Annotated in this window: 50 protein-coding genes, 2 pseudogenes, 1 riboswitch and 1 other annotated feature (1 of these 54 running past the window's edge); of the genes and pseudogenes, 28 read left to right on the top strand and 24 right to left on the bottom strand. The window is 34.3% G+C overall.

Going from position 1 to position 57,671, the window contains the following annotated elements:
* Positions 1–351: 351 nt before the first annotated feature.
* The 9 genes from CD041_RS10900 to serS form a co-directional block, all read right to left on the bottom strand.
* Positions 352–1,635 (bottom strand): adenylosuccinate synthase, encoded by a 1,284-nt coding sequence (locus CD041_RS10900; RefSeq protein WP_002461018.1) that lies wholly within the window; start codon positions 1,633–1,635, stop codon positions 352–354.
* A gap of 285 nt (positions 1,636–1,920) precedes the next feature.
* A complete protein-coding gene (gene dnaB / locus CD041_RS10905) occupies positions 1,921–3,318 on the bottom strand; it encodes a replicative DNA helicase (protein WP_002461019.1) in 1,398 nt (465 codons plus the stop codon).
* A 69-nt stretch (positions 3,319–3,387) separates the two neighbouring features.
* Entirely contained in the window at positions 3,388–3,834 is a 447-nt protein-coding gene (gene rplI, locus CD041_RS10910) for a 50S ribosomal protein L9 (RefSeq protein ID WP_002461020.1), read from the bottom strand.
* Positions 3,831–5,798, bottom strand: a complete 1,968-nt coding sequence (locus CD041_RS10915; protein WP_070648038.1) for a DHH family phosphoesterase — start codon at positions 5,796–5,798, stop codon at positions 3,831–3,833. Before CD041_RS10915 ends, rplI begins: the two co-directional genes overlap by 4 nt.
* 21 nt (positions 5,799–5,819) lie before the next feature.
* Positions 5,820–6,749: a DUF2232 domain-containing protein gene (locus tag CD041_RS10920; RefSeq protein ID WP_062078393.1), complete on the bottom strand. Its 930-nt coding sequence runs from the start codon at positions 6,747–6,749 to the stop codon at positions 5,820–5,822.
* A gap of 173 nt (positions 6,750–6,922) precedes the next feature.
* Complete coding sequence (metX, locus tag CD041_RS10925) at positions 6,923–7,891, bottom strand: homoserine O-acetyltransferase MetX (protein ID WP_002461024.1); 969 nt, start codon at positions 7,889–7,891, stop codon at positions 6,923–6,925.
* A gap of 66 nt (positions 7,892–7,957) precedes the next feature.
* Positions 7,958–8,056, bottom strand: a riboswitch (SAM riboswitch).
* 88 nt (positions 8,057–8,144) lie between these two features.
* On the bottom strand, positions 8,145–8,474 hold the full coding sequence (locus CD041_RS10930) for an AzlD domain-containing protein (protein ID WP_002479197.1): 330 nt from the start codon (positions 8,472–8,474) through the stop codon (positions 8,145–8,147).
* Positions 8,474–9,166 carry an AzlC family ABC transporter permease gene (locus tag CD041_RS10935; protein WP_070648037.1) on the bottom strand — a complete coding sequence of 231 codons (693 nt, stop codon included), beginning with the start codon at positions 9,164–9,166 and terminating at the stop codon, positions 8,474–8,476. Before CD041_RS10935 ends, CD041_RS10930 begins: the two co-directional genes overlap by 1 nt.
* Before the next feature lie 293 nt (positions 9,167–9,459).
* Entirely contained in the window at positions 9,460–10,743 is a 1,284-nt protein-coding gene (gene serS, locus CD041_RS10940; RefSeq protein WP_070648036.1) for a serine--tRNA ligase, read from the bottom strand.
* A 66-nt stretch (positions 10,744–10,809) separates the two neighbouring features.
* Positions 10,810–11,013, bottom strand: a binding site (T-box leader).
* 251 nt (positions 11,014–11,264) lie between these two features.
* Between serS and CD041_RS10945 the strand changes: the two genes are divergently transcribed.
* Positions 11,265–12,083: an NAD(P)H-hydrate dehydratase gene (locus tag CD041_RS10945; RefSeq protein ID WP_002461032.1), complete on the top strand. Its 819-nt coding sequence runs from the start codon at positions 11,265–11,267 to the stop codon at positions 12,081–12,083.
* Between the two features lie 156 nt (positions 12,084–12,239).
* On the opposite strand, the gene gyrA is transcribed toward CD041_RS10945, so the two are convergent.
* The 6 genes from gyrA to dnaA form a co-directional block, all read right to left on the bottom strand.
* Entirely contained in the window at positions 12,240–14,921 is a 2,682-nt protein-coding gene (gene gyrA / locus CD041_RS10950; protein WP_070648035.1) for a DNA gyrase subunit A, read from the bottom strand.
* A 36-nt stretch (positions 14,922–14,957) separates the two neighbouring features.
* Positions 14,958–16,892: a DNA topoisomerase (ATP-hydrolyzing) subunit B gene (gyrB, locus tag CD041_RS10955; RefSeq protein WP_002461035.1), complete on the bottom strand. Its 1,935-nt coding sequence runs from the start codon at positions 16,890–16,892 to the stop codon at positions 14,958–14,960.
* Between the two features lie 9 nt (positions 16,893–16,901).
* Complete coding sequence (gene recF / locus CD041_RS10960; protein WP_002479200.1) at positions 16,902–18,017, bottom strand: DNA replication/repair protein RecF; 1,116 nt, start codon at positions 18,015–18,017, stop codon at positions 16,902–16,904.
* Complete coding sequence (gene yaaA, locus CD041_RS10965; protein ID WP_180991374.1) at positions 18,014–18,256, bottom strand: S4 domain-containing protein YaaA; 243 nt, start codon at positions 18,254–18,256, stop codon at positions 18,014–18,016. The genes recF and yaaA overlap by 4 nt, the downstream gene beginning before the upstream one ends.
* A gap of 350 nt (positions 18,257–18,606) precedes the next feature.
* Complete coding sequence (dnaN, locus tag CD041_RS10970; RefSeq protein ID WP_002461039.1) at positions 18,607–19,740, bottom strand: DNA polymerase III subunit beta; 1,134 nt, start codon at positions 19,738–19,740, stop codon at positions 18,607–18,609.
* A gap of 286 nt (positions 19,741–20,026) precedes the next feature.
* Positions 20,027–21,394 (bottom strand): chromosomal replication initiator protein DnaA, encoded by a 1,368-nt coding sequence (gene dnaA, locus CD041_RS10975; protein WP_002492036.1) that lies wholly within the window; start codon positions 21,392–21,394, stop codon positions 20,027–20,029.
* A 650-nt stretch (positions 21,395–22,044) separates the two neighbouring features.
* On the opposite strand from dnaA, the gene rpmH reads away from it, so the two are divergent.
* From rpmH to CD041_RS11050, 15 genes are all read left to right on the top strand, one after another.
* On the top strand, positions 22,045–22,182 hold the full coding sequence (rpmH, locus tag CD041_RS10980) for a 50S ribosomal protein L34 (protein WP_000240855.1): 138 nt from the start codon (positions 22,045–22,047) through the stop codon (positions 22,180–22,182).
* 79 nt (positions 22,183–22,261) lie between these two features.
* On the top strand, positions 22,262–22,609 hold the full coding sequence (gene rnpA / locus CD041_RS10985) for a ribonuclease P protein component (RefSeq protein WP_162494573.1): 348 nt from the start codon (positions 22,262–22,264) through the stop codon (positions 22,607–22,609).
* Positions 22,610–22,758: 149 nt separating this feature from the next.
* Complete coding sequence (gene mnmE, locus CD041_RS10990) at positions 22,759–24,138, top strand: tRNA uridine-5-carboxymethylaminomethyl(34) synthesis GTPase MnmE (protein ID WP_070648033.1); 1,380 nt, start codon at positions 22,759–22,761, stop codon at positions 24,136–24,138.
* A gap of 52 nt (positions 24,139–24,190) precedes the next feature.
* A complete protein-coding gene (gene mnmG / locus CD041_RS10995; RefSeq protein ID WP_002479206.1) occupies positions 24,191–26,071 on the top strand; it encodes a tRNA uridine-5-carboxymethylaminomethyl(34) synthesis enzyme MnmG in 1,881 nt (626 codons plus the stop codon).
* Entirely contained in the window at positions 26,068–26,790 is a 723-nt protein-coding gene (gene rsmG / locus CD041_RS11000; protein WP_070648032.1) for a 16S rRNA (guanine(527)-N(7))-methyltransferase RsmG, read from the top strand. Before mnmG ends, rsmG begins: the two co-directional genes overlap by 4 nt.
* Positions 26,791–26,832: 42 nt before the next feature.
* Positions 26,833–27,672: a ParB/RepB/Spo0J family partition protein gene (locus CD041_RS11005; RefSeq protein ID WP_002461047.1), complete on the top strand. Its 840-nt coding sequence runs from the start codon at positions 26,833–26,835 to the stop codon at positions 27,670–27,672.
* A gap of 445 nt (positions 27,673–28,117) precedes the next feature.
* Positions 28,118–28,471, top strand: a complete 354-nt coding sequence (locus tag CD041_RS11010) for a DUF3147 family protein (RefSeq protein ID WP_002461048.1) — start codon at positions 28,118–28,120, stop codon at positions 28,469–28,471.
* A 19-nt stretch (positions 28,472–28,490) separates the two neighbouring features.
* Positions 28,491–28,886 carry a DUF3147 family protein gene (locus CD041_RS11015; protein WP_080606650.1) on the top strand — a complete coding sequence of 132 codons (396 nt, stop codon included), beginning with the start codon at positions 28,491–28,493 and terminating at the stop codon, positions 28,884–28,886.
* The gene (locus CD041_RS11020; RefSeq protein WP_080606649.1) at positions 28,852–29,397 is read left to right on the top strand and encodes a TetR/AcrR family transcriptional regulator; all 546 of its coding nucleotides are present in this window, start codon (positions 28,852–28,854) and stop codon (positions 29,395–29,397) included. The genes CD041_RS11015 and CD041_RS11020 overlap by 35 nt, the downstream gene beginning before the upstream one ends.
* 301 nt (positions 29,398–29,698) lie before the next feature.
* Positions 29,699–30,778, top strand: coding sequence for a sorbitol/xylitol/iditol dehydrogenase GutB (gene gutB / locus CD041_RS11025; protein ID WP_002479209.1), 1,080 nt, complete (start codon positions 29,699–29,701; stop codon positions 30,776–30,778).
* 429 nt (positions 30,779–31,207) lie between these two features.
* On the top strand, positions 31,208–32,809 hold the full coding sequence (locus CD041_RS11030) for a xylulokinase (RefSeq protein ID WP_062078407.1): 1,602 nt from the start codon (positions 31,208–31,210) through the stop codon (positions 32,807–32,809).
* 35 nt (positions 32,810–32,844) lie between these two features.
* Positions 32,845–34,140 (top strand): MFS transporter, encoded by a 1,296-nt coding sequence (locus tag CD041_RS11035; protein ID WP_002461056.1) that lies wholly within the window; start codon positions 32,845–32,847, stop codon positions 34,138–34,140.
* A gap of 3 nt (positions 34,141–34,143) precedes the next feature.
* On the top strand, positions 34,144–34,926 hold the full coding sequence (locus tag CD041_RS11040; protein WP_080606648.1) for a glucose 1-dehydrogenase: 783 nt from the start codon (positions 34,144–34,146) through the stop codon (positions 34,924–34,926).
* A 251-nt stretch (positions 34,927–35,177) separates the two neighbouring features.
* Positions 35,178–36,083: a phosphate/phosphite/phosphonate ABC transporter substrate-binding protein gene (gene phnD, locus CD041_RS11045; RefSeq protein WP_070648031.1), complete on the top strand. Its 906-nt coding sequence runs from the start codon at positions 35,178–35,180 to the stop codon at positions 36,081–36,083.
* A gap of 405 nt (positions 36,084–36,488) precedes the next feature.
* Complete coding sequence (locus CD041_RS11050; RefSeq protein WP_037543495.1) at positions 36,489–37,058, top strand: helix-turn-helix domain-containing protein; 570 nt, start codon at positions 36,489–36,491, stop codon at positions 37,056–37,058.
* Between the two features lie 64 nt (positions 37,059–37,122).
* On the opposite strand, the gene CD041_RS11055 is transcribed toward CD041_RS11050, so the two are convergent.
* The 3 genes from CD041_RS11055 to CD041_RS11065 are packed head-to-tail and all read right to left on the bottom strand — an operon-like array spanning position 37,123 to position 39,979.
* Positions 37,123–37,320 carry a VraH family peptide resistance protein gene (locus CD041_RS11055; protein WP_002461061.1) on the bottom strand — a complete coding sequence of 66 codons (198 nt, stop codon included), beginning with the start codon at positions 37,318–37,320 and terminating at the stop codon, positions 37,123–37,125.
* A 24-nt stretch (positions 37,321–37,344) separates the two neighbouring features.
* Complete coding sequence (locus CD041_RS11060) at positions 37,345–39,231, bottom strand: FtsX-like permease family protein (RefSeq protein WP_080606647.1); 1,887 nt, start codon at positions 39,229–39,231, stop codon at positions 37,345–37,347.
* A complete protein-coding gene (locus CD041_RS11065) occupies positions 39,221–39,979 on the bottom strand; it encodes an ABC transporter ATP-binding protein (protein ID WP_062078413.1) in 759 nt (252 codons plus the stop codon). Before CD041_RS11065 ends, CD041_RS11060 begins: the two co-directional genes overlap by 11 nt.
* Before the next feature lie 284 nt (positions 39,980–40,263).
* Here CD041_RS11065 and lepB point away from each other — a divergent pair, with 284 nt between their 5' ends.
* Both lepB and CD041_RS11075 read left to right on the top strand, forming a co-directional pair.
* Positions 40,264–40,842 carry a signal peptidase I gene (gene lepB / locus CD041_RS11070; protein ID WP_002461066.1) on the top strand — a complete coding sequence of 193 codons (579 nt, stop codon included), beginning with the start codon at positions 40,264–40,266 and terminating at the stop codon, positions 40,840–40,842.
* A gap of 127 nt (positions 40,843–40,969) precedes the next feature.
* Positions 40,970–42,394 carry a DUF6056 family protein gene (locus tag CD041_RS11075; RefSeq protein ID WP_070648029.1) on the top strand — a complete coding sequence of 475 codons (1,425 nt, stop codon included), beginning with the start codon at positions 40,970–40,972 and terminating at the stop codon, positions 42,392–42,394.
* Positions 42,395–42,606: 212 nt separating this feature from the next.
* Here the strand turns inward: CD041_RS11075 and glpT are convergent, their stop codons facing one another.
* Complete coding sequence (gene glpT, locus CD041_RS11080; RefSeq protein ID WP_002479215.1) at positions 42,607–43,962, bottom strand: glycerol-3-phosphate transporter; 1,356 nt, start codon at positions 43,960–43,962, stop codon at positions 42,607–42,609.
* A gap of 344 nt (positions 43,963–44,306) precedes the next feature.
* Between glpT and CD041_RS11085 the strand changes: the two genes are divergently transcribed.
* The gene (locus CD041_RS11085) at positions 44,307–44,870 is read left to right on the top strand and encodes a GNAT family N-acetyltransferase (protein WP_002479217.1); all 564 of its coding nucleotides are present in this window, start codon (positions 44,307–44,309) and stop codon (positions 44,868–44,870) included.
* A gap of 244 nt (positions 44,871–45,114) precedes the next feature.
* On the opposite strand, the pseudogene CD041_RS11090 reads toward CD041_RS11085, so the two are convergent.
* Positions 45,115–45,992, bottom strand: a pseudogene (locus CD041_RS11090) (YwqG family protein).
* A gap of 296 nt (positions 45,993–46,288) precedes the next feature.
* On the opposite strand from CD041_RS11090, the gene CD041_RS11095 reads away from it, so the two are divergent.
* Entirely contained in the window at positions 46,289–46,693 is a 405-nt protein-coding gene (locus tag CD041_RS11095) for a hypothetical protein (protein ID WP_002479219.1), read from the top strand.
* Positions 46,694–46,883: 190 nt separating this feature from the next.
* Here CD041_RS11095 and CD041_RS11100 read toward each other — a convergent pair whose 3' ends face one another.
* The 3 genes from CD041_RS11100 to CD041_RS11110 form a co-directional block, all read right to left on the bottom strand.
* Positions 46,884–47,861, bottom strand: a complete 978-nt coding sequence (locus CD041_RS11100) for a LacI family DNA-binding transcriptional regulator (protein ID WP_002461073.1) — start codon at positions 47,859–47,861, stop codon at positions 46,884–46,886.
* Between the two features lie 179 nt (positions 47,862–48,040).
* The gene (locus CD041_RS11105; RefSeq protein WP_070648028.1) at positions 48,041–49,456 is read right to left on the bottom strand and encodes a glycoside hydrolase family 32 protein; all 1,416 of its coding nucleotides are present in this window, start codon (positions 49,454–49,456) and stop codon (positions 48,041–48,043) included.
* A 20-nt stretch (positions 49,457–49,476) separates the two neighbouring features.
* Entirely contained in the window at positions 49,477–50,754 is a 1,278-nt protein-coding gene (locus CD041_RS11110; RefSeq protein WP_070648027.1) for an MFS transporter, read from the bottom strand.
* Between the two features lie 278 nt (positions 50,755–51,032).
* On the opposite strand from CD041_RS11110, the gene CD041_RS11115 reads away from it, so the two are divergent.
* The 5 genes from CD041_RS11115 (at position 51,033) to CD041_RS11135 (ending at position 54,661) form a co-directional block, all read left to right on the top strand.
* Positions 51,033–51,704 carry a response regulator transcription factor gene (locus CD041_RS11115; RefSeq protein ID WP_002479223.1) on the top strand — a complete coding sequence of 224 codons (672 nt, stop codon included), beginning with the start codon at positions 51,033–51,035 and terminating at the stop codon, positions 51,702–51,704.
* A gap of 90 nt (positions 51,705–51,794) precedes the next feature.
* Positions 51,795–52,709: an ABC transporter ATP-binding protein gene (locus tag CD041_RS11120; protein ID WP_070648026.1), complete on the top strand. Its 915-nt coding sequence runs from the start codon at positions 51,795–51,797 to the stop codon at positions 52,707–52,709.
* Positions 52,702–53,451, top strand: a complete 750-nt coding sequence (locus CD041_RS11125; RefSeq protein ID WP_002492056.1) for a membrane protein — start codon at positions 52,702–52,704, stop codon at positions 53,449–53,451. The genes CD041_RS11120 and CD041_RS11125 overlap by 8 nt, the downstream gene beginning before the upstream one ends.
* A 22-nt stretch (positions 53,452–53,473) precedes the next feature.
* Complete coding sequence (locus tag CD041_RS11130; protein WP_002479225.1) at positions 53,474–54,376, top strand: sensor histidine kinase; 903 nt, start codon at positions 53,474–53,476, stop codon at positions 54,374–54,376.
* A 36-nt stretch (positions 54,377–54,412) separates the two neighbouring features.
* Positions 54,413–54,661 carry a hypothetical protein gene (locus CD041_RS11135; protein ID WP_070648025.1) on the top strand — a complete coding sequence of 83 codons (249 nt, stop codon included), beginning with the start codon at positions 54,413–54,415 and terminating at the stop codon, positions 54,659–54,661.
* A 246-nt stretch (positions 54,662–54,907) separates the two neighbouring features.
* On the opposite strand, the gene CD041_RS11140 is transcribed toward CD041_RS11135, so the two are convergent.
* Positions 54,908–55,324, bottom strand: coding sequence for a VOC family protein (locus CD041_RS11140; RefSeq protein ID WP_002461082.1), 417 nt, complete (start codon positions 55,322–55,324; stop codon positions 54,908–54,910).
* A gap of 167 nt (positions 55,325–55,491) precedes the next feature.
* Between CD041_RS11140 and CD041_RS11145 the strand changes: the two are divergent.
* From CD041_RS11145 to CD041_RS11155, 3 genes and pseudogenes are all read left to right on the top strand, one after another.
* Positions 55,492–56,613: pseudogene (locus tag CD041_RS11145) on the top strand (efflux RND transporter periplasmic adaptor subunit).
* The gene (locus tag CD041_RS11150) at positions 56,610–57,305 is read left to right on the top strand and encodes an ABC transporter ATP-binding protein (RefSeq protein ID WP_070648023.1); all 696 of its coding nucleotides are present in this window, start codon (positions 56,610–56,612) and stop codon (positions 57,303–57,305) included. The pseudogene CD041_RS11145 and the gene CD041_RS11150 overlap by 4 nt, the downstream one beginning before the upstream one ends.
* Positions 57,289–57,671: the start of an ABC transporter permease gene (locus CD041_RS11155; RefSeq protein ID WP_080606646.1), read on the top strand. Its footprint extends 814 nt past the window's final position; 383 of the gene's 1,197 nt are visible here — the first part of the coding sequence; the start codon lies at positions 57,289–57,291; its stop codon lies beyond the right edge, outside the window. Before CD041_RS11150 ends, CD041_RS11155 begins: the two co-directional genes overlap by 17 nt.

Genomic DNA, 57,671 nt, shown 5'->3' on the forward strand with positions numbered 1-57,671 from the left:
GTTCTTAAGCACAAGATAGATTATAGCATAGCTAATATTTTAAATACAAGACATTTTTACAGCATATTAATGTTTTTTTAATAAATTAAATCAACAGCAGCATATTCCATTTTTACCATATAATATAGTAAAAGAACGCGCAGTAAAATTTTACTGCACGTTCCTAATTGTCAGCAACAGTTTGGAACATCATTATATATTAGGCTATGAACGATATATTGGCAGTAGTTAACTGGAATGAAAGTACGCTTATACCAAGCTTTTTTCAATCCTAGTCAACCTTGCCGGGACGGGACCTACGAATTCATAATGCATTCTGTCCCGTTACCCCATATGCATGCATTTATCTTTTTACCATAATTTTTCTAATAAGTTCGTTTGTTCACGGTCTGGACCTACTGAAAAAATTGAAATATGAACGCCGCATAATTCTGAAATACGTTCTAAATAGCGACGTGCATTATCAGGCAATGCTTCTAATGAACGACAGCCTGTAATATCTTCTGTCCAACCAGGTAATTCTTCAAAGATTGGTTTACAACGTTTTAATTGATCAAGGTTAGCTGGATACTCCGTAATTTCTTCTCCATCTAACTCATAAGCTGTACAAATTTTTACCGTATCTAAACCTGTTAGTACATCAATAGAGTTAATAGATAAGTCTGTAATACCACTAACACGACGTGAGTGACGTAGCACGACTGAATCAAACCAACCCACGCGACGTGGACGTCCTGTCGTCGTACCATATTCACGACCAACCTCTCTAATATGGTGCCCATCTTCATCAAATAGTTCAGTTGGGAAAGGACCATCGCCTACGCGAGATGTGTATGCTTTACACACACCAATTACTTTAGAAACGAAGGTTGGACCTACACCTGTACCAACAGTGACATTGCCGGCTACAGGATTGCTTGATGTGACGAAAGGATATGTACCATGATCAATATCTAACATAACACCTTGAGCACCTTCAAATAAGACTTTTTCTTCGGCAACAAATGCATCATCTAAGATTTTCGCTGTGTCCGTTACAAAGTCTTTTAAACGTTGACCAGCTGCATAATATTCTTCAAAAATGTCATCAAAAGTTGGGCAAGATTCATTGAACATACCTTTGAAATATGCGTCTTTATATTCAATATTTTCTTTTAAACGTCTTTCAAATGTCTCTTTTTCTAATAAATCTGCCATGCGGATACCGATACGTTGTACTTTATCTACATACGCAGGACCAATACCTTTCTTCGTTGTACCTATTTTGTTATCTCCTCGACGACGTTCTTCAAATTCATCTTGAGCAATATGATATGGCAAAATAACTTGTGCGCGGTTTGAAATACGTAAGTTACTTGTTGATACACCACGTTCATTTAAGCCGTCTAACTCTTTTAACAGAGCTACAGGATCGACAACAACACCATTTCCAATTACAGCAAGTTTATCTTTATAAAAAATACCAGATGGTACTAAATGTAATTTATAGGTTTCTCCACCAAACTGAATGGTATGTCCAGCATTATTACCGCCAGAAAAACGTGCAATAACATCTGCCTGTTCCGCTAAAAAATCCGTGATTTTACCTTTACCTTCGTCTCCCCATTGTGTCCCAACTACTACGATTGATGACATAAGAGCACCTCCAAGTTTTCTCGATTAACCACTAGATATTCTATCAATAACAATCTGATATTGCAAATAAAAATCGAACATTAATTTTATAGTGTTTTTCACATTATTATTTTAGAATTTTGATGTCTATCCACTTCGAAAACACTTTAATATCAAGGTTTAAAGGTATTTTTACAAATTTATAAGATACATACTTAGCTGTTAAAAAATATGTTAAAACAAAATAAAAACCGTACATTTAAAATTAACCAAAATTAAACGTACGGAAATAAAAATATTCTTTTCTTACATTTCAGCATGTGCATAATCAATATCGGTAAATTTATTATATTGCTTCATAAAGTGAAGTTTGACGGTACCGGTTGGGCCGTTACGTTGCTTAGCTATAATAATTTCGATTTCACCATTATCATCATTTGTTTGTGGTTCGAAATTGCCACCATCTTCATCTTCTTCACCATCGCCACGATTATAATAATCATCACGATATAAAAATGCAACAATATCAGCATCTTGTTCTATAGAACCTGATTCACGAATGTCACTCATCATTGGTCGTTTATCTTGTCGTTGTTCAACACCACGAGATAGCTGACTTAACGCAATAACAGGACATTCTAATTCTCTAGCGATTGCTTTTAGTGTTCGAGAAATTTCTGAAACCTCTTGCTGACGATTATCAGATAAACGTGAACCGCTTCCTTGTATTAATTGCAAGTAGTCAATCATAATCATATCTAAACCATGTTCTTGCTTTAAGCGACGACATTTAGAACGGATATCTGTAATACGAATACCTGGTGTGTCATCGATAAATATTTTCGTACGTGATAATTTACCTACCGCAATGGTAAAGCGATTCCAATCTTCTTCAGTCATCGTCCCTGTTCTTAAACGGTTAGAATCTACGTTGCCTGAGCTACATATCATACGCGTAGCAAGTTGGTCTGCCCCCATCTCTAAAGAAAAGATACCTACTGTATAATTATCCTCGTGAACCGCTACTTTTTGAGCAATATTAAGTGCGAAGGCAGTCTTACCTACTGATGGTCTAGCTGCAATAATAATCAAATCATTACGATTAAAGCCAGCTGTCATTTGGTCTAAGTCACGATAGCCTGTTGGTATCCCAGGCGTTTGACCGCTATTTTGGTCAAGTTCTTCTGCTGTTTCATAAACTTGACCTAAAATATCTCTAATATCTTTAAATCCTTCACTATCGCGTGTTGATGATAATTCTAAGATACGTCTTTCTGCATCACTTAAAATAGCATCTAATTCTAATTCATCATTATATCCGTCATTAGCAATACTATCTGCCGTTTGAATGAGCTTCCGCTTTAAAGCATGCTTCGCCACAATGTCAGTATAGTATTGAATGTTACGTGTCGTGGGTACGTTATTAGAAAGCTCAGCTAAATATTGCGGACCACCCGCTTCACTTAATGTACCATCATTTGTAAGTTGATCCATAAGTGTAACGACATCAATTTCTTTAGTATCTTCATTTAAATGCATCATTGCACGGAAGATATGTTGATGGGCGCCTCTATAAAATGACTCAGGAAGCAATACCTCCTGAGTCGAACTTAACAATTCTGGATCAATAATAATCGCACCTAAGACAGATTGTTCAGCTTCATTATTATGGGGCATTTGATTTTGCTCATATGATCTATCCATTATTGATTACACCTCTTAATCAAAAAGTTAAACCTCTTTGATATCAATCTTATCTTAATTAACAGCGTCTTATTGTTCTACTACATGTACACGAATTGTACCATCAACTTCTTTGTCTAATTTCACTGGTACATTCGTATAACCTAAAGCATGAATACCTTGTGGTAAGTCCATTTTACGTTTATCTAATTTAATATCATGCTGTTTTTTTAAACCTTCAGCAATTTGTTTTGTGCTTACAGAACCAAATAATTTGCCACCTTCACCTGTTTTAGCACTGATTTCAACTTCAATATCAGCTAATTTGGCTTTTAGCGCTTTGGCTTCATCAATTTCTTGTTGTCTATCTGCTGCTGCACGTTTATTTTGTTGTTCTAATTGTTTTAAATTGCCAGGAGTTGCTTCTACGGCATATTTATTTTTTAGTAAAAAGTTATTCGCATATCCTACTGGTACGTCTTTAACTTCTCCTTTTTTGCCTTTACCTTTAACATCTTGTGTAAAAATTACTTTCATGCATCTTCACTCCTACTGATTTGTTCTGTAATTGCTTGTTGTAATTGTTCGATTGCTTCATCAATGGTTACATCTTTAATTTGCGTTGCTGCATTGGTAAGATGGCCACCGCCACCTAATGCTTCCATAGTTAATTGTACATTAATTGAGCCTAACGAACGAGCAGAAATACCAATTAAATTATCTTCTCTTTTTGCGACAACATATGACGCTTCAATACCTTCTAAACTTAACAGCTCATCTGCTGCTTGTGCAACAGTCACGGGATGGTAAATTTTATCATCTGAACCATGTGCAATAGCAATGCCATTATCTTGCACTACTACAGTTTGAATCAGTTCAGAACGATTAATATACGTATCGACATCATCTTTTAAGAAATGCTGAGTCAATATCGTATCAGCACCATGTGCACGTAAGTAACTTGCAGCATCAAAAGTTCTAGAACCTGTTCTTAATGTAAAATTACGCGTATCAACGATGATTCCTGCATACATAACTGTTGATTCTAAGCGTGTTAAGCGCTGTTCTGTCGGTTGATACTCTAATAATTCTGTAACAAGTTCAGCTGTTGAACTTGCATAAGGTTCCATGTAAATTAATAACGGGTTTGAAATAAAGCTTTCACCTCGTCTATGGTGGTCAATAACGACTTTACGATTAGCTTTATTTAAAATATTTTCGTCTAATACCATTTCTGGTTTGTGCGTATCGACAATGACGACTGTCGTTTTAGAAGTCATCATATCCCAAGCTTCATCCGATGTAACAAAGCGCTCTTTTAGTTCTGGCTTTTTATCAATTTCATTCATCACACGGCGTAAAGTTGGGTCAATATCCTCTTCATTTAACACAACATAGGCTTCTAAGTTATTCATTAGTGCAAAGCGAGAAACACCAATTGCAGCTCCGATAGCATCTAAATCTGGACGCTTATGTCCCATAATAATTACTTTGTCGCCTTCTGTTAAAATATCTTTCAAAGCATGAGATATAACACGCGCTCTCACACGCGTACGTTTTTCCATTGGGTCAGTCTTACCGCCATAGAAACGTACATTACCATTCATACTTTTAATCGCAACTTGGTCTCCGCCTCGACCTAAAGCAAGATCAAGACCTGATTGTGATAATTCACCCAAATCTATAAGATTTTCTGTGCCTTCTCCAACACCAATGCTTAGTGTAAGTTGGGCGCGATAACCAACACTTTTTTCTCGCAACTGACTTAAAATTTCAAAGTTAGACTTCTCAATTTCAGCTAAAATCTTTTGATTAAGATAAGCTACGAATTGATCTGAACTATAGCGTTTAAAATAAATATTATATTCAGAAGCCCAACGACTGATAACACGTGTTACCATTGAGTTGATTTCTGAACGTTGCGTATCGTTCATATTCTGTGTTATTTCATCATAATTATCTAAAAATAACGTTGCTATAATTGGCTTAGAGTCTTCATACAACTTATTTGTATGCACCTCATCGGTAATATCAAAGAAATAAAGACAATGATCATCTTCACTATAGCGCACGTGATAATGATAATTATTATTTTCAATTTCTACTTCTTGAATCTTTTCCAATTGCTTTAAAATATTGGGGAAAACCTCATTAATAGGTTCAGAAATTACGTTTGATTCTAAATGATCTGACATAAACTGATTGATCCATTCAATATGATCATCCGCATCTAAAACGACCATTCCTATTGGCAAACGTTTAATTGCCCTATTACTTCCTGCTGAGATATGGCCACTTAAATCATCCACATAGTTATCCATTTTTATCATTGCTTGTCGAGTTAATACCGCACTGATAACGATAATTACAAAGAGAATCGCTGCCGCTATCCCTGCAACAAGTGGTTTAAAGATAAACCCCAATATAACAAGGGCTATCGCCGTTAGAACCATTAAAATGTACGGAACAAACAAAGCTTTTTTTGTGGATTGTCGGTTCATTTTTCCACCTCTATTCGCTTTTTAGTATCTTTTTTTTATTATCTGTTTTAAGTTAATTCCTAAATCAAGCACCCCTATAAGTGCAACAATATGCGTTACTGGCGAAATAATTGTCCCAATTACCATTAATATTATTGTTACTACGTCTGGCATGCGTTTTGCTTTTCCGAAGAAATGAATCACGCTTAATCCTTGGATGTACATCAATAATGATAACATAATCTGTAAGTTTATAACGATACTTTGGAAGATACTCGGTTGTGTTGCAAACATTACACATATTAAATCAATAACATATAACCATAAGACTGAACGTTTAAACTGCCATGCGAATAATGGTTTGAATATTGGTGTTGCTATTTTAAACTTTCTAAGAATTGGGAATGTGACAAGCAAATTGATTAAAATAAGGATAAATATTGCTATTATCATATAACTTGGAAGCTGAATAGACAATTGTTTAATGATAAAACTTAATGTTTGTTCATATTCTGCTTTCATGCCACTTTGAACATACGCTTGATCCAATAAATCTTCTAGTGGTTTTACTGCTGTTCGAACTAATACTTGTGCCTTGGGAATATGACCAAACACTTGTAATAACATAAAACCAATAATAGTTATTGTGCTGGCGACCGTCGTCGCTATGTAAAGAATCTGTTCTTTAGATGCACGTTCTTTAAGTAATTGTCCGATGACAATACTTGAGATAAGTACTAATATCATGGCACTTAATACGATTTTATTGCCGAATAATACTGCAATAACCAAAGTCACAATTGTAGCCAAACCAAATGATGGTATTGACTTATTCCAGAGAATAATTCCAGGAATGGTTGCAAATAAACATAACAGCCAACCCACTTCTGGTAATATATATGTGACTAAAGCGACTACAATTAATGCAAGCGTACCGATAATAGTAGCTTTAGGTTCTATTTTTGAAAACAACTTCGCCACTCCTATACTAAATTTAACTATAAGCACTATTTTAACCCGTGTAGCATATTAAAACAAATAAAGGACTTATTGGCATAGTAACTTTCATTTAAATGTCTAAATTAGCTTATCTTTAGACATTTTACACAGTCGTATGTCTTACCTCAATATCCATGATTGTCACTTCATTTACGTTTAAATGTTGATACCTTTAAAAAATGATATAAATTAGGTGCCCAATTATTAAAATTAAGCAAAAAGCCATCATGTCCAACATTATCTGGAACAAAGAAATGACGGTGATATTTAAAGCGTGCGCCTAATTGCTGTACCAGGTCATCTGGATATAGTAAATCATCGATAAATCCCATTGTCAGTACTTTAGTATCTAAAGCTTGATATACTTCATCAACATCTGTTCTATCACGGTCAACGTTATGACTGTCTAAGACATCTAACATAGTTAAATAGCAATCCAAATCATAATGTTCTTTAAATTTATCACCTTGGTAACGTTGATAATTGACTACCTCATCAGGAGTAAAGCGTTCATCATAACTTTTAGATGAACGATATGTTAAAAATCCTAATTGTCTTGCAATACTCAAACCTTCTTTACCACCGATATGAATCGCTTGACGAGCAATCTCATTAAATGCACGACTGTATGATGATGTCTTATCGGTGGCTGCTAAAATTACTGCTTTATCAACAACAAATCGCCGATTATATAGTAATTCCATCACTTGCATCCCGCCAAGACTTCCACCAATTAATATGTTAATCTTGTTAAAACCTAATGCTTGAATTCCTAATTCTATTGCTTTGGTAACATCTCTTAAAGTCAATTTCTTAGGAAAATGTTGGTCTGTAAGATGTGAGCTAGAGCCAAATGGGCTTCCTATCACATTAAACGTTAGGAATTGATAATCATGAATTGGCATATAACCACCATCGATAATTTCACGCCACCAACCTGGCTGTTCATTGGTTCCATACGTTAAATGATTTCCAGTTAAGGCATGGCAAACCACAACCAAAGGCTGCCCTTGATAACCTACATGCTCATATCGCAGTTTTAAATTTTCTATTTTTTCGCCAGACTCTGTAGTAAATGCTCCAAGTTCCAAAGTATCGACAGTATAATTTATCATGACTACTCCTCCTTTAAATAATATAAAAAACCGCTCCTACTCTAAATGAAGTAAGAAGCGGTCATTGACTTATCATTCGAGTATCTCGTTGGTTTTAGCACCGTGCATTACTGTCGGTTGCTGAAGCGTCACTGGGCCAAATCCCTCAGCTTCTCATAATAAGATATATTTATGTCTATTATTAAGTTAAATTTAAATTTATTTTATCTAAAAAATATGATAACTGCAATGCCTTACTGCGATTTAGTATAGGCTAAAAGAATAAACGAAGCCCCGCCATTAACACAATGCCTGTCACAACTGTTATGGTCAAACTGCGTGAAATAAAAGCAACAACAATAGTCGGAATCGTAATAATCACGAATGATAAATTAATAGTAAAGCCTAAGCCGTGCGATGGTTGTTTTATCATAGCGTCTACAACTAATGCAGTAAACAGTGTAATAGGAATATAAGACAGCCATTTAACAACCTTCTCAGATAATTGTATGCGTGTAATCATAATAAAAGGCACAATTCGAATTATCAAAGTAACTAAACCACTAAAAAAGATAATAGCAAACATATACCAAGACGTTGTCATCATTCCATCACCACCCCTAATGTCGAAGCAATGATAGCAGACAATAATATTGCCACATAAGTTGGCATAAACCAGCTAAAGATAAACATCATGACAATAACAGAGATGATTAAAACAATGTATATTTTAAGTTTAGAATTTGTAATAGCATCAAACTGCGCAATAGCTAAGAAGACAAACATTGCTGTAATAGCGTAATCTAGTCCAAAAACTTCAGGATTACTTATAAATTTGCCAAACACGGCACCGCCAATCGACGCAATCGTCCAAAAGACATATGCCGTAATATTTAAGCCATGAAGCCAGCGATCATTAATTTTTTCACCTTTTAAATAAGGTGAAATAGCCACGCCAAATGTTTCATCTGTCAATATTGAAGATAGCCCTACCCTATTCCATAACCCATATTGCTTATAATTGGGTGCAAGTGTCATTGATAATAAGAAAAAACGTGAATTGACAATAAGCGTCGTCACGATAATTGCTGTAATCGGTGTACCTGCAATGACTAGCGCACAAATAATAAACTGAGCTGCTCCCGCATAAACAATCAGACATAAAAGGATAATTTCTAATAAACTAAAATGTTGTGATGCAGCTACAATGCCAAAAGAAATACCTACACCTGCATAACCTAATAATGTAGGTATACATTCTTTAACACCTTGTTTAAAGGAAAGATGTGTATCCATTTTATGCCTCCTCTTTTTATTTAATAACCAAGATAAGTCTAATATAACACTAGAACTGTATCAATCCTTTTATACTGCCGTTTGTCTGACGTTAGACAAACGAATGTCTAAAAATCTTTATATAAGTACCTTTAATTTTAATAAATTTTTCTGATAATTATTTAGACTACTCGCATTCAAATAACTTATCATTAAAAAAACAGGGAAACCATTGAGTTCGTATCTTTCTCAATCTTTCCCTGTATGATGATTTAATCTATGACATATAACGATGCGTCAGCAAATAACGCTATTTATTTAACTGGTTTAATTTCTGTTTTACCGCCCATGAATGGCACTAAAGCTTCTGGAATAGTAATTGAACCGTCAGCATTTTGATAGTTTTCAACAATTGCCGCAAACGTACGTCCTACAGCAAGTCCACTACCGTTTAAAGTATGTGCTAATTCTGGCTTAGCAGCATGATCACGTTTGAATCGAATATTTGCACGACGCGCTTGGAAATCTGTACAGTTTGAGCATGAACTAATTTCTTTATAATCATTATAACTTGGTAACCATACTTCTAAGTCATATGTTTTAGCAGCACTGAATCCAATGTCTCCAGTACACAGAATAACACGACGATATGGTAATTTAAGCTCTTCTAAAATCGCTTCCGCATTCGTTGTCATTTCTTCTAGTGCATTCCAAGAATCTTCTGGTTTTTCAAAGCGGACCATTTCAACTTTATCGAATTGATGCAAACGGATTAAACCTCTTGTATCTCTACCAGCAGATCCAGCTTCACTACGGAAACAAGCAGATTGGCCAGTGAATTTTTCAGGTAAGACACCTGGTTGAATAATTTCATCACGATAATAGTTTGTTAATGGTACTTCTGCTGTAGGTATTGTGTATAGACCTTCTTTTTCTACTTTAAATAAATCTTCTTCAAATTTAGGTAATTGTCCAGTACCAAACATTGTATCAGCATTTACTAACTGAGGAACCATCATTTCAGTATAACCATGTTGTGTTGTATGTTTCGTAATCATATAGTTCATCAAAGCACGTTCCAATTGTGCACCGTCTTTTGTTAAATAAACAAAACGCGCACCTGATACTTTTGCAGCACGTTCAAAGTTAGCCATGTTTAATTCTTCAACTAAATCCCAATGTGCTTTTGGCTCAAAGTCGAAGTCACGTGGCGTTCCCCATTTTTTAAGTTCTACGTTTTCTTCATCAGAAGCCCCTTGTGGCACATCATCATGGATTAAATTAGGAATGCGGATTAATGTATCTTTGATCTTGTTATCAATTTCGTTAAGTTTAGTGTCAATTTCTTTAATTTTATCGCCTAGCTCACGCATTTCTTTAATAACATCATCCGCATTTTCTTGATTGCGTTTCTTTTCAGCAATTTGCTCACTTACTTTATTGCGATTCGCTTTCATTTCTTCAGTTTGACCAATTAATTTACGGCGTTGTTCATCTAATTGAAGCACGTCATTAACTACTTTAGGATCATCCCCGCGTAGTTTAATTTTATCCTTAACTTTTTCAGGCTCAGTTCTAAATAATCTAATATCTAACATGTAATATTCATCCTTCCCAAAATTTATATATAGTGCAGCAAAACACAAAAAAGACCACATCCCTAGACAAGGGACGTGGTCTTTACGCGTTGCCACCCTATTTAACAATTCATGCTAAAGCATCAATTGCACTTCACTATTATAACGGTATTACCGATTGCTCACATGAGTAGGTAGATTCATATAAATAGTGATTACTTGTTCACACTTTTACCACAAGCTCTCTGAAATCAACATGTTTATACTACTTATCCTACGAACAATAACTTATTAAGTTAATTTCAATATAGCAAAGTATCTTTCACATTTCAAGTTAAATTCTAAGCCATAACTTGTATAGATAATAATATTTACAAAATTGCCACTTTTTCTTCTACTTGAATTCATTACAAAATCTATTGACGAAATGCGATTACAGGTATAGTATTTTCTATTGTATTTATAGGACTTAGAATATATAGAAAAAATAGACATTTAATCATTATCATACAGTTAAAGTATAGGTTAAAGGAGGATATATAATGGAAACGTTAAATTCAGTTAATATCCCTAAAAGAAAAGATGAAACACATAAAGGTGATTACGGCAAAATATTACTCATTGGTGGAACAGTAAATTTAGGTGGCGCAATTATGCTAGCAGCACGCGCTTGTGTTTTTAGTGGTAGTGGATTGATTACGGTCGCAACGCATCCTACAAACCATTCAGCGTTGCATTCACGTTGCCCAGAAGCCATGGTTATCGATATTAATGACACTAAAATGTTGACTAAAATGATTGAAAATACCGATTGTATCCTGATTGGTCCAGGGCTAGGTTGTGATTTTAAAGGCAACAATGCGATTACATTCCTTTTACAAAATATTCAGCCTCATCAAACCTTGATTGTTGATGGCGATGCAATTACAATTTTTAGCAAGCTTAAACCAGAAATTCCGACATGTCACGTTATATTTACGCCACATCAAAAGGAATGGGAACGTTTAAGTGGTATTCCAATTGAAGAACAAACTTACGAACGTAATCGCGAAGCAGTTGATAAACTTGGTGCAACAGTTGTCTTAAAAAAACATGGTACAGAAATCTATTTCAAAGAAGAAGATTACAAGCTTACTATTGGTAGCCCAGCAATGGCTACAGGTGGCATGGGTGATACACTTGCAGGTATGATTACAAGCTTTGTAGGACAATTTGATAACTATAAAGACGCTGTCACAAGTGCCACATATACACATAGCTACATTGGTGAAAAACTCTCTGAAAAAATGTACGTTGTACCACCTTCAACTTTAATCAGTAAGATTCCATATGTCATGAAAGAATTAGAAGTTAAAGCATAAGATTTTAAATTAAAACCACCCGTTCACACGGGTGGTTTGTTTTGCGGCTATAAGCCTTTCATACTGGCCAGCCCTAAAAGGGTACTGACAAGTCAGCCAACTGCACTACTATTCCAGCAACTCTAGAGCGTTACTATGTTTTCTTTTTATACCAATTTATTCTTCATGATCATCTTCAGTTGCATCACTATGATCTATATCTTCGTTCACACGATCCATAAAATCTTGTCTAACATCAATACGATCATCATTTGATGTATTGTCATTATCTTCATGTTCTGCTTCAGGTGCCTCTGTATGAATTGCATCACCTGGTGCACTATTTTCAATGACTTCTTCACTATCGTTAGTTAATTTATTATCATCTGTCATTGCTTCACTCTGTTCATCATCTTCTGAATCATTTTGTACTTTAGCAACAGTTGATACAAATTGTTCATTACCTAAACGCATTAATCTTACACCTTGTGCAGCACGACCATTTTGTGAAATATCTTGAACGTCTAATCTAATAATAACGCCACCATTTGTGACAATCATTAAATCTTCTTCTCCAGTAACTGTAGTGATACAAACAACGTTACCATTTCGTTCCGTAATCGTAGCAGTCTTAATACCTTTACCACCACGATTAGACAAGCGATATTCTCTTACTGGCGTACGTTTACCATAACCATTTTCAGTAACGACTAAGACCTCATCTTCACTTTCTGAATGAGCAACATCTAAACCTACTACGGTATCTCCTTCTCTTAAAGTGATGCCTTTAACACCGGCAGCAGTACGACCAAGTGGACGTAGCGATGTTTCTGCAAAACGAATAAGTGATGCATGTGCTGTACCAATTAAGATATCTTGTTGACCATCTGTTAAGCGTACCGCAATAAGTTCATCATCTTCTTTAAAGCCAATCGCAATTTTACCGTTTTTATTGATATGTGAAAAGTTACTTAATGCTGAACGCTTCACAATACCATTTTTAGTAGCAAAAATTAAATAGTTACCTTCGCTTTCTAAGTCATTGACGGCAATCATGGTACTGATTGATTCATCATTCGCAAGTTCTATTGCATTAACGACTGGAATACCTTTGGATTGGCGAGATAATTCTGGTACTTCATAGCCTTTAAGTTTGTAGACACGACCCTTATTCGTAAAGAAGAGCACATGGTCATGTGTACTTAACGTAACCAATTGGCTAACAAAGTCTTCTTCTAATGTATTCATACCTTGCACACCTCTGCCGCCTCTATTTTGAGCACGGTAAGTTGATACTGGTAATCGTTTAATGTAGTTATTATGACTTAACGTAATCACGATTTGTTCTTCAGGAATGAGGTCTTCATCCTCAATATTATCAATGCCACCTAACTGAATTTCCGTACGACGTTCATCACCAAAACGCTCTTTAATTTCAGTCAGTTCATCACGCACTAATTGTAATAAGACCTCTTCATCAGCTAAAATTCGTTCAAGTTCATCGATATATGCCAATAATTCATTATATTCCGCTTCGATTTTATCTCGTTCTAATCCAGTTAAACGGCGCAAACGCATATCTAAAATTGCTTGAGCTTGTCGCTCAGTTAACTTAAAGCGTTCTTGTAAACTAGTCATTGCCACTTTGTCCGTCTCTGACTCGCGGATAGTGCTAATAATTTCATCAATATGATCTAACGCAATACGTAAACCTTCAAGGATGTGGGCACGATCTTTTGCTTTTCTTAAGTTATATTCTGTACGACGACGTACAACAACCTTTTGATGTTCTAAATATTGTACTAATGCTTCTTTTAAGTTAATTAACTTAGGTCGCCCATCAACAAGGGCAATCATATTCGCACCAAATGATGTTTGTAATGGCGTTAACTTGTATAAATTATTTAGAATTACGTTGGCATTAGCATCTTTACGAATATCAATTACAACTCTTACACCGGTGCGTAAGCTTGTTTCATCACGTAAATCAGTAATACCGTCTACTTTTTTATCACGTACCAATTCAGCAATTTTTTCAATCATACGAGCTTTGTTAACTTGATAAGGAATTTCTGTGACGACTATACGCTGACGACCGCCACCACGTTCTTCAATTTCTGCGCGTGCACGCATTTGAATGGAACCTCGACCTGTTTCATATGCACGACGAATACCACTTTTTCCTAAAATTATACCAGAGGTTGGGAAGTCCGGACCTTTAATATCTTCCATTAATTCAGCAATGGTTATGTCTGGGTTCTTACTGAGATTTAACACACCATCAATGACTTCAGTTAAATTATGTGGAGGAATGTTAGTAGCCATACCTACTGCAATACCTGATGCACCGTTAACTAATAAGTTAGGGAAGCGTGCTGGTAAGACTGCCGGCTCTCTTTCAGTACCATCATAATTATCTAAAAAGTCAATCGTGTCTTTATTGATGTCTCGAAGAAGTTCTAGCGTAATTTTAGTCATTTTTGCTTCGGTGTAACGCATTGCTGCAGCGCCATCACCATCCATAGAACCAAAGTTACCTTGACCATCTACGAGCGGATAACGATAGCTAAACGTTTGCGCCATTCTAACCATTGCATCATAAATTGACGAGTCACCATGAGGGTGATATTTCCCCATTACATCACCCACGATACGTGCTGATTTCTTATATGGTTTATCTGGTGTCATACCTTGTTCATTTAAACCGTATAGTATACGTCTGTGTACAGGTTTCAAACCATCTCGAACATCAGGTAAAGCACGTGAAACGATAACACTCATGGCGTAGTCTAAGAATGATTCTCGCATTTCACTGGTTATATTTCGTTCATTAATTCTTGATTGTGGTAAGTCAGCCATCAAGAAATCCTCCTTCAAAAGTTCATTTCATAGTGCTTAGAAATCTAAAGTTGCATATACCGCATTATCTTCAATAAATTGACGACGGTTTTCCACAACGTCACCCATCAACATTTCGAATGTTTTATCCGCTTCAATGGCATCATCTAATCTTACTTGTAACATCATACGATTATCTGGATTCATCGTTGTTTCCCAAAGTTGATCTGCGTTCATTTCTCCTAAACCTTTATATCGAGAAATTTGCCATTTAGGTGTTGGGCTTAACTCTGATTTTAATTTATCTAATTCTTTATCATTAAAGACATAATATTTTTGTTTACCTTGCGTCAACTTAAATAATGGTGGTTGCGCAATATAAACATAACCTGCTTCGATAAGTGGACGCATAAAGCGATAGAAGAATGTTAATAATAACGTTCTAATATGCGCACCATCAACATCAGCATCCGTCATAATAACAATTTTATGATAACGTGCTTTTGAAATATCAAATTCTCCACCAATACCAGTACCAAATGCAGTAATCATTTGGCGAATTTCGTTATTGTTTAATATGCGATCTAAACGTGACTTTTCAACATTTAAGATTTTACCTCTTAACGGCAAAATTGCTTGTGTTCTAGAGTCACGACCTTCTTTCGTAGACCCCCCGGCAGAGTCACCCTCTACAATAAAGATTTCACTTTCATCAGGATTTTTACTTGAACAGTCTGCTAATTTACCTGGTAAGCTTGAAATTTCTAAATGTGATTTACGGCGTGTTACTTCTCGCGCCTTTTTAGCTGCAACGCGTGCACGTGAAGCCATAATTCCTTTTTCAACAATGATGCGTGCCACATTTGGATTTTCATATAAGAAGCGCTCGAAATACTCAGAAAATAGTTTATCTACCACTTGACGTACTTCTGAGTTTCCTAATTTTGTTTTTGTTTGTCCTTCAAACTGTGGATCACCATGTTTGATTGACACTACGGCCGTTAAACCTTCTCGTGTGTCTTCACCTGACAATCTATCTTTATCTTCTTTAATAATCTTACTTTTTGTACCATAGCTATTTAACACACGTGTTAGTGCACGTTTAAAACCATCTTCATGCGTTCCGCCTTCATACGTGTGTATATTATTCGCATAAGATAATAAATTCGTCGCATAACCACTGTTATATTGAATGGCTATTTCGATTTCAATATCATCTTTCATTTGATGAATATAAATCGGTTCTTCGTGAATCGGCTCTTTATTTTCATTCATTAACTCAACATATGATTTAATACCGCCTTCGTAATGATATGTATCTTCTCGTTGTTCTTCATCATCACGTTCATCTTTTAATGTGATAGAAATACCTTTATTTAAGAAGGCTAGCTCACGAATACGCTTTTGCAATGTATCGTAATCATATACTGTTGTTTCGGTAAAAATTTCGCTATCCGCTTTAAAGCGAATCACCGTACCTGTTTTATCTGTTTCCCCAACTTCTTTTAAATCAAATTGAGGGACACCTTTTTTATAAGCTTGATGGTAAATCGTTTCATTTCGATGTACATAGACTTCTAAGTCTTCGGATAACGCATTTACAACTGAAGATCCTACACCATGAAGTCCACCCGAAACTTTATAGCCTCCACCGCCAAATTTACCGCCGGCATGTAAGACTGTTAAGATAACTTCAACTGCTGGGCGCCCCATTTTTTCTTGAATATCAACTGGAATGCCACGGCCATTATCCGTTACTTTAATCCAATTATCCTTTTCAATAATTACTTCTATTTGATCTGCATATCCTGCTAAAGCTTCATCAATACTATTATCTACAATTTCCCAAACTAAATGATGTAGACCTCTTTCTGAAGTCGAGCCAATATACATACCTGGTCTTTTTCGAACCGCTTCAAGACCTTCTAATACTTGTATCTGTCCAGCACCATAGTTATCTGTGTTGTTTACATCTGACAATGTAGTCACCATCACTTTCTGTTACTTAATAATTTCACCTTGTTTAATGCGATATAACCTTGCATTATTCATAATGTCATGGTCGATACCGTCTACCGATGTTGTCGTTACAAATGTTTGTACTTTATGTTGAATCGTACTTAATAAATGTGTTTGTCTCGAATCATCTAATTCACTTAAAACGTCATCCAGTAATAAGATTGGATATTCCCCAACTTCAATATTCATTAATTCAATTTCTGCTAGTTTAATTGATAACGCCGTCGTACGTTGTTGACCTTGTGAACCATAAGTCTGTGCATCCATGCTATTTACATTAAATCCCAAATCGTCTCTATGCGGACCGAAAAGACAAACACCACGATCAATTTCTCTATCAAGATTGTCATTTAAAAACGTAATTACTTCTGACAATAAAATAGATTCATCTTGGCTTGTATCACTTAATTTAATACTTGGTAAATAATTAAGTGATAACGCTTCTTTATCGTTTGTTATTCCCGCATGGATGGGCTGTGCTAGAGCTTCTAAATCATGAATAAAATGCTCGCGTCTTAAAGTGACATTTAATGCATATTGCGCAAACTGTTGATTTAGGACTTCTAACATAGTGACGTCCGTCTTATGTCCGTATTGTAACTGCTTTAAGTAATTATTCTTTTGTTTAAGAATACGCTGATACTGAGCCAAATCATTCAGATATACTGCTGATATTTGTCCTAATTCCATATCGATAAATCGACGTCTTATTTGTGGAGACCCCTTAACAATATTTAAATCTTCAGGTGCAAAAAGAACCACGTTTAAATGACCGACATATTGAGTTAGTCGACTTTGTTCTAAGTGGTTCACTTTAACTTGTTTGCCCTTTTTAGTTATAAACATTGTTAGTGGCATTGTTCCGTGGCGATAATTTAGCTCACCTTCTATTTTAGCATACTCAGCTTTAAAACGTATAAGCTCTTTGTCATTTGAAGTACGGTGGCTTTTAGCCAATGCCAAAGTATAAATTGATTCAAGTAAATTCGTCTTCCCTTGAGCGTTCTCACCAATAAGGATATTCACTTCTGGATGACAATTTAACGTAACTGCTTCATAGTTACGATAGTTTTCTAATTGGAGTGTTTTTAATTTCATTGTTCACCTTGATGAATGATAATGAAGTCGTCTATTTCAGAAATTTCTGGAATAGCAATGCAATCATGATGTGTTAATTTTTTACCACGACGTGTTTCTCGACTTCCATTAATCAAGACTTCAACATCTTGGAGAAACCATTTTGCTTGTCCACCAGATTCAATAATACCCTCAGTCTTCAAAAATTGACCTAAAGTAATGTCTCCTGCAACAGCAATTTCTTGAACCAAATTAATCACTCCGTTTCTTTTTCATATCATTAGTATATTATACCTGTTTTATCAGGAAATTTCATTTAAAAGAAAGTGTGTAAGCGCTTAACAAATAATTTATTTTGTTATTTACAATAAAAAATGATGCAATACAGTAAAAATGAGAATAAGTAGAGGTTTAAAGTAGCTTATATCGTTTTTTTGCATTTTAAAGGGGCATACAACGCGTTTAACATATTTACTAAAACTTCATCATAAATTAAAAATTAGCCTCTAATTTAAGCTCTTAGAGGCTTTATATGAAGCATTGATAAACAAAAGAAAGCAAGATTGCTCTCTTTTGTTTGATTTGAACTAAATCATATACGCTATGTGTTTTAATATGTGCGAATTGGCAAGATAAGCTGTGTTACTGAGTCATCGGCTTTAGGTTTTAAAATGAATGGTTTCATTGTTCCAAAGAATTCTATTTCTACTTCATCATTATCAATGGCTTTTAACGCATCCATCATGTATTTAGAATTAAATGAAATTTTTAAATTTCCGCCCTCAACATTGGTTGCATTTACTTCTTCTTTAACTGTACCAATTTCAGGAGATGTTGAAGATAATTCAACGACGTCATTTCCTGTACTTAATTTAATGACATTATTTCCACCTTCACGTGCTAATAATGACGCACGATCAATCGCATGATAAAACTCACCATTATCAATGCCTAATTTGATTTCATAATTTTCAGGGAACAAGCGTGTTGTATCTGGATAATGTCCTTCTAACAAACGAGATGTGAAGTTGATATGGCCAACTTTAAATAAAACTTGGTTTTGTGCAAAAAAGATATCAATATCTTCTTCACTATCACTCATAATTTTATTTAATTCAGATAAAGCCTTTCCTGGAATGATGACATTTTTATTTTCTGAGTTATCTTCTAACTGCAATTTTCTAACAGCCAAACGATGTGAATCGGTTGCTGTGCATATTAATTCATTATCTTGTATAAGCCAGTTAACCCCAGTTAATACTGGTCGTGTTTCTGAGGTGGACACTGCGAAATTCGTTTGTGCTATCACATTTTTTAGTACTTTAACCGATAGTTGAATCGCATCGTCTCTTGAAACTTGTGGTAATAGTGGATATTGATCTGGATCTAAGCCACTAAGATTGAATTCAGAATGTCCAGATGTAATAAGTGTTTGAAATTGTTCGTTTGTAGATAGTTTAACTTCATTTCCTGGTAACTTTTTAATGATATCAACGAAGAAACGACCAGGAAGTACAACTGAACCAGTCTCAGAAATGGTAACAATATCTTCACCATCTACTTGTTTGGGTATTGTAATTTCAATAGATATCTCTGAATCTGAACCGGTCAAAATCACTTCATTATCTTTAGCATCAATTTTAATACCAGTTAAAATCGGTAATGTTGTTCTAGGTGAGATTGCTTTTAACGTATCATTGAGTTGTGTAATAAAGTAATCTCGTTTTATTGTGAATTCCATCATTAAATTAAACTCCTTCCAGTCGTTTATATATGATTATATAGGTTTTAAATTCATAGTAATAGTAGTAGGGCTTGTGGATTAGTGGATAAGTCTCTCAATCATTGATGATAGCTAAGTTATGCACATGTGGATAAACTGTGTACTGTGTGTATGACTTTTACACATTATCCACAAAATCACATTATCGTATTTTAAATATATAGTCTCATTTAAGAAATATTACAGTTATATATTCCCATAAATTGACGGGCTAATCTATAGCTAAACAATGAAAATAATTTCCCACTTATTGATTCCTAATTTCTTTTTCAAGATTTTCTACTTCTTGTTTGAAAGTTGAATCGGTTTTAATATCATTTGCAATCTTCTCATGCGCATGAATAACTGTCGTATGGTCACGTCCTCCGAATTCTTCACCTATTTTAGGCAATGAGAAATCAGTAAGTTCGCGAGACAGATACATTGCAATTTGTCTTGGATATGCAATGGATTTGGTACGTTTCTTTGCACTAAAATCTTCAATCCGTACACTATAGTACTGGCCAACAACTTTTTGAATATCTTGTATTGTTATTTTCTTAGATTTTGGAACTTGAATGATATCTTTGAGTGCTTCAGCAGTGAGTTCAGTAGTAATAGGTCGTCCTTGCAACTGAGAATAAGCTAATAATCTGGTTAGTGCACCTTCTAATTCTCTAATATTTGATTGAATTTGATTAGCTATATAGTTTAAGGCTTCCATTGGTATTTCTAAGTTTTCTTCTTCCATTTTCTTTTGTAAGATTGCCATACGTGTTTCATAATCTGGTGGTGTAATATCAACGATTAATCCCCATTCAAAGCGCGAGCGTAAGCGATCTTCCAATTTAGCGATTTCCTTTGGAGGACGGTCACTAGAAATAACGATTTGCTTATTATTTTGATGTAATTCATTGAATGTATGGAAGAACTCTTCTTGTGTTTGCTCTTTGTTTTGAATAAATTGAATATCATCGATTAACAGCACATCAATATTTCGATATTTTTCACGAAAGGCTTCATTTTCGCCGTCACGAATAGATTTGATAAATTCATTTGTAAATTTTTCACTAGAAGTATAAAGCACTTTGGCATTAGGATTATTACTTAAAACATGATGTCCAATTGCATGCATTAAATGTGTTTTACCTAGTCCAACACCACCATAGATAAATAAAGGATTGTATGCTTCGGCAGGCGCTTCAGCAACTGCTAAACTTGCGGCATGCGGAAATCTATTACCTGGCCCAATGACAAATGTATCGAAGGTATTATGTGTATTAAATTGATCAGTACCTACGTGCGCGTCATGTTCATCCTCTGCTTTAGCTTTTGATGATGCAGGCGCTTTTTTAGATGCTGAATCCCCTTCACTAACAATTTCAGCAAGTTGTTCGGCTGTAAGAAACTTAGGTGTAATATCTAATCCCATTATCTCTGAAAAGATGGATTCGAATATGGCTGAGTACTTTTGGTTGAGCCAACTAGCATAAAATTCATAACCAACAAGCACAATTGCTGTATTATTTTCAATTTTGTATAGTTCCGAATCTTTTAAAAAGGTGTTCATGCTTGTTTCTGAAATATGTAACTTTGCTGCTTCTAAAACTTTTTCCCAGATTTCTTGTTCTGACATAAAAACTCCATCTTTCTTTAATTTTGACTTATACACAAAATTCAGTATGGTGGATAAAGATAATCACAATATGTTAATAATTATCCACAAGTTAATCACAAATAGTGGATAACTCACTTAGTTTATCACTTTATTCACAACCAAATTGTATATAATTTGAATAAATAACCCCTTATAAAATCAATATTCGAGCAACTTATCCACACAATTATAATTGTTAAGCTTAGAACATGTCAAATAACTGTGAATATGTGGTTAAATCGAGCGTAACTATGTGCATAACTGCAAAATTATCCACAACTTATTTGGTTGTTTTTGTGTATAAGTGGATAACTTATGCACGTCTCATATTTTGACGATAACAGTTACGGGAAATAATTATACTGATTGCTTTTAAATTGAAATATATGTAGTGTTTATTTTCATTAAAACTGTGATGAAAATATTTTTGGTGTTCAGCTAAAACTATCTTGCTTTATAAAAAGTATTTTGTTATATTGTAGTAGTTGCTTGAATTATGACTAGATAAAACGAAAACAAATGAAGATTTCTGATAAACAGAAATGATATTTATCTATTAAAATAATCAGTTTCATTGGCTCAGGTGAATGAAAAGAGTTAGTTATTAGTTAAAGATGGAGGTGTTTTGCATGGTAAAACGTACTTATCAACCAAATAAACGTAAACACAGTAAAGTGCACGGTTTCAGAAAACGTATGAGCACTAAAAACGGCCGCAAAGTATTGGCGCGTCGTCGTCGTAAAGGTCGCAAAGTTTTATCAGCATAAGATCACTGATTCATCAGTGGTCTTTTTTTTCGTTTAGAATGTATTATATTAAAATAAGATAATGAATTAAGCGAGTGATGTGGACGTGGAAAAAGCATATCGAATTAAAAAAAATGCTGATTTTCAATTGATTTATCGCCATGGAAAGTCAGTAGCAAACAGACAATTTGTCGTATACACATATCAGAATCAGATAGCTCATTTTCGCTTAGGTATCAGTGTTTCTAAGAAGATTGGGAATGCAGTGATACGCAATAAGATTAAACGTGCGATCAGAGAGAATTTTAAAGTACACAAACAAGATATTATTGCCAAAGACATCATTGTTATTGCTAGGCATCCAGCTAAAAATATGACGACTTTAGAAATTCAAAGAAGTTTGGAACATGTCTTAAAAATAGCTAAAGTATTTAATAAAAAAATTTAGCAAGATGAAATAATTAGACATCCGTAAGTATAACGTCAGACAAACCGAACACTTACCTAAAGATATAAAGCGGGATACTCGCAATTTAAAATGAAACAATTTACAATGTTAAAATGAAATTTTACTTGAATAAGGAGGCGAGTAGCGTTATGGATTTCGATACAATTACTAGTATTTCGACACCGATGGGAGAAGGTGCTATTGGAATAGTCAGACTATCAGGACCACAAGCAATTGAAATCGGTGATAAGCTTTATAAAGGGAAATACAAATTAGCTGAAGTCGATTCTCATACGATAAACTACGGTCATATTGTTGATCCTGAAACGAATGAAGTAGTAGAAGAAGTAATGATATCTGTATTACGTGCGCCTAAAACGTTTACTAGAGAAGATATCATTGAAATTAATTGTCACGGCGGCATATTGACCATTAATCGCGTGTTAGAATTGACTATGACTCATGGTGCAAGGATGGCTGAACCAGGAGAATATTCTAAACGTGCCTTTTTAAATGGACGGATAGACTTATCACAAGCAGAAGCAGTTATGGATTTTATTCGCTCTAAAACAGACCGCGCATCAAAAGTTGCGATGAATCAAATTGAAGGGCGTTTAAGTGATTTAATAAAACGACAGCGACAATCTATTTTAGAAATATTGGCACAGGTAGAAGTGAATATCGATTATCCTGAATACGATGATGTCGAAGATGCTACGACCGAATTTTTATTGGAACAATCTAAAAATATTAAAGCCGAGATTGACAAGTTATTAGAGACAGGTGCTCAAGGTAAGATCATGCGAGAAGGTTTATCAACAGTTATCGTTGGTAAGCCAAACGTAGGCAAGTCTTCAATGCTTAACAACCTTATTCAAGATAATAAAGCAATCGTGACCGAAGTTGCAGGAACAACACGTGATGTGTTAGAAGAATACGTTAACGTAAGAGGTGTACCATTAAGATTAGTTGATACAGCAGGTATTAGAGACACAGAAGACATAGTAGAAAAAATAGGTGTTGAACGTTCTCGTAAAGCTTTAAGTCAAGCCGATTTAATTTTGTTTGTTCTTAATTATAATGAGCCTTTAACAAAAGAAGATCGTACTTTATTTGAAGTAATTAAAAACGAAGATGTTATCGTAATTGTTAATAAAACAGATTTAGTACAGCAATTAAACATTGAAGAAGTTCAGGAAATGATTGGTAATAAACCATTGATACAAACATCTATGCTTAAACAAGAAGGTATAGATGAACTTGAAATTCAAATACGAGATTTATTTTTTGGTGGCGATGTTCAAAATCAAGATATGACATATGTTTCTAATTCACGTCATATCGCATTGCTCAAACAGGCAAGACATGCAATTCAAGATGCTATTGACGCTGCTGAATCTGGCGTTCCAATGGATATGGTACAAATAGATTTAACACGAACATGGGAAATTTTAGGTGAAATCATTGGTGAATCAGCTAGTGATGAACTTATTAATCAGTTATTTAGTCAATTCTGTTTAGGAAAATAAATAAGTGGATTGGTAGTCTATAAATATGTAAATGGAAAAGGGAGGTTGAATCATGACACAAAATTATGACGTGATTGTTATTGGTGCTGGTCACGCAGGTATTGAAGCAGGTTTAGCTTCTGCGCGTCGTGGCGCTAAAACATTAATGTTAACCATCAATTTAGATAATATAGCGTTTATGCCATGTAATCCATCAGTTGGTGGGCCAGCAAAGGGTATCGTGGTAAGAGAAATCGATGCGTTAGGTGGCCAAATGGCGAAAACAATTGATAAAACACACATTCAAATGCGCATGTTAAACACAGGTAAAGGACCTGCAGTAAGAGCACTACGCGCTCAAGCTGACAAAGTGCTATACCAACAAGAAATGAAACGCGTTATTGAAGACGAAGCACATTTAGATATTATGCAAGGTATGGTTGATGATTTAATTATTGAAGATAATGTAGTTAAAGGTGTGCGTACAAATATTGGTACAGAATATCATGCTAAAGCAGTAGTCATTACTACAGGAACATTTTTACGTGGTGAAATTATTTTAGGAAATATGAAATATTCAAGTGGGCCGAACCATCAATTGCCATCTATTACGTTAGCAGATAATTTAAGAGAACTCGGCTTTGAAGTAGTTCGTTTTAAAACTGGAACGCCACCACGTGTTAATGCGAAAACCATCGATTATTCTAAAACAGAAATTCAACCAGGTGATGATGTAGGTCGAGCATTTAGCTTTGAAACAACGGAATATATTTTAGATCAATTGCCATGTTGGTTAACTTATACTAATGGCGAAACACATAAAGTCATCGATGATAATTTACATTTATCAGCGATGTATTCAGGTATGATTAAAGGTACAGGACCACGCTATTGTCCTTCAATTGAAGATAAGTTTGTGCGCTTTAATGATAAACCACGCCATCAGTTATTCTTAGAGCCAGAAGGTCGCAATACGAATGAAGTATATGTTCAAGGGTTATCTACAAGCCTTCCTGAACACGTACAACGTCAAATGTTAGAAACCATTCCTGGTCTTGAAAAAGCTGATATGATGCGTGCAGGTTATGCAATTGAATATGATGCGATTGTGCCAACTCAATTATGGCCTACATTAGAAACGAAAAAGATTAAAAACCTATATACTGCAGGACAAATTAACGGTACGTCTGGATATGAAGAAGCGGCTGGCCAAGGTATTATGGCTGGTATTAATGCTGCAGGAAAAGTGCTAGGCACAGGTGAAAAAATTCTAAGTCGTTCAGATGCATATATAGGTGTGTTAATTGATGATTTGGTAACTAAAGGTACCAATGAACCATATCGTTTATTAACTTCTCGTGCCGAATATCGCTTATTACTTCGTCATGATAATGCTGATTTACGCTTGACTGACATAGGCTATGAATTAGGTATGATTTCTGAAGCACGCTATGCACGTTTTAATGAAAAACGTCAACAAATTCAAGATGAAATTGACCGTTTAACTCATATTCGCATTAAACCAAATGCACATACGCAATCTGTGATTGAAGCACATGGAGGTTCTCAGCTTAAAGATGGTATTCTAGCTATTGATTTATTACGTCGTCCTGAAATGACGTATGATACTATTTTAGAAATTTTAGGAGAAGCACATCAATTGCCTGAAGCAGTTGCTGAACAAGTTGAAATACAAACAAAATATGAAGGTTATATCAATAAATCGTTACAACAAGTAGAAAAAGTGAAACGTATGGAACAAAAGAAAATTCCAGAAGACTTGGATTATAGTAAAGTCGATAGTTTGGCAACGGAAGCACGTGAAAAATTAGCCAAGGTTAAACCATTGAATATCGCACAAGCATCACGTATTTCAGGTGTTAATCCTGCAGATATTTCAATTTTACTTGTGTATTTAGAACAAGGTAAGTTGCAAAGGGTGAAAAGCGAATGAACGCTGTAAAATGGTTAACTGAGAAATTAAAAGAACATGATATTTTATTGACTGAAAAACAACAAGCACAATTTCAAACGTATTATCAATTACTTGTTGAGTGGAATGAAAAGATGAATTTAACAAGTATTACCGATGAACATGATGTTTATTTAAAACATTTCTATGATTCTATTACACCAAGTTTTTATCATGATTTTAATCAACCATTAACTGTTTGTGATGTTGGTGCAGGAGCTGGTTTTCCTAGCATTCCATTAAAAATCGTTTATCCAGCTTTGAAAGTTACAATTGTTGATTCACTGAATAAGCGCATTCAATTTCTTAATCATTTAGCTAGTGAGCTAGAATTACAAGATGTTAGCTTTATTCATGATCGTGCAGAAACCTTTGGTAAAGGTGTCTACAGGGAGTCTTATGATATTGTAACAGCAAGGGCTGTGGCTCGTTTAACGGTACTTAGTGAATTATGCTTACCTCTTGTGAAAAAAGGTGGGCAGTTTATTGCATTGAAGTCTTCAAAAGGTGGCGAAGAACTGGAAGAAGCGCAATTTGCTATTAACGTTTTAGGTGGTAAATTAGCAACGACATTCAATTTTGACTTACCTGAAAATGCTGGTGAAAGACAAATGATTGTTATCGATAAACAACGACAAACAGCTAAAAAGTATCCGAGAAAACCTGGTACACCTAATAAATCTCCTTTACTTGAAAAATAAAACAGATTAAAATAACCTCAAATGAGAAGGAGCGAATGGATAATGAAAAAGCCTTTTTCAAAATTATTTGGTTTAAAAAATAAAGAAGACATTGTTGGCTATATTGAAGAAGATCGCAATTCTAATGTTGAATCCATTCAAATTGAACGTATTGTGCCTAATCGTTATCAACCACGACAGGTTTTTGACCCTAGTAAATTAAAAGAACTTGCTGAATCGATTGATGAACATGGTTTGTTACAACCCATTGTTGTAAGACCAATTGAAGAGCACATGTATGAAATTATTGCTGGAGAACGACGTTTTAGGGCATTGCAATCGTTACAAAAATCACATGCTGATGTCATTATTCGTGACATGAGTGATGAGGAAACGGCCGTAGTTGCTTTAATTGAAAATATTCAGAGAGAGAACTTATCTGTAGTAGAAGAAGCGGAAGCCTATAAAAAACTACTTGAAATAGGTAATACAACACAAAGTGAATTAGCTAAGAGTTTGGGGAAAAGCCAAAGCTTTATTGCCAATAAGTTACGTCTTTTGAAATTAGCACCTAAAGTTATCGTGCGCCTTAGAGAAGGTAAAATTACTGAACGACATGCACGAGCAGTCTTACCTCTGTCTAATGAAGCACAAGAACAGCTCATTGAACAAGTCATTCAACAAAAGCTTAATGTTAAACAAACAGAAGCACGAGTGAAGCAACAAGTAGGACCAGAAAAGGTTACAGCACAAACATTTCAGTTTTCGCATGATTTAACGCAAGCTAGGGATGAAGTGGGTAAGAGCATCCAAGCAATCGAACAGTCAGGTATTCGAGTAGAACATCGTGATAAAGATCACGATGATTACTATGAAATTAAAATCAAAATATATAAACACTAGATAACACAGATTGGGATATCGTTCCAAGAAACATAAGCCAGTAAATGAGTTTACAAAAATTCATTTACTGGCTTATTTGTTTATAATACTTTGTATTAGCATGTCTTTTTATATCAAATTATGTTTAAAAATAAAGCATATTTGCATCATTTAATAAACGTCACTTAACTAAATGAACACGGTGTTTTATGTATCAAAGGCAACATCCGTTATGAATAGAACTTTCAGCTTTAATACCTTTAAATAATATTTCTTAACATATTAATGAGAGTGTGGAAATCGTACTCGAAGAAAAGATTTTGGTGTTTCAATGATATTTCGTTGTAGTTAAATCCCTAACTGTTTTTATTTTCATTTGCCCTGTTTACAATTTAGAAATTACGATTTATATTAATAGTAAACGGTACGTTTCGTTTTACAATAAAATGTCAAAGAAGGGAAAAGATTGTTTAGTATTTCTAGTGCTATTCTACACTTTGTTATCGGTGGTTTTGCAGTGGCATTTGCATCGATTATGTCAGAAAAAATTGGAGGTAAGTTAGGAGGAATTATCGCTACACTGCCGGCAGTCTATTTAGCAGCAATCATTGCATTGGCAATTGATCATCGTGGTGAAGAACTTGTCAAAATGTCTATGCATTTGAGTACAGGTGCAATTATTGGTATTGCTTCTTGTATATTAACAGTGGCATTAACATCTATCTATATAAGTAAGAAAGGTTATGTTAAAGGTAGCATTTTTGCACTTGTTTGTTGGTTTATTATTTCAGTTGCCATCTTTTTAGTAAAACACATTTAAATTTGGAGGCTTTCGTAACATGAAACTTGCTGTAATTAAATTTTTAGTTGGTGGCACGGCAGTCTTATTAAGCTATATTGTATCTGTCGTTTTGCCATGGAAAGAATTTGGAGGTATCTTTGCGACCTTACCGGCAGTCTTTTTAGTATCATTATTTATTACGGGTATGCAATTTGGTGATGAAGTAGCCATGCATGTGAGTCGTGGTGCTATTTTTGGTATGACGGGTGTCTTATGTAGTATTATCGCAACATGGGCCATGCTCAACTATACACATCAGTGGCTATTAAGTGTTATTATTGGTTTCATAGTTTGGTTTGTAAGTGCATTTTTAATATTTGAGTTAGTTGAATTTATAGCACGTAAAAGAAGGGAACGACATGGCTGGAAGACCAAAGAATCCAACGATAGATAAAAAGATTTTTAGTGAAATTGAACGTTTGTTAGAAATGTCACACTACGGTGAGATTACGATAGAGCAAATTGCAGAAAATACTGGTGTATCGAAGGCAACGATTTATAGACGATGGAAAGATAAAGCATCCATTATTATCGATATGTTTGTTACGCATACACGTGATATTACGTTTAATCATATAAATTTATATGATGCATTGTTTGCTTTTGCCACACAAATCATGGCTATTTATAAGACGAATTTAGGAAGAGCTGTGATTGAGATATTAGTCAGTTCTAAGCAATCTGAGGCTAGAGGATTATTTATGAAAGGTTACTTTGAAAGTAATCGGCGAAATTTTAAAGAGATGATTGCACCTTATCTTAATGAAGAAGACCAAGATTTAATGATTGATTTAGTATTTTCACCCATTTATTTTAATATCTTAATTAAGCCTCAAGAGTTAGATGAGCATTATATTCAACGGTTATTAAAGCGTTTGCTTAAGGCCTATGATATTGAGCAATAACGATTTTAACAGTTTGGGACATCATTATGTTTTAGACTATGAACGATATATTGGCAGTAGTTGACTGATTTGAAAATACGTTTATACTAAGCTTTTTCAATCCTGGTCAACCTTGCTGGGGCGGGACTACGAATTCCTAATGAATTCAGTCCCGCTCACATTTTTATTTAACAAACTAATAATTATTGAAATCGTTTACATAATATATTCATAATGCTAGCATTAACTTAGCAATCTTGTGGAAAATCAAACATCGAGATATCGACATAAATGTAACAACAAAACAATGAGGTGGATAAAGATGGATCATGAAATTCCTAGAAAGATGAAAGTGGCAGTGTTAAATGAACCGTACGATATTGAAATTAAAGAAGTGAATGTGCCAGAACTTGGGCCGCATGATGTATTGGTACAAATGTTAGCAGTTGGTGTATGTGGCTCTGATGTGCATTATTATGCTCATGGTAGTGTCGGTGAATTTGTAGTTGAAGCACCACTTATTTTAGGACATGAATGCGCTGGAAAAGTAGCAGCTGTAGGCAGTGATGTAACGCATTTTAAACCTGGAGATCGAGTGGCAGTTGAACCGGGTGTGCCATGTGGAACATGTGAATATTGTAAAACCGGAAAATATAATTTGTGCCCAGACGTTGTATTTCTCGCAACACCTCCTGTTGACGGGGCATTTACGGAATATTTGAAGCATCCAGAAGATTACTTATTCCATATTCCAGACACATTGAGCTATGAACAAGCAACCCTGAATGAACCATTGTCAGTTGGTATACAAGCTTGTCGTCGAGCAAATATTCAACCAGGATCATCTGTAGTGATAATGGGAATGGGACCTGTGGGATTAATGACGGTTGTCGCGGCCAAAGCCTTTGGAGCTACTCAAATTATCGTATCTGATATGGAACAAAATCGTTTAGATGAAGCACTAAAATTAGGGGCAACAACAACTATTAATGTCAAAGACGAAGATGTTAATCAACGAATAAATGAATTAACACAGCAACATGGTGTTGACTACGCAATTGAGACAGCAGGAAATCAAATTGCCTTACGCAGTGCTTTAGCAGCATTAAAAAATGGTGGTACTCTAGCAGCGGTAGGTTTAGCTCAAGAGGCGGATAATCCTCTTAATATTCCTTTTATTACCAATCATGAAATAAACCTTGTTGGTATTTTTAGATATGCAAATACGTATGATACAGGCATTCAAATTTTAAGTCATACTGATGCAGATTTAAATTCTATGTTTACACATCAATATCCTTTGTCAGAAACAAAAGCAGCAATGGAGCGTGCAAGAACAGATAAATCTGGTTCGTTAAAAGTGATTGTATATCCAAATGGTATCGAAGCAGCCAAATTATAAATTTAGAGATAAATATTCAGTTTGGGACATCATTATATTTTAGACTATGAACGATATATTGGCAGTAGTTGACGGGATTGAAAATATGATTATACCAATATTTTTTCACTTCTAGTCAACTGTGCTAGGATGGGACAGAATTCATCATGAATACTATCCCACTCACGGATATATCATTATTGATAAGGTTATACATTGTTATGCAATATAGCAGTATAGCCTTATTGTTTTTTAGTTTTAAGATATATTTTTGAAAATTCTATTTAATATTTTCTAATAAAGTTAGAAATATTGAACTTTTAGCATAAAGTTGTTATTTTATTCAAAATTAACTATGAAATACATGTTATTTTCCTATGGTTGTAAAATAAATTGTGTTAGCATTGTAAATGGTAACGGTTTCATAAAATGTGAAAAGGAGGGTTGTTAATGAATATTGAAGAAACAAAACGCTTTATTGAAGCGGGTCATCTTTCCGTAGGCATTGAATTTGGATCGACAAGAATTAAGACGGTAGCCATTGATGATGATTTTAATACAATAGCTACGGGCTCATTTGAATGGGAAAATAGTTTTGACAATGGCTATTGGACTTATTCCATGAATGATGCATGGGTTGGTTTACAAAAAAGTTATGGTGAAATGACACGATACGTTAAAGATACATATGATACGACTGTTAATCAAATAGCGTCATTAGGTATTAGTGGCATGATGCATGGTTATTTAGTATTTGATGAACATGATGATTTACTTGTACCTTTTAGAACATGGCGTAACAATAATGCGAATGAAGCAGCTACGGTATTACGTGAAGATTTTAATGTTAATATTCCCGAGCGTTGGAGTATCGCACAACTTTTTCAATCAGCGATGGAGACAGAACCCCATGTCGAACGTGTAAGATATATGACGACATTAGCGGGTTATATTCATTGGTATTTAACCGATGAAAAAGTGATTGGTATTGGTGATGCTTCCGGAATGTTTCCAATTGATAGTCAACGGCTAGATTATCGTCAAGATTTAATGAACCGCTTTAATAAGTTATTTGCGCAGCGTGGTTATAACCAAAAGATTGGTGACATTTTACCTCGTGTTGTCGTAGCAGGTGAGTCTGCTGGTAGACTAACTGAAACAGGTGCAAAATTAATTGATCCAAATGGTGAGTTGCAGGCAGGATGTCCTCTTTGTGCCCCTGAGGGAGACGCAGCAACAGGTATGGTTGCAACGAATAGTGTAGCACCGCGTACAGGTAATGTTTCAGCAGGTACAAGTATCTTCTCAATGATTGTGTTAGAACAACCTATTCAACGTGTTTATCCAGAAGTAGATATTGTGACGACGCCAGATGGTTATGAGGTAGCCATGATTCATGCGAATAATTGCACGTCTGATATTAACCTATGGATAAATCTTTTTGAAGAAGTATTACAAACGATGGGCGTCAATTACGACAAAAATGAGCTTTTTACAAAAGTTTTTGAAAGCGCTTTAAACGGAGAGGATAACCTGGGAAATTTATTATCTTATGGCTATATCTCTGGGGAATTCATTACCGATGTACCTCAAGGTTATCCTATGTTAGTGCGGTCGGTAGATAGTAACTTTAATTTAGCAAACTTAATGAAAACGCATATTTATAGCGCATTCAGTACGTTGAAAATTGGCGTTGATTTATTGAAAGAAAATGAAAATATTACTATAGATTCTATGCTTGGTCACGGTGGTATTTTTAAAACTGAAAAGGTTGCGCAAACGTTTTTAGCAGCAGCGCTTGAAACAAATGTACGTGTCATGCAAACGGCAAGTGAAGGCGGTGCATGGGGCATTGCAGTATTAGCACAATATTTAAAAGACCAACGCAATAGTGATTTAGCCACTTATTTAAGCAACTATGCGTTTAAGAATACGACGTCTGTTGCTATTGAGCCAACTGCTGCAGAAGTGGAAAGTTTTCGAATGTATACTGAACGTTTCAAGCAAGGTATTCCACTTGAAAAATTAGCAGCAAAAAAATTCGGAATGTAAAAGTTTAAACAAAATAATGAAAGTGGGATGGAAACGTGGTTAATAAGATACAAAGTCAGCAAACAGAGCGTCAATTTTTAGGCTTACCAATGGTACTTATTTGGGGCTATGTTGCAGTGGCTATTTTTATGACGGGTGATGGTGTTGAGCAAGCGTTCTTGTCTAAATATATTGGGAGTCTAGGATTTAGTAGCTCAGAAGCTGGTAGAGTACTGGCTGTTTATGGCTTGGTTGTGGCTATCGCATCATGGTTATCAGGTGTGTTAGCAGAAATATTTAGCCCAAGACGTATCATGACATTTGCCTTTATTATTTGGATTATCTTTCATGTAGGATTTCTAGTGTTTGGTTTAGAACAACAAAACTATGCGATGATGCTTATCATGTATGGCATCCGCGGTTTTGCTTATCCAATGTTTATTTATAGCTTTGTCGTATGGATTACATATTCTTCACCTGCCTATAAACTCGCATCCGCGATGGGTTGGTTCTGGGCGATGTATTCTATAGGTATTGGTGTATTAGGTTCATATTTACCAAGCTTTACGATTCCATTTATTGGAGAGTTGGGTTCATTATGGTTATCAATTGTATTTATTCTAGTTGGTGGACTCATTGCAACGTTCTTGGTGAAAGATAAAAAAGGTGAAGACGTTGAAGCAAAGCGTATGACGACAAAAGAAATGTTTGCAGAATTTGGTCGAGGAATCACGCTTCTAGGTAATAAGCAAGTAGCTATTGCTTTTGTGGTGCGGATTATTAACCAATTATCGCTATTTGGCTTAGTTGCTTTTTTACCGCGTGTATATACTGATGAATTCGGCTTTACAACATCTGAATGGCTACGCGTATGGGGACTGATGTATTTTATCACAATCTTCACTAACTTATTCTGGGGTGTTGTCGGTGATAAAATTGGCTGGGTGCGCCAAGTGCGTTGGTTCGGTTGTATTGGCATGGCCTTATCAACTTTAGCCTTCTATTATTTGCCATCGTGGAGTGGTCCAAACATCTTTGTGACGACATTAATAGCGTTAATGTTAGGTTTCGCAGTGGCGGCATATGTACCGATGTCAGCTATTTTCCCAACATTAGTGCCGGAACATAAGGGTGCGGCAGTATCTGTACATAACCTGGCTGCAGGATTAAGTAATTTTTGTGGTCCTGCGATAGCAAGTGTCACATTAATGTTTACTACAGAAAAAGTAACTATTTGGGTCTATGCCATTCTTTATATCATAGGCTTCATCTTGACATTCTTTATGAAAGTGCAGCAACCAACGAAAGAAGTAGAAATAACAAATCAAGTACAAACGAATGAAGGAGTGTAATTTATGACAAATATTATTAATCAATTTAGAGTAAATGGTAAAGTAGCAATCGTAACTGGTGGGGCGATGGGTCTAGGTAAAGCAATGGCTGAAGCGCTAGCACAAGCAGGTGCAGATATTGTAATTGCCGACATTAAGTTAGATTTAGCAGAAGAAACAGCTCAAGCTATTGCACACAATGAAGGTGTTAAAACCACAGCATTAAAAGTAGATGTTACAAATCCTGATGATGTTAATAAGATGGTACAAGACGTTGTTAAAAAATATGGAAAAATTGATATTTTAGTTAATAATGCAGGAATGACAATTAATGAAAAAGCGGAAGATGTTTCTTATGAAAATTGGTTAAAAGTCATCAATCTTAACTTAAATGGGGTTTTCTTAGTGGCACAAGCAGTTGGACGCCAAATGATTAAACAAGGAAATGGTTCAATCATTAATACATCATCAATGTCTGGCTTAATTGCAAATAAACCACAAGAGCAAGCATCTTATAACGCATCTAAAGCAGGCGTCATTATGTTAACGAAAAGTTTAGCCATGGAATGGTCTAAATACGGTATTAAAGTAAATACAATCGCACCAGGTTATATGAAAACAGCATTAACTGAACCAATGTTTAATACTGGTGGCGATATGATTGATTATTGGATGGGAGCAACACCAATGGGTCGTCCAGGTGAGCCACACGAATTAGGCGGTATTGTCGTTTACCTCGCATCTGATGCATCAACATTTGCTCAAGGTAGTGTATTTACAATCGATGGTGGTTACACAGCATTATAATATAATTTCAAAACAGTCTGAGATATCAATCTCACAATAATAGCACAATGATGGTTTGCCATAATCATCGTTGTGCTTGTTTTATATTCAATGATCTTTTGAAATGTAAAATAAATCGCTAAATTTTGTTAAGGAATCGTATTAAATGAGATAAAAAATTAATAATTAATAATATTGTCAAAAATGGGGTGGTCAAAATGATTTGACTAGTATATGATAAAAGAAATTTCATACAAAAGGATGGAATATCAGTGAAAAAGATTATACTAATTCTAATACTAACAATGTGTATGGCAATTTCTTTATATGGTTGCGAAGAGAACAAGAAAAAGAAAGTAGCAAAGAAGCCTGTTAATATTGAATATGTTGCGCCTCAATCACAAACAGGAAAGAAATATGACGATAAAATTGAGTCATTACAAAAGTTATTGTCTAAAGAGTTAAAAGCGCCTGTGAATATACAGTGTACAACTAGCGATTATAAGATGATTGAAGATTTAGCATCTAAAAAAATGGATGTGGCTATCATGTCGCCAGTAACCTATACAATTGGTCGAGATAAAGGAACAGTAGATGTTCTGTTAAAATCTAAAGACTATTTAGTTGATGATAAAGGAAATCAAACTAAGAAATTGGGAGATTATTATCGTTCACAAATTGTGGTTAAGAAAGATAGTGACATTAAAAAGCTTAAAGATTTAAAAGGGAAAAAAGTTGGGTTACAAGATGCAGATTCAGCTGCAGGATATATTTATCCATTAGCTGATTTGCAAAGAGAACATATTCCTAAAAGTGCATTGCGTGTGTCTCAATTTAAAGATGAAGATCAAGCATTAAAGACGTTGCTAGATGGAGATATAGATGCCGTGGCTACTTATGATGATGCACGTGTAGAGCTAAAAAAATCTAAACCTAATGTTTATAAAGATACGAGAGTCATTTATACATCAGATAAAATACCAAATGACACTATTTCGGTTCGTGTAGATTTAAGTGACGAATGGCGTAATAAAATTGCAAAAGCATTTATTAATGTCAGCAAAAAGAAAGAAGGACGTCAATTAATTCATGACCTCTTTGACCATGAAGGATATGAAAAAACAAGTGAAGCGGACTTTAAGAAAGTTAGAGATAACCGTATCTTGATAGACGGCTAGAAATATTAACAGAAGGGTATCACCATATCAGTTTGGGCATCATTATGTCCTAAGTTATGAACTAAATATTGGCAGTAGTTGATTGGATTGAAAATACGCTTATACCAAGCTGTTTTCATTCCTAGTCAACCTTGCTGGGGCGGGACTTCGAATTCATAATGCATTCTGTTCCGCTCCTTTTTTTACCAAAGACACACATTGTTTTGTAACACATAAATAAAATTTTAGACGTACGGATGTCTAAAAAACACGATGATATCAAATTGTCAAAGCATTTTGTCACTATTAATACTGCAGTTTCTAAAGATATTTGATAGATTAATACTATAACATACGTTTCTATAAAACTATCACTTATTTAAATGAGTGAAATTTTCACAGAGATAATCTAAGGAGCGCAAAATGATAAATGTTGGGCAACAATTAAAAAAATATAGAATACAGCAAGGCTATTCACAAGAAGTATTGGCTGAAAAATTATATGTTTCTAGACAAACGATTTCTAACTGGGAAAATAATAAAAGTTTGCCCGATATCCACAATTTATTAATGATGTGCTCGCTATTTAATGTATCCTTAGATGATCTTGTTAAAGGAGACGTATATCAAATGGATAGAGAAGTAGTACGTAAGGAAATGAACAAATGGACATGGTGTATGTTAGTAACATTTGTAATAGCCGCTGTGTTGATAGGGCCTATGATACATTATTTTAGTTGGCTAGGATTATTTATCATATTGATTTTATACATGATAGGCCTTTTTGCAAGTATACGAATAGATAGACTTAAATATAAACATAACATGGAAAATGCAGATCGTATTATTGCATTTATGAATGGAGAAGATCCTAATAAAGTTCAAGTAACGAAAAAACGTGAGCTCTTCACGAGTGCTTTAGCTTTTATCTGTTTTGTTGGTAGTATTATGATTATTGTACTAGCTAGTTTATGGTTAACTGATGTATTCTTATAAATTTAAAAATGGGGCAGTCATCACAGTTATTTCATTTAGCTGTGTTACTGCCCCTATATACTATCTACTTATGATTATTCTTTTCTTCACGACGTTTTAAGTAATAAGCGCCCCCGAGTAACCCTGCAGGCACACCAAGAATAGGTGTTGTTATACTACTTAAAATGATAACAGCTAGTGTCAATGTTATACCGTTAAACCAATTAACCTCTAAGTTTTTTAAATCCTCGTATGATTGTTTAACTAATTCTTTAAATTTCATGACAATACATCCTTTCAAAATATATTAATTTAATGCTTGTTTAATCTTATTGTTTGCATGGATAAATGAAATAACAGCAAATATTAAATAAACGATGGTATACACAACCATGACTACAATAACAGGTCTTAAATCTTGTTGCCCTAATAAATTCATAAAAGCCAGAGCTGCGAATAAAGCATGTAATAAGGCAATCAATAAAGGTAAACCAAAGTTGAATAATATTTTAAAACCTATACCTTTCATCATATCAATATGCGTGAAACCAATACGACGTAAGATACGATAATTGCTCATTTCATCTTCGGTTTCATCCATCTGCTTAATATAAATAATACAACCCGCTACAACTAAGAAGGCTAGACCAAGGAATGAAGAAACAAACATTAAGATACCATTTGATTGATCTAGCATGGTTGTTGTTTGACTTTGAATCGTGATATTAGGTGCGACACGCTGAGCTATATGTTCGGCCTGTTTAAGCTGTTGATGCGTGTGAATATTATAGCCATAGTGTGTAGCAATAAGCTTATCATTTGCCAACGATTGGTATTTTTCCGGACTTACTTTTAATACAGGCCCACCATTTGATGCAAGCATTGAAATCACTTCATCTTTATTTATTGCGTTAACGTTAAAGGTTTGTTGTGATTGTCCTTTAACAGTGACATTGCGATTTAAGTGAATGTTAACTATACCGCTTAATGGACCCTTGAGATTCGTTAGTGTTGCCTTATTACCTTGTACTTTTTGATCTGGCATGATACCCAAGCTTAGTTGATTATTTGTATCATTTAATTTATTTTTTAGTGCCTCACTTTTGACAATTTTGGTCATTAAGACAGATACTTCTTTTTTATGATAACGAATGCCTTTTTGCTTTAACTGTTCTTCAAATTTTTGTGCAGAAGATGCTTTTGAAAAGTTGATATCTTGTGGTGACGTTGCCTTAAGTGTGTAATCAGTATTGGATTTACTAATGACACCAAAGCATAAAATCGTAACCGTGACCGCTGAAATGATTGCGATAATCGTTAGCGATAAAGCATTTTTCTTCATTCTGTGCATAATAGACGACGTAAAGACGACATCTGTAATATTAATACGTCCATGCTTTAATTTTTTCAAAGATTTAAAAATAATAGAAACTGAACTTCTGAAAAATAAATAGGCACCGACAATCGTTAAGAATAGAATAACAAAAGGTGATAACATTGTGAGTGTTAAGGCTTTAAATTGACCAAACATTTCCGTGGAAATATAATATCCAAAGGCTATCATGATGATACCTAATAGGCCGGCAACCGTTTCAGGTATGGTGATGCGTGCTTTAGTAGCTTCTGAAGATATATTATCTTTCATCATATCTAAAATGCTACGTTTCTTTAAAAAACGTCGATTTTGCAAAAATATCATAATAAAAGCTAATAGTAGCATGATCATGGTTTGAATCAACGCCATGGGTTCAAAACTAATTGAGACATTAATAGATAAATGCATCATACGTATTAAGATTGATAATAAAAGCTGTGAACCAAACGTTCCAATAAATATTCCTATAATACCTGTCAGTGCAAAAAAGGTAAACTGTTCTATTGATAACATACGTAAGATGTTATGTTTATTTAAACCAATCAATTGAAATAGTGCAAATTCTTTTGTTCGTCGTTTAATAAATAAATGATTGGTATACATTAAGAAAATGATAATAATAATGAAGAGAAAAATAGCACCTATCATTGCACCTTTTTGAACAATTGTACCAGCATTCTCGTTATTAATACTTTTTGTATATTGTAATGTGACAAAACTATAATACAGTACAATACTTAAAATAAGTGAAAATAAATACAACATATAGTTTTTGATGTTTTGACGTAAATTTTTAAAAATGATTTGATTAAACGTCATTAGCTACACCACCCATTGAAGACTGCAGTTGAATAATGCGGTCATAAAAGGTGCTTTTAGTGTGTTCACCTTGTCGGAAATCAGAATAAATAGCACCATCTTTTAACATAATGACACGTTGTGCGAAACTTGCTGCTGAAGGATCGTGAGTAACCATTACAATCGTTGTATTAAAGTGTTGGTTCATGTCTTCTAAACGATGTAGTAAATCTTGGGCGCTTTTAGAATCAAGCGCACCTGTAGGCTCGTCAGCAAAAATGATGCTTGGTTTATGAACGAAAGCACGAGCAGCTGCTGTTCTTTGTTGTTGACCACCAGAAATTTCACTAGGATATTTATGACTTAAGTCATGGATACCTAAGGCTTGTGTTACTTCGCTATAATTTTGCTCCATCTCTGCTGCAGATAACTTTTGTACTGATAGTGGTAACATGATGTTTTCTTTGACAGTTAACGTTGGTAAGACGCTATAGTCTTGAAAGATAAAACCTAAGTCTGTTTTACGAAATTGTGCAAGTTGTTTATCATTTAAGTTGTTTAATGTGTGACCATTAATTTCAACAGTACCACCTGATAATGTATCAATAGAGCTGATTACATTAAGTAACGTTGTTTTACCTGAACCAGATGGGCCCATAATTGCTACAAATTCTCCTTTATCAACCGAAAAGTTAATATCGTGTAGTGCTTTATATTTTTGTTTTTTACCATAAACTTTAGATAAATGATTAACATTTAATATAGGCATTGTGTCACTCCTCTTGTTTTATCGATATTTTTATTTTATGAGTTATTCAACACAAGCGCCTTTATCTAATCTTACAAACAATGATGTTTAACTTACAAAGTTGAAAGAAATAAATAATAACAAGCTATAGTTAATATGAGTTTTATTTTTAGCGGGAATAGATTATAATTTTAAAAATGAACTGTGATAAAATAGAATATATCAAATAACGCAGATTATAAATTGTAAAATGAGACATAAGTCGTTAGCATAATAGAAATCTAAAATAAATAGGCGGGATAAAAGTGAAAAAAGAGATCTTAGAGTGGATTGTGTCTATAGCAGTTGCACTTATCATTGTAGGTATAGTTGTTAAATTTATTGGAGTTACATATTCAGTTTCGGGAGATTCAATGTATCCAACATTTAAAGATAGAGAAAAAGTAGTAGTGAGTAAAATTTCCAAAACGTTAGACCATATTGATAATGGTGATATCGTTGTCTTTAAAGAAGATAAAGATAGAGACTTTATTAAACGTTTAATTGGTAAACCTGGAGACAAAGTTGAGTATAAAGGTGACCAACTATATGTTAATAATAAAAAAATTGATGAGCCTTATTTAAAATATAACAAAGAACATAAAAATGGTAAGTATCTGACAGGTTCTTTCAAATCGAGTGATTTGCAAAATGCTAATGGTGAGACGAAGATTCCTAAAGACAAATATTTAGTGTTAGGTGATAATCGTCAAAACAGTTTAGATAGTCGTTTTCCACAGGTAGGGCTTATTGATAAAGAACAAATTGTAGGTAAAGTTGTGTTACGTTTCTGGCCATTTGGTGAGTGGACAACAAAATTTAATCCTGGAACATTTGATAAGTAAATAATCAAAAGTAAGCGTACAATCTATGAGTAACAAAATAGATTGTGCGCTTTATTTTTTTGTCACATTTTGCTATAAAGATGATATAATGTTTTATAATTACATAATTGTATCAGGAGAAAATTAAATGAAAGTATTAAAGAATTATCAAAGTGTATTTATTATCTTATTTTTCTTACTTTTAAGTGCCATTACGCCATTAAGTGGTGATGATTGGACTTGGCGCACGCATGTTGGGATGGATAGATTAAAAAGTTTCTTTTATGACTATAATGGACGATATATCAGTAATATTATTGAGATTATCTTTGTGCGTTCAAGTTTTATTAGAGTGATAGGAATGACCATTTTTTCATCATTATTAATTTTATTAATGAGTCGTTTAGCATATAAGAAACGCGCGTTACAAAAAAGTATTGTCACATTAATTATTGTGATGCTTATGCCAACTCAGATTTTTGCTGAAACATTTGGATGGGTAGCAGGATATGTAAATTACGTAACTTCAGCTGTTGCCATGCTTTACTTTGTATTGTTGGGGCAGGCTATTGTTAATCGGCAATGGAAAGTTACACCGTTAAATGTTTTGCTAAATATTATTTTGGCAATTTTATCGATGTTACTTGTGGAACATGTAAGCTTATATTTATTGTTTGTCACTGTTTATTTTAGTATTATTTATTATTTAAAATATAAACGTATTTCTAAATATCTAGTCTATGGTTTTGTTAGTTTGTTTATTGGAGCTATAGTAATGTTCTCAAATAAAGCATATTATTCAATTGCTACAGCAAAAGATGCTTATCGCACGGTAGGTACAGACCAAGGCTTATTTAATGCGATGTTAGATATTTATTATACGCATAATATGTATTTGATTCCGCTTATTTTTCTAGCATGTGTTTATGTTGCTAAGAAACTGAATCGCATTGATAAAGTGAATGTGATATTATTACTCGGTATGTTTTTAGGAACGGTATATTTATTCTTTAACCATCGTAACTTAGAAGTACCACACCCTAGCATGACGCACATTGTAGCAGGTATATTATTTATTATTTACCTTGGTGCTTTTATAGGATTTGCTTTATATAATTTTTATCAAACATCACGTTTCGACATGTTAGTGCTGTATGCTTTAAGTACATTTGTCTGTACGGTACCATTTTTCTTTATCACACCATATGGTGGACGTACAGCATTAGCAAGTTTAATCTTTGCTCTATTAATTGTGTTAACCATGGTAGATGAGGTGACACCAGATGTTACCTTTACTTATAGTAATTGGATCAATGTGGGATTGATTGTGACGTTAGTCGTTACGATATTATTACCAATCGGTGAAAATAAGAAAACTGAAATGGAACGTACTCAAATTGTTGAACATCTACCTAAAAATGCGAAAACAGTGGAGTTACCGGGCTTGCCATATCCACAGTTTCATCATATGGGAGACCCAACTGAAAATACCTATATGACACCATTTTTCAAATTGTATTATGGCATTGACTACAAAAAAACAAAGTTTATTATTAAAACACACTATCATTAATAAAAAATAAGTATTTATAAAAGGGAGCGGGACAGAATTCATTATGAATTCTTAGTCCCGCCCCGGCAAGGTTGACTAGGATTGAAAAAAGCTTGGTATAAGCGTATTTTCAATCCAGTCAACTACTGACAATATAGAACTCAGAGCCTAAAATATAATTATGTCCCAGACTTTATTATATATTTAAAATGTATATAGATTAGTTTATTGGATTACACGGTTTCTTGACCACGTTTGTTCCAAGTTAAAATAAAGCTGAGCATAGCTAAAATGCTAACAATGGTTAATAAGATAAACCCAGCATCCCAGCCCATGTGATCAACAATAAAACCGAGTACGATGTTAGCCATCACTGCACCAAACAAATAGCCAAATAAGCCAGTTAAACCAGCTGCTGTACCTGCAGCTTTCTTTGGTACATAGTCTAGTGCTTGAAGGCCAATGAGCATAACAGGACCATAAATAAGGAATCCAATCATAATTAATGAGATATTATCTAACCAGGCATGTCCTGGTGGATTTAACCAGTAGATGAGTACAAAGACAGTAACACCTAGCATAAACAAAAATCCAGCTGGTCCACGACGTCCTTTAAAAACTTTATCAGATAGATAACCACAGATAATTGTGCCAGGTATTCCAGCCCATTCATATAGAAAATAAGCCCAACCAGAGCTTTTAAGATCAAAACTTTTTTCTTCACTCAAATAAGTAGGTGCCCAATCAAGCACACCATAGCGTACAAAATAAACAAAGATATTGGCAAAGGCGATAGCCCAAACCCATTTATTATTTAGCACGTACTTAAACAAAATATCTTTTGTAGTGAGTTCAGTTTCAAATGTTTCTTTCTTAGACGTCGGGTAGTCATCTTTATAAACTTCTATTGGTGGCAATCCTTGTGATTGTGGTGTGTCACGAACTAAAAAGAAGGCAATAATAGCTACAATGATGGCTAATAATGCAGGAAAGATAAACGCACCTTCAAACCCTTTTAAATAGCCTAAATGATATTGTGCTGTCACAAAAATACCCCAAGTTGCTAGTGGCGCCATTAATCCACCACCGATATTATGTGCAACATTCCAAATTGCTGTTTTACTACCACGTTCACTCACACTATACCAATGCACGAGTACACGACCAGACGGTGGCCATCCCATGCCTTGGAACCAACCATTGAGAAATAATAAAATGAACATAATAAGAATACTAGATGTGAAAAATGGTACAAATCCTAATAATAAGTTCACAACGGCCGTAAGGATTAAGCCAACTGTTAAAAAGATACGTGCATTGCTTCTATCACTTACCGTCCCCATCACAAATTTACTAAATCCATAAGCAATAGAAACAGCAGATAATGCAATACCGAGTTCTGCTTTACTAAATCCTTGTTCAATCAAAGCTGGCATTGCTAAAGAAAAGTTTTTGCGCAGTAAATAATAGCCTGCATAGCCAATAAAAATGCCTAAAAATACTTGCCAACGCAAACGCTTATAAGTTGCATCAACATCACTTTGTGGAAGTTGTTGTTTAGCTGCTGGCGGCTTTAAAAAGTTGAACATTTCAACACCCCTTTATTAAATTTACAAATACTTAACATCATCTTAATATAATTTTCTTGGTAATGGAATAATATTTTTATAATAAAAACAAATTAGTTATTAAAATATTATCGGTTAAAAATACATAATAAAATATATGGATTGTGGTCGAGAATGAGGTAAGGATATGTTAGTATAATGATAATTTATTATTGTATGTTAAAGGGAGCATGATGAAGATATTTGATTTTCAAGTCAATAATAGTATTCATTTCGAAAGATTAGAGATTGCTGAAGTAGATGCGTTATATCAACCTGTTGATTAATTTAGCTAATCATTATTTATAAATCATGGAGGGATAATAATGATATTTGGATATAAAATAGATGAAAGTATTAGTTTGAAAATACTAGAACAACGTGAAGCACCCCTTCTTTTCAAACTGGTAGATTCAAATCGTGAGTATCTATCCGAATTCTTACCTTTTGTTGAATACACAACAACAGTTGAAGATAGTAAAAAGTTTATACGTTCGGCGCTACAACAATTTAGTGATGGCAATGGCTTTCACAGTGGGATTTGGTTCGATGGAGAACTTGTCGGCGTCATTGGATTGCATTATTTGGACTTAGTTAATAAAAAAACATCGATAGGATATTACTTAGCAGAAACTTTTCAAAAGAAAGGGATTATGACTAAATGTACTGAAGCTTTAATTCGTTACATTTATGAGGAATTTGATGTAAATCGTATCGAGATTTGTATGAGTACCGATAATAAAAAAAGTCAATCAATACCTCAACGTCTTGGATTCACAAAAGAAGGTACTTTAAGAAGCAATGAAAGATTGCACGGAAAATTCTCTGATAGTTATGTATATAGTTTGTTGCGAGAAGAGTATGATCATTCATTATCGTTAAATAATTGAGAATTTTTCATGGATAAGTGTCATCATTTATGGGAGCGGGACAAAATTCATAATGAATTCGTAGTCCCGCCCTGGCAAGGTTGACTAGGATTGAAAAAGCTTGGCATTAGCGTATTTTCAATCCAGTCAACTAATGCCAATATAGAGTTCATAACTTAAAACATAATTATGTCCCAGGTTCTAAACGATAACGTTATTCATTGCGCCTAGAAATAGAGAATTAATTAAGTGTGGACGTTTCACATTATCCGCAATCCCAAGTATACATGTAATCATCAAATTTCAAAGCTAAGAGATCTTCGGGCTTAATAAAGATGTTACCAATTCCTAAATCTCCCCACATAATTTTAGCATTGCCTTTTTTTGTAGAATCAATCTGTAGTAAGAGCGTATCATATACTCTTAATCCTTTGTCATAAGCTCTTGGGTCTGCTTGCATAAATAGTGGATAGCCGCCTAGCTGGTTGCTTGGCTCTTCAGCAGAGAACGTATTAAATACAAGTTCCATTAAATCATCATAGCCATCAAACATTGATTCTAACTTAAATGAAGGGTTAACTTTATTCCAGATTGAGCGTAAATCTTCATCATATCTATAATCAGAAGAAGATATTGTTTGTTCAGTAAGCTTGTATTCTATTGAAAACGTTCCATCAAATGGAATATTCTCTTTATCAAACGCCAATGAATCCATATGAGCACGTACGTCTTCAAATGTTAAATTCGTAACTGGGTCTTTAATATAAATAAGACTTGAATTTGGATTGTCATTTTCTTTTTCATCAGACAAACCATACATTTCATTCTGTGCACTAATCCAGAATTGTATTATTCCTTCATTTACAGGAAATACTTTTTGTTCTTCTGGAAGTTCGCTTAAGTTAATCTGTGCTAACAAGGCCATAGGCTCTATATTTTCATCCAATGGAATATCATCCACTGACTTTAAAAATGGAACTCCACCAATCTTACTTTTAAGTAAAGTTTCATCTTGCATTTCAGATAGTTCCATTTAATGCATGGACGTACCGGCAGATTGCTCTGCTTCACCGATTCGACAAAGCGGTTATAAACCGTCTGTTCCTCTTCAGGAAGATGGCTGACATCTTGAATGTTTAGCATATGAACAGCTCCTTCTGTATGAATTAATACAATGCCATTATAAAGTAAAAGCATATCACTGTATAGTTTTGTATGCGCTAACGCATCCCTTGGATAGGTACTTCGTTAGGTTCAAGTATACCCAATATTATTATATGAAATTTGGGATAAACAACCGATAAAGGTAAATGATGTTATTTATATTGTGCAAGTGATTCCGATAGAAATACCTTTTTACAAGAAACGTAAGTAAAATTATGTTACATTTGCAGTGGTTGTTAGATATGTTTGAATAAAATTAAAAGGAGAGTTTTATAATGAAAAAGAAACTAGCAACAATTATTGCAAGTACCATTATCCTTTCTCCATTAGCATTTAATTTGCCAAACGACATTAATCCAGTTTCACAAAACAATCACACCGCACATGCTGAAGGTAAAGTTCTTTCTAAATACACGCTTAGCAAAGGTGAGGTTAAATCAATGGCGTCATCCATGCCTAAAAAATATAAAAATATTAATAAGTGGGCAGGCATCGTATCAGAATTATTTGGTAAATATAGCATTCCTGTAGAAGCGTCAATTTTAGCTAGCAACCACGCACAGAAAAAGACAGTTGACACTTTTACGTCAGCAGCAAAGCAAAATAAAAGAATCCAAGTTATTATTAAATCAGGCCCAACACCAAACCTTAATACAGTTGAATATAAAATTGTAAAATAAACGATATATTACGATTAGCGATGAAAAATTCTGTTAAAATAAATTTTTCATCGCTATATTGCGTTTTATAATAATGTAAGAAAGCAAAAAAAAGGTGTGTTTCCTATATTTCTCAGGAAATACACCTTTGAATTTATGTACTAATTTAGAAATTATTAACTCACTATACGAAAAGAGCCTTTTTATTAAATTACCCTGTCGTTCCCTCATGCAATTCAACTGGAAAAATATACTCTTGATGCGTAGCCTTATTGTGAATTCTTTGCTCTAAGATGTCTATGGCTTTATCCGCAATTTGACTGATAGGTTGGATGATTGTTGTTAAGTAAGGATGCATATATCTCATGAGTTGAGTTCCATCATAACCAATCAATTTCAAATCGTCTGGTATTCGTTTACCGAGTACTTGGGCAAGATGATAGATTTGAATAGCATCTGTATCATTGGAGGCAAAGATGCCATCAACGTTAGGATGTTCTTGAAAAATACGATTAAAAATTGCTGATTTTTCTTCGTAGCCTAAGCTAAAATCAACAGTATAGGTCACTGGTGATAAACCATGTTTATGCATCGTTTGTTCATAACCGGTTTGTCTTAGATTGGCAGGCGTATTCACATCAATAGGCCCATTGGTATGAATGATATGACGCGCGCCTTGTTGGATAAGACGTTCTGTAGCAATAATACCACCATTAAGATTGTCTGAACGAATATCTGGTATATCTTCGTTCATAACTCTATCAATGGCCACAATCGGTAAGTTTCTATTATTGTATTGTTCAATACCAATATTATGCGTGCCAACGATCAGTGCATCTATTTGGTTTGATAATAATTGATTAATATAATGACGTTCTTTTTCTGGATTATTCATTGAGTTACCAATTATAACGATATAACCTTTATCATACAGCCTTTTTTCTAATTCAAAGATAAGTTCACCAAAGAATGGGTTGGCAACCGTTGGAAAGAGCAAGCCAATTATATTTGTTTTTTGTTGATAGAGTTGGCGAGCTGCGGAATTTGGTTGATAATTCAACTTTTGCATTGCATGATAAACCTTATCTTTCGTTTCTTGACTTATATAGCCTCGGTTATTTAGGACACGTGATACCGTTGTTTTAGAGACTTGCGCGAGCTTAGCAACATCTTCTAATTTAGGTTTCATTGTGTGACACTCCTACTCCATATAGATTATTAACTTTATTATGCACTTTTCATAACCAGAATGCGATACAAATGAAACAGAAGCGGGATCAAAGTTAACTTTCGATTGTATACACAACGTTGACTTCGTAATCCCGCTTCATAAAACAATGAGATATGATTATTTTTTATTGTTTTGATTTAATCAAATTGGATGGCGTTTTCTGCTAGTTCATAAATATGAGTATTAAGTTTGATAGGTGAATCTGCAGAAACCCATATCTTAGGGGCAGTTTCGCTATAGAATCTTTCTGTAAATACAGCTTCACCATCATTAATAAACAATTCTACTGAACTTGTATCAATATACATTTGAAGTTTAAGCTGAGCTGATGGTTTGATGGTTGTGTATCTGCAATCATTTAAATCATTACGGTATAAGGTAAACTTACATTTTGTTGCATCGTAGTCAACAGATAATAATTCACTTTGCTGACTCGTCAATTGAAGTTTAAAGTTCTGTTGAGGAAGTAAAAGATTAAGTTCAACTTGTTTCATACCTTCTGATAATAGCGTACGTTCGCTAACTGTCATCGTATCATGTACACCTTCATCTTTACGCAATTGCTTTAATTCTTCGATAGGCGTCATGTATAAGTGGCCATGATTTAAATGAAGTTCACGTGGTAATGTCAGTGCACCTGACCAACCATCTTCTTTTTCAGGCATATGGCTTTCCCACATAGCCATCCAGCCAATTAAAATGCGTCTACCATCAGGTGTTTGCATCGTCTGAGGTGCATAAAAGTCATGACCATGATCCAGTTCTTTGAAGTTATCACGTGTAAATCGATGGTTGTCATAATCAAAATCACCCACGAAATACCCATTTTGGAATAAATTTAAATATTGTTCTTCTTCTGCATCCATGCCTTGTGGTGAAAAGAGTAAGACATGCTGACCGTCTAATTCAAATAAATCTGGACATTCCCACATATAACCTTCGATTTGTTGACCGTTAGACATATCAACAGGACCAATGTAATCCCATGATAATAAATCGTGTGAGCGATAAAGAATAATACGTCCTAAGGATTCGTTATTTTGACTGCCAACAATCATATAGTAGTCATCTCCATGTTGCCAGACTTTCGGGTCTCTAAAGTGGTGTGTATTATCTTCAGGTGGCTTAGGAATAATCGCATTATGTTGATATTTGGTAAAATGTAGACCATCTTGTGAAAAAGCCATGTTTTGATTTTGCCAAAAATGATCGGGGTCATTATCACCATAATAGTGATGGCCGGTATAGAATAAATATAAAGTGTCATCTTTAACAATACCGGTACCTGAGAAACAGCCATCTTTATCTTCTGTATCTCCTGGAGTTAAAGCGATAGGTAATGTTTCCCAATGTACTAAATCTTTACTGCGCGCATGTCCCCAATGCATTGGTCCCCATTCAGGCGCATAAGGATAATGCTGGTAAAAGATATGATAGTAGCCATTAAAATAGGAAAAGCCGTTTGGATCATTTATCCATCCTAATTTAGGCATAATATGATAGCCTAAACGATATCTATCATTTGAAATTGCATTTGTATTTTGCGTCTCCATTTTTATTAACACTCCTTAATTTATTCTCTAATAAAAGGATCTCCAAAGACATATTCGTTATCTTTTCTTAATGTAACAAAGGCAAAAATACCTGCCAATAAGACGATTGAAGAGATAACAAAGAATGTCGGTTGATAGCCAATATGGTCTCTTAATGTACCGAGTGGACCTGATAATATCACTTGACCAACTTGAGCAGATACATTGTAACCTACCATGTATATAGTAGCGGATAATTTTGTATCAAAATGCAAGGTAATATATCTGAAAATCGGCAAAATAAACAGAGGAACTTCTAAAGCATGGAACATTTTTATAAATGATACACTAATAGGTCCTTGAGCAATGCCACATAGGCCAATACGTAAAAACATAACAGTCGCACCTAAAAGTAACGTTTTACGCACACCAATTTTTGACATGATAATTGGCACAATACCCATCATAATTGCCTCTAAAAATACTTGTACAGAATTTAATGTACCGTACATTTGCTGCCCTACACTAGTAGATGAAAATAGTTTCGTATAGAAATCAGGAAACATTTGTTGGTCGAATATCGTATAGAAAGACCATGAAAATGTAATAAATATAATAATAATCCATAAGTCTTTTACTTTTAATAATGATAAGATACGATGCATTGATGGAACGGCTTCATCTTCGTTATCCTCAATACGTTCCTTAGCATTGATTTCTTCATCAGATTTCCAAAAGATGATGGTTAATAATAATATTAAACCAAGCAATGAGCCTAACCAGAAATTTAAATGTGGATTGATAACAAATGTGAAACCGGCAACAAGTGCCATTACGGCATATCCGAATGATCCCCATGCACGTGCTTGACCGTAATTAAAGTTAAAGAAACGACTGAATCTTTCTCCAACAGCTTCATATGCGCCCACAGCCGCTAAAAACCCACAAGATAGGAAGATAGCACCTAAAGCAACACCTAACCAAAACACATTTTGAATTAATGGTGCGTAAAGCCAAATGAAAAATGGTCCAACGAAAGTTGAAAAGAGTGAACAGAAAATAAGCAATGACCGTTTGATAACTAATTTATCTTGGATAATGCCATAGATGAACATCAATATGAGTGTGACAAAAGAATTGGCCGAATATATAGTACCAACCTTTCCGCCAGTTAAACCTAAACCGTTGCTATCTGAAGTAAGCCAAATTTGGAAAAATGACCACCAAATACTCCATGAAGCAAAAAAGAGCATGAACATTAATGAACTTTGTAAATAAGATTTGTTTTTAAAGGTAGCTATGAAATGTGTAGGTTTCATAATAGACCTCCTTATATCATTTTAGAAAACGCTTTCTTAATTTAGTTAAAGTGTAATCGCTTTCTAAAAATATGTCAACCGGATGACATATAATGTTTGGATGTAAGGATATACAAATTTAAACTTCCGGAAGTCTTAGCGCGCTTTTAAATTAAACGATGTTATTGAACTCATTGCTGTTTAACACCTTTACTAGAATGCATACACATCATAAGTACGTCGAGCATTTGAATCGTGTTACACTATAATCGATGTAAAAAATAAAAAGGAGAATTACAATGGGTTATCATGCTTTAATTATTGAAGATGATATAGATATCGCACATATTTTATCGCTTACTTTGACAAAGATGCATATTAAAACGACGTTAAATTTTTCTGGACAGGAAGCAATAGAAACGTTAGAAAAAGACCAATTTGATTTAATTCTATTAGATTTAATGTTGCCAGAGGTAAGTGGAGAAGAAGTATTAAGCTATATTAAAGCACATGCCAACAGCAGAGTCGTCGTTATTTCTGCTAAAACAGATGTTGAGGAGAAGGTACGTTTGCTAAGCAGTGGCGCCGATGATTATTTAACCAAACCGTTTGATACAAAAGAATTAGCTGCACGGATTGATGTACAATTGCGCAATTTGCAACAGATGCCACGTCAAGGTGATATCTTAACGTGGCGAAATCTTACGATAGATAAACAAACAAGAAAGGTGCAAGTTAAAAATCAGGTGCTCAATGTTACTAACACTGAATACGATATTCTATGTTTATTTATGTTGACACCCGAACAACCGATTTCTAAGCAAAAAATCTATGAAAATATTCAAGGTATCTATTTAGGTGATGACAATACAGTGAATGTACATATTTCTAATATTAGAAAAAAATTAGCTGCCTTCAGTGATGAATCTTATATTAAAACGGTATGGGGTATCGGTTTTATGCTTGAATAACAATCTTTATACTTTTTTTATATTTTACTTAAAGGACTTTAAGTATTTTCAAGTTAAAGTAAAGGTAACATTATAAGAGGAGATGATAATGTGAGCCTAGTTATTCAAACACAACAGTTAAGTAAAAAATACAAAGGTGCTCATGGCTTAATGCCAACGGATTTTAAATTGTATCAAGGTCAAATTTGCGCACTTATTGGTCGAAATGGCGCAGGAAAATCGACATTTTTTAAATTATTAGCACATCAAATTGAACCAGATAGTGGACAAATTGAGCTATTTGGACAGCAGGCAACAATTAAGCAACAAACGCGTAAGCGAATTGGGTTTATGATTGAACAGCCAACATTTATTGGCCGTTTTACTGCGTTTCAAAATCTAAAATATTTTAGTATTCAAAGAGGAATGTCGAGCAATCATCATATCCATGAAGTATTGCGAACGGTAGAACTTGATAATGTGACAAAAAAATTTAAAGCCTATTCATTAGGTATGAAACAGCGTTTAGGCTTAGCGTTGGCACTGTTGAATGGACCTGATTTATTAGTGTTAGACGAACCTATTAATGGCCTTGATGCACAAGGAATAAAAGATTTTCGTAATTTAATTTTACGTTTAAATCAAGAGCACGGTATTACCATTTTATTATCAAGCCACATTTTAAGTGAATTACAACAAGTGGCACAGCGCTTTGTCTTTATTGACCAAGGCCAAATCATGCAAGATATAACGAAAGAAGAACTCAATCAACAAAGTGCCAAGCAACTAGTTATGACTGTCGATGATACAGCACATGCGGCACAAGTGCTTGAGGAGCATATTCAAGGTGTGAAATACAACGTGTTACAAGATGATACATTAATCATTTTTGAAAGTCAGATAAAATACAGTCAGATTAATACACTAATGTTCCAACATGGTGTGACAGTATATGAATTAAGCATGCAATCAGCGAATTTAGAAGATTATTTCTTGAAAATGAATCGAGGTGGCAAGAATGATTAACTATCTTAAAAGTGAAAACTATCGGTTGACACATAGTAAAGGTATTTATTTATATACTGCTATCATTTCTGGATTAATTATTTTAGCGGCACTCACGCTTGTGAATTTTGGTCATACGACAAATAATTTTCCATATAGTAGAGCAAAATACCTTTACGGTAATGTTATTAGTGGGGCTATACCAATTATGTTTGTTGCTTCAGCTATGAATTTGCTCGTCAACAGTAGAGAAAATAGACAAATAATAAAACAAAGTCTATCATTTGATATTTCAAAAGGAATTATTTATTGGTCTAAGTTTCTATTATTCTTAGTGTATTTTGTACTATTATGTGTGATTTGTATTCTTGTGACCATTGGCATGGGCCTAACAGTTTTTAATAAAGACATGAAGTCATTACATGATTTTGTTATATCTATTTGCAATATGGCGCCATTGGTTTTTGGTGCGTTAGCATTAGTACACGTGTTGAATAGCTTGAAAATAAATGGTATTTTTTCAATGATTTTAACGCTAATTATTTACTACTATAGTGCGGGACTCTTACGTCTTTTAAAATATATTGATAAAGAATTTATTATTATTTATAAAAATTCTCCAATGCATGGATTTAAAAATATACTTGAAGAATACCTTAATGGCATGAGTACGTTTCATGTGGAATATTGGTTTTTAGGTATAGGTTTAAGTATCGTTATTTTAGCTTTAGGGCGATGGTTAGTGAATAAAGTAACGTATTAAATGATAAGTAAGGTGAATGGGTATGTTGATCTTTATAATAATCGTGTTGATTATAGGGATATTATTTTTAACTTATAAATACTTAGCACTCAAACGCGATGTGTCGCAACTGACGATACAATTGCAACAGTTGAGTCAAGATATTTCATCAAATCAACGCTTGCGTACAACAACACAGTTTCATGAAATGCAACAATTAACTAAGGCATTAAATCATATGTGTGATGAATATAAGCAACAACGTATCCAATTTAGAAAAAAAGAACTGATGTTGAATCAAGAAATCACAAATATTTCTCATGATTTACGCACACCATTAACAGCCATTAAAGGATATTCTGAACTCTTCACAGACGATATTGAAGTGACCGAGCAGAGACGCTATTTGAATATTATTAAAAATAAAACAACAACGCTTATCGAGACAGTTAATTTATTCCATGAAATTACGAAACTAAAGTCGTTAGATTATGAACTTAAAGTCGAACCAGTATCATTAAACACAGAGATAGAGCAAGTTTTCTTGTCGTATTATGCACAATTTACTAAACAACAACTTGAAGTGCGTTTCAATTTGCAACGTGTTTCCAACGTTAAGTTAGATTTAGCGGCCACGCGACGAATATTGACGAATTTAGTTCAAAATATTTTGCGCTACGGTAAAAGTTTTGTTGATATTTGCATATATGAACAAGAAGATTTTGTAGTAGTGAAGCTAGCCAATGATACAGATGAAGCTTTAACGGATGAAAATATACAAGATATATTCAAGCGTACCTATACACTTGATAAAAGTCGTCATCAAGGTAGGACGGGTATTGGGTTATACATTATTGCACAATTAGTTGAAAAACAAGGTGGAAATGTAAGCGCAAATATTAAAAATGACCTCTTTACGATAACAATGAAATTTCATAAAGGATAAATTATAGATATCATTAATTAAATTAAAGGAATAAATATGAATAAAACATGGTATAAGAACAATAAATATACATTGAGCTATATGATAATTTTTGGTGTCATCTTGTCATTTATTTTTGGGATACCATTAGGAACAGGGTTTGGTGTCGCAATTGGTGTCTCAACGGGTGTCGCACTTGGACAAGCAAAGCAAGTTAGTGTAGGGGCCCCAACAAAGAGCATTTCGAAAAGAAATTCATCAAGCAAAGCAAGTAGGGGTGGGCCTAAGCACAGTAAAACTGACTAAACCAGTTTTTTCTAACAAAGAAAGCTGGAGTGGCTCAAGCTGTCCTCTAAGAAAGTGTGCCAATCATTCAGCGTATTAATTAAAGCAGAGTCGGGACATTATTATGTTTTAGGCTATGAACTAAATATTGGCAGTAGTTGACTAGATTGAAAATACACCGATACAACCTTTTTTCAATCCTAGTCAACCTTGCCGGGGCGGAACTATGAATTCATTATGACATCTGTTCCGCTCTTTTTTTAATGCTTAATTTAATTGAATTTGTTGAATGACATCGTCAAATGCTTCTTGTTTTATTAAAGGCTGTGTCAACGTAATCTGGTGACCATCAGGATCTTTAAGCGTCAATTCATAGGCATTCCAAGGTTTTAGAGTTAATGGCTCTAGGATGTTTTTGGGAGATACACGAGCTGCAACAGCGTCAATGTCATCAACTAGTAGATTAAGGTAAATCGCGTTACCAACATGCCAATCTGTATCGTTAGTTATAAGCATAATATCTTGATATTTAGCTAAACGCAGATGATTCATAAGCACTTGTTGCTTATCATTTCTAAACTTGAAGACACTTTTGAATCCGAGTGTTTTGCTATACCATTTTTCGGATTTAGCTATGTCTTGCACACAAAGTTTATTAAACATTGGCATAAGATAAAATTCCATATGTCTCACCTCCTTCTGATGTTTAATATAAAGTATGACGTAACGTCAATATCAATAGATAAATAAACGAACAGCTTGCTAACAATATTGTCATATGCCATAAAGACAACATTTTCGTCTGTATAATTAAAAAAGATATTGAGTTATAACAGAAAAGGAGTAGACAGATGACTAAGAAAAAAATATGGGCAATCAGTTTTATTATTCTTATATTATTAATCATTAGTGTTGTTATTTTAAAATATATATTGCGAGATCATAAGCAACAACATTCAGGTTACGATACATATACAGTTAAAGCGGAAACACCGATTCAAATTGAAGGTAAGGCCGCGCCACAGTCAGTAAAAACTTATCAATATAATAGTCAAGTTGGTACGTTGATTGCTGCTACAGTTGAAGATGGACAAAAAGTACGCCAAGGTGAACGTCTTATTAGTTACGATACAAATACGAGTAAGCGTCAATCTATGGCCAATAAAGTGAATCAAGCACAGCAACAAGTGAATAAAGATGTGACGCAAATTAATCAAACGCCTAATGACCAGTCATTACAAACGAAGCTTACAGAGGACCAAAGTGCCTTATCAGAAGCACAACAGCAACTTGCACAATATGATAAACAGGTAAATGATAGTACGGTAGCTTCATTTAACGGTATTGTTAACATTAAAAATGGCAGTGATGCTAGCGACGGTGAACCTATTTTGCAGCTAATATCGAATCAACCTCAAGTTAAAGCAACCGTTTCAGAATTTGATATTGATAAAATCAAAGAAGGAGATAACGTCAATATTAAGATAAATAGTAATGGTAAAAGCGGGACTGGGAAAATCATCAAGATTGATCAACTTCCAACATCGTTTGAAGATTCAACAAATACAAATGCTGCACAAGCAAGTCAACAAGGAAATACGGAAAGTAATGGCGAGGCGAGCGGGACACAAACAGCTATAAATCCAACTGTTAATAATCCATCAGGAGGTAAAGACGGAGCAGCATCAAAATACACGGTAATTATAGGGAATATAGATCTCCCAATTAGAGCAGGTTTTTCATTAGAGGCCAAAATTCCATTGAAAACATTAAAATTACCGAAGAATGTTTTAACGAAAGATAATCAAGTATTCGTGTTGGATTCTGAGCATAAAGTACATAAACGCCATATTAAAATTGAACGCAATAATGATTAAATTATTGTTAAAAAAGGATTAAAATCTGGAGATAAAGTAATTAAAAATCCTCAAGTCAATCTCAATGATGGTGAAAAAATTGAGGTGTCTTCATGATTGAGTTAAAAGGTGTCAACCGTGCTTTTAAGAATGGAAATGAAACAACCCAAGTATTAAAAGACATTAACTTGAACATTCAAGCAGGCGAATTTATTGCAGTTATGGGTCCGTCTGGTTCTGGGAAAAGTACGTTAATTAATATTTTAGGTTTTATTGATCGTGGTTATTCAGGAATCTATAATTTTGAACATGAATCTTACAAACAAAGTTCAGATAGTAAATTAGCTGAAATACGCAATCGTACAGTGGGTTTTGTGTTTCAAAATTTTAAATTAATTCAAAATCATACTATTTTTGAAAACGTCAGCATTCCACTTATTTACAATGGTATGTCAGCGAAAAAAAGATCAGTACGCGTGAAGCAACGGCTTGCTGATGTTGGACTCACAGGGAAAGAAAATTTACTGCCTAGCAAGTTATCAGGAGGTCAGCAACAACGTGTGGCAATTGCTCGAGCAATCGTCAATGAACCAAGGTTTATTATTGCTGATGAGCCAACTGGTGCACTTGATTCTGAAACGTCGAAGGAGATTATGGCATTATTTGGACGTTTAAATAAGGCACAACAAACAACATTAATTATGGTTACCCATGATCGCAAAGTGGCTGAACAAGCAGACCGTATTATTCATATATTAGATGGTCGCATACAAAGCGAAGAGGTGATGACACATGAGCAATTTATATAATATTATTGTTGTCGCCTTGCGCTCAATATTAAAAAATAAACGACGTAACCTGTTAACTATGATTGGAATCATAATTGGTATTGCCGCTGTGATTACAATTATGTCGCTAGGTAATGGATTTAAACAATCGACCAATGAACAATTTGATGATGCAGGCGCGGGCAAGAATCAAGCAATAATCAGCTTTGCTACAGAAAACCAAAGCGCTCCAAAAGAAAATCCGTTTAAACATGAGGATATTCAGTTAGTAGAACAAGTCAATGGTGTGTCCTCGGCTAAAATCAAAGAAACACAAGAAAGTACATATGCAGCTAAAGCGACCAATACCCAAGGTAACGGCGAAGTTAACTTAAAAAAAGTAACAGC

This window comes from Staphylococcus lugdunensis (assembly GCF_002901705.1).
Taxonomy (GTDB): Bacteria; Bacillota; Bacilli; order Staphylococcales; family Staphylococcaceae; genus Staphylococcus; species Staphylococcus lugdunensis.

Bases quoted from the DNA above. Each gene is read 5' to 3' on its own strand.
- CD041_RS10900 (WP_002461018.1), bottom strand. From the start codon at position 1,635: ATGTCATCAATCGTAGTAGTTGGGACACAATGGGGAGACGAAGGTAAA.
- dnaB (WP_002461019.1), bottom strand. From the start codon at position 3,318: ATGGATAGATCATATGAGCAAAATCAAATGCCCCATAATAATGAAGCT.
- rplI (WP_002461020.1), bottom strand. From the start codon at position 3,834: ATGAAAGTAATTTTTACACAAGATGTTAAAGGTAAAGGCAAAAAAGGA.
- CD041_RS10915 (WP_070648038.1), bottom strand. From the start codon at position 5,798: ATGAACCGACAATCCACAAAAAAAGCTTTGTTTGTTCCGTACATTTTA.
- metX (WP_002461024.1), bottom strand. From the start codon at position 7,891: ATGATAAATTATACTGTCGATACTTTGGAACTTGGAGCATTTACTACA.
- CD041_RS10930 (WP_002479197.1), bottom strand. From the start codon at position 8,474: ATGACAACGTCTTGGTATATGTTTGCTATTATCTTTTTTAGTGGTTTA.
- CD041_RS10935 (WP_070648037.1), bottom strand. From the start codon at position 9,166: ATGGATACACATCTTTCCTTTAAACAAGGTGTTAAAGAATGTATACCT.
- serS (WP_070648036.1), bottom strand. From the start codon at position 10,743: ATGTTAGATATTAGATTATTTAGAACTGAGCCTGAAAAAGTTAAGGAT.
- CD041_RS10945 (WP_002461032.1), top strand. From the start codon at position 11,265: ATGGAAACGTTAAATTCAGTTAATATCCCTAAAAGAAAAGATGAAACA.
- gyrA (WP_070648035.1), bottom strand. From the start codon at position 14,921: ATGGCTGACTTACCACAATCAAGAATTAATGAACGAAATATAACCAGT.
- gyrB (WP_002461035.1), bottom strand. From the start codon at position 16,892: ATGGTGACTACATTGTCAGATGTAAACAACACAGATAACTATGGTGCT.
- recF (WP_002479200.1), bottom strand. From the start codon at position 18,017: ATGAAATTAAAAACACTCCAATTAGAAAACTATCGTAACTATGAAGCA.
- dnaN (WP_002461039.1), bottom strand. From the start codon at position 19,740: ATGATGGAATTCACAATAAAACGAGATTACTTTATTACACAACTCAAT.
- dnaA (WP_002492036.1), bottom strand. From the start codon at position 21,394: ATGTCAGAACAAGAAATCTGGGAAAAAGTTTTAGAAGCAGCAAAGTTA.
- rpmH (WP_000240855.1), top strand. From the start codon at position 22,045: ATGGTAAAACGTACTTATCAACCAAATAAACGTAAACACAGTAAAGTG.
- mnmE (WP_070648033.1), top strand. From the start codon at position 22,759: ATGGATTTCGATACAATTACTAGTATTTCGACACCGATGGGAGAAGGT.
- mnmG (WP_002479206.1), top strand. From the start codon at position 24,191: ATGACACAAAATTATGACGTGATTGTTATTGGTGCTGGTCACGCAGGT.
- rsmG (WP_070648032.1), top strand. From the start codon at position 26,068: ATGAACGCTGTAAAATGGTTAACTGAGAAATTAAAAGAACATGATATT.
- CD041_RS11005 (WP_002461047.1), top strand. From the start codon at position 26,833: ATGAAAAAGCCTTTTTCAAAATTATTTGGTTTAAAAAATAAAGAAGAC.
- CD041_RS11015 (WP_080606650.1), top strand. From the start codon at position 28,491: ATGAAACTTGCTGTAATTAAATTTTTAGTTGGTGGCACGGCAGTCTTA.
- CD041_RS11020 (WP_080606649.1), top strand. From the start codon at position 28,852: ATGGCTGGAAGACCAAAGAATCCAACGATAGATAAAAAGATTTTTAGT.
- gutB (WP_002479209.1), top strand. From the start codon at position 29,699: ATGGATCATGAAATTCCTAGAAAGATGAAAGTGGCAGTGTTAAATGAA.
- CD041_RS11030 (WP_062078407.1), top strand. From the start codon at position 31,208: ATGAATATTGAAGAAACAAAACGCTTTATTGAAGCGGGTCATCTTTCC.
- CD041_RS11040 (WP_080606648.1), top strand. From the start codon at position 34,144: ATGACAAATATTATTAATCAATTTAGAGTAAATGGTAAAGTAGCAATC.
- CD041_RS11055 (WP_002461061.1), bottom strand. From the start codon at position 37,320: ATGAAATTTAAAGAATTAGTTAAACAATCATACGAGGATTTAAAAAAC.
- CD041_RS11060 (WP_080606647.1), bottom strand. From the start codon at position 39,231: ATGACGTTTAATCAAATCATTTTTAAAAATTTACGTCAAAACATCAAA.
- CD041_RS11065 (WP_062078413.1), bottom strand. From the start codon at position 39,979: ATGCCTATATTAAATGTTAATCATTTATCTAAAGTTTATGGTAAAAAA.
- CD041_RS11075 (WP_070648029.1), top strand. From the start codon at position 40,970: ATGAAAGTATTAAAGAATTATCAAAGTGTATTTATTATCTTATTTTTC.
- glpT (WP_002479215.1), bottom strand. From the start codon at position 43,962: ATGTTCAACTTTTTAAAGCCGCCAGCAGCTAAACAACAACTTCCACAA.
- CD041_RS11085 (WP_002479217.1), top strand. From the start codon at position 44,307: ATGATATTTGGATATAAAATAGATGAAAGTATTAGTTTGAAAATACTA.
- CD041_RS11095 (WP_002479219.1), top strand. From the start codon at position 46,289: ATGAAAAAGAAACTAGCAACAATTATTGCAAGTACCATTATCCTTTCT.
- CD041_RS11100 (WP_002461073.1), bottom strand. From the start codon at position 47,861: ATGAAACCTAAATTAGAAGATGTTGCTAAGCTCGCGCAAGTCTCTAAA.
- CD041_RS11105 (WP_070648028.1), bottom strand. From the start codon at position 49,456: ATGGAGACGCAAAATACAAATGCAATTTCAAATGATAGATATCGTTTA.
- CD041_RS11110 (WP_070648027.1), bottom strand. From the start codon at position 50,754: ATGAAACCTACACATTTCATAGCTACCTTTAAAAACAAATCTTATTTA.
- CD041_RS11115 (WP_002479223.1), top strand. From the start codon at position 51,033: ATGGGTTATCATGCTTTAATTATTGAAGATGATATAGATATCGCACAT.
- CD041_RS11125 (WP_002492056.1), top strand. From the start codon at position 52,702: ATGATTAACTATCTTAAAAGTGAAAACTATCGGTTGACACATAGTAAA.
- CD041_RS11130 (WP_002479225.1), top strand. From the start codon at position 53,474: ATGTTGATCTTTATAATAATCGTGTTGATTATAGGGATATTATTTTTA.
- CD041_RS11135 (WP_070648025.1), top strand. From the start codon at position 54,413: ATGAATAAAACATGGTATAAGAACAATAAATATACATTGAGCTATATG.
- CD041_RS11140 (WP_002461082.1), bottom strand. From the start codon at position 55,324: ATGGAATTTTATCTTATGCCAATGTTTAATAAACTTTGTGTGCAAGAC.
- CD041_RS11150 (WP_070648023.1), top strand. From the start codon at position 56,610: ATGATTGAGTTAAAAGGTGTCAACCGTGCTTTTAAGAATGGAAATGAA.